A 53,722-nucleotide genomic window follows, 5' to 3' on the forward strand; every position below is an offset into this window, starting at 1 on the left:
GCATCGGTGAACGCCACGGTGCGGCCGGCAGCATCGGTGTGCCGGCCTGACCGGAACACCTCGATGGGTGCCGTGGTGGGATCGGTGTTGCGGTTCGTCGTCATCGGGGGCACCGTAGGGGTGCTCCCGCGGGCAACTCAGGCTGACGTCTTTCAGCCTGCTACGTGTGCTCGCAGATGCCTGCGTTCCTCGCTAAGTCGCTCAGTTCGAACGCTACTTGCGAGGCGGCTTCTTTGGTTTGTCGAGCTTCGTCAGGTCACGACGGACCTGCTTCAGCTCCTTCTGCACGTCCTTGATGTCATAGGTGATTGGCAGGTCCTCCGGCCTAGTGCTGCTGATGTCGAGGATTGCCTGCCGAACACGGCGGCCTACACCTTCAGCCGCGCGCTCGAGTGGTCGTTGTCCCTTGATGCCTTCCTGCCTGATCTTCTCGTCAGTTTGCGTGATGCGAAACAGGTTCGCGGCGAGCTCCGTCTTGCCCATAAAGTCCAACAGCGACCGTCCCTCGGGCAGCGTTCGCCGCTTGCGAAGCTCGCTGATGTTCATGTTGTAGAGGCCCCGATATCCGGCGTTCTGAAAGAGCTGGTAGCTCTCTACGCCATGTTGATGCGCCGTGTGCGAGAGTGCGCGCTCGCGCTCGCTAACCTCGCCTCGGATCGCGAGCCGTTCGACGCTGTCTGCTTCAACCGCTGCGAGGCGCCAAGCTTCTGCGAGCACCGCGAACCACGTTTGCGCTTGCGCTACCGCCTTCTTGCTCGGATCCGCATTCATCACAGTGAGGTAGCAAGCGAAGCGAGACAGCCGCCAATCCTTCGTTCCGTCCTCGCCGATCACTGTGTCGAAGTTCTCGACGACAGGCACATCGAGACGAAGCAGCGCCTGCGAAGCACGTTCAATTGCTTTCTTCAGGCTGTGAGCACCAGGTAGCCCCAGAGCTTGTGCCAAGTCAGACGCAAGCCAATAGCGGAACCCGTTCTCTCGCGCGAACGCTTCAAAGTTTGGACGTGTGTTGTCGAAGTGAAAGAGGTCAGGAAGCTCGTCAGCCATGGCACTTTCTCCAGTTTTGCGCAGCCTAGCACCCCGGCGAGGCCAGGCCACCCGTGGGTGCAGCCGACGGTGACGAAAAACATCGACGCTAATACCCGGTCTGAAAGCCGCTGAAGGGGGTCTAGGCCCTGGGTGGTAGCTCGGGGCCAGAAACCGCCACAGGCCACTGTATGGGCTTCCTACGGCCTCGCCGCCTGCGAGCGTGCATGATGGGGCAGCATCGAGTATCGTTCGCAGGTGGCCGGCAACGCCGAGACGGTAGGCGTCGGGCGCTCCCGCAAGGGACTGTCCGAGAGGTAGCGGGGACCGCACTACCCCGGCCACCGCACTCACAGAGACCCGGAGATCACCCGATACCGGTTCGTGTCCGTCAGGACGCGCAGCTCGACCAGGCCGGCCGTCACCACACCTGAGCCGTCGACGAGGCGCCGAGTGCCCCGCTCCTGCCGGCGGCGCGTCAGGCCGCTGCGGACCACGATCTTCCCGAGCCGCGCATCCTCCGGGCGGCCGGGAGTGAACACGAACAGCAGCTCGCCTCCCTCCAGGTCGAGCAGAACCGCGTCGGGCTGGTCGATCAGATCCGGCAGCCGGAGGACCATCGCCTGCGAGATGGCCTGGCCACGCTCGGCCTTGGTCGACCTCACGAGGTGGATCAGCTCCTCGTCCCGGATCCAGATCGCTGCCGTCGCCGGCGGCCGCCCGGCGGCTGTGACCGCAGCGATCTCGGGCTGCTTCAGCGCGGCCAGCACCCGAAGCTCGCCGCGCGCCTGGCCGCGCTGGAGCGTGGCGGCCGCCCACAACATGAAGTCAGCCGCAGCGGCCGCACGAACATCAGCGCCCCACCTGGCGGCAGAGGCCGCGCCGAGATCTGCATCGACCTGCAGCAGCGCGTCGTGCAGGCGCCGCGCTGCATCGCGCGCCCTGGAGCCGATGGCTGCCGCATCTGCCAGCGAGGTTGCAGCCAGGCCCGCCGGCGGCGTGATGTCCTGAGGTGTGAGCGGCGCTGACCAGCCCGGCAGTGGCCCACCACCACGCGCTGCTCGTTCGGCCTTGCCGACGTTGTGTGCCCAGCCCTCATCGATCCCAGGCGGCAGCTCTACGATCCTGTTGCCGTCGCGGCCGCGGATCGACCGCGGCGCCGTCCCGCTCGGTGGAGCGGGATCGGTGATGGTGAAGCCGAACCGCGTGAGGTCACGCTGCGAGAGGCTCTGCACCGTGCAGCGGCAGCCCCAGCCGTTCGGTGGGAAGTGCGTATCCCAGAAGGGGTGATCGACCGGCAGCACCGTGCCGTGCCAGGCGCGATGCTGCGGCCGCGTGCGGTTGTCGAGCACTGCGACATAGCGGACGTAGGGCCGCGCGCTCTTCAGCCGTTCGATCTGCGCCCACTTGCCCGCCGCATAGGCCGTGCGGAGGTTCGTCTCGAAGATCACGCGCGACCTCCAACCGAACTTGCCGCGCAGCTCCAGGCCAGTGCGCGCCATGATGTCGCGCAGCTCGCGGCGGAAATCGTCAAGCGTCGTGCCGTTGGTGATCGCGCCGTCGATCGCCGAGCGGATTGCCTGCAGCGCCTCCATATTCCGCACGCCGGCGACGGCGAAGGATGTCGTGTAGGCCTCGGCCGAGAGGTCACGCCAGCCATCGGTGCCGATGTTCAGCTTGTCGCGGAAGAACCTGATCGCCTCATCGAACGGTACCGCGCCTGGCTGTGGAGCGATCGCCATGCATCACACCTGGTCAGCGATATCGGATCGACCGGATAGGCCAGCCACGAGCAGGGCCTGTGCCATCAGCTGCGCCAGGCGATCGTCGGAGATCTCCGGCACGAGCGCGACCAGGCCATCAGCGACGTCCTGCAGCGTGGTGGCCCGCGCGACGAGCGCGTCGATCGCAGCCATCAGAGGATCCGACCCGGTGCTGAGCATCGTGCCGAGCTGGTCGGTCAGATCGTCAGCGGTATCGCGATCGGCCCCTTCGGCCGGCAGCGTCGATCGCTGGCGGGCAGCACGGCCCGCCTCGGCGAAGAGGCGCGCCAGGTCATTGTCCTGGCCAGGCGCCGGCGGCGCGGCTTCAACCCGCGGCTCCCAGCCCTCACCATAGGTCTCGGTCACATAGTCGAGCGTTGGCCTGAACCCGAGCGCATAGACCTTGGTGTCGCGCTCTGCCTGCGCAGCCAGGTCCTTCGGCTCCGACACGTCCCACCACAGGCGCGGCATCGGCGCGCCTGGCATGTTCACGTCGACGATCCAGCGCACCAGGCTGTCATTCAGCGTCTGCGACAACAGGTCCGCGTCGGCCTTCGTGATCTCAAGCCGAACCTCGTTCTGCACATCGCCGAGCGCTCGGGATCCACCGGTGCCGTTGCTCGTGGTCAGCGTCTCGCCGAGCACGACCTTGCTGATGGCCTCGTCCATATAGCGGGCGAGCTTCTCGTAGCTGTCGAAGGAGCCGCTGCGCTTCGCCTCGATCAGCTCGATCACCATGCCTTCGGGCACGGTCACGCCCGCATCGGTGGCGATCGCCTGCAGCGCCTCGAGGAGCTTCTGTTGTTCGCTCTCAGGCGTGCCGGAGGGATACTTGCCGAGAGCGGTGGGCTGGCCGAACTTCTCCAGCCCACCGAGCCAGAAAGCGACGCCCTGCCGCTTGAAGAACACCGGCCAGAACAGGCTGTGGCCGAGGCCGAGGCCCCAGGGGTTATCGTAGCGTCCGCCGAAGCGGTGAACGATCATCTTCCGTGCTGGCAGCCTGATGCCATCGAGCGGCGAGCTGCGCGTCAGCATGCGCAGTGAGGGCTGGAGCACGCCTGCGGCGTCGACCTCAGCGACGAAGGTGAAGCGGCGCGGGTCTCGGTGCTTCAGCGCCGCCGGCAGGATGCCCTGCGACGTTGCTGCCCAGATCACCTCGACGATCGAGACGCCCTTCATCACAGCGTCAAGCAGGTCATGCACCAGGCGCTCGAGGCCACGGTTGCCGAAGGCACGCGAGACCAGCTCGGCCGCGGCCGCGGCTCGGGCATCATCATCCGCACCAGGCTCGACTTCCCAGCGACGCCCGATCAGCGCGAGGCGCCGCTTCTGCAGCACGGTCGCGACCTGGTCATCACGCTCCAGCTCGTCGTAGAGCCAGAGCCCCTTGCCCGCACCACGGCTGGTGAGTGTCGCGTCCTCATGGGCGATGCGATTGCCGAACAGCATGCGGTTTGGATCTGTCGCGATCGTCGCGATCTCGTTCCGCAGTTCGGTGGGAAGGCGCGCCATCGTCAGCCTCCGATGAAGTCCTGCAGCCCACTGGCCATGCGCTGCTTGCCTGTCGTCTGATGCTCCATCGGCACGACGTCGCTTCGCGATGCCGCGTAGGCCAGCGCCAAGGCAATCGCGCTGTCACCGTGCCGCGTCTTGCCCTTGGCGCCAGTCCGAAGGTCAGGGACACGCGCGATGCCGCGCACGAGGCGGACCAGGCGAAGATCGTCGACGATCTCACGATCCCGCGGCACCACGACCAGATCGTCCTCGAACGCTGCCTTCAGCGGCGGCATGTGCTCGCGGTACCAAGCCTCGGAGAAGGTCACCATCTCGATGCGGGCGGGGCCGAACGTCTTCATGGTGTTCTCGGCCGTGGTGAACCCCTGGCCGCCGGCATCCATCTTCCCGCTGCGGAAGCGCGGCAGACGCTCAATCACGTACCTGAGGATCCACTCCTGCTCCTCAGAGGGCACGTTGCGCAGCTCGATCACGAAGGGCGTGCGTCGCTTCAGGTTCGTCTCGATCGCGAGGGGCCAGAGCACCGAGAGGTCGTGGTAGCGGCCGAAGTCCCAGCCCAAGCAATGGGGCGTGCCCGCGTCGAGCTTCTCTAGCTCAGGCAGCAGACGCGCGATGCACCAGGCCAGCACCTCGATCCGCCGCTGCGTCTCGGGCAGCAGCACGAAGTCCTTCGCGCACTCCCAGCGCAGCACCGGGATGTCGGAGGCCGAGCGCGCCTCGATGAGCGCTGCCGAGAGCCAGGTGCCGCTGCCAGACGAAGGAATGCAGAACAGCTCCTCGTCAGCGGCGGAGCCGTAGAAGGCGATGATGCTATCTCGCCACGCCTGCTCGCCCTCCGCCGTCCAGCTCTCGCCCTTCACCATGCAGATGCGCTGGTACAGGCCGTCGGCCAACGCGTCGTCGAAGGTGCAGCGGAGAAGGTGGTACGGCTTGCGGCCCGCGCGGATATCGTTGACGAGCACGTTGAACGGGTTCGCGTCACCATCGTGCGTCGAGATGATGAGGACGCGGCCGCCCCAGATCAGCAGCGCGAACGCCGCCTTGAGCAGCTCGTCGAGATCGTCATGGAACGCCGCCTCGTCGATGATCACCAGGCCCTGCATGCCGCGCAACGCCCGCGGCACGGACGGCAGCGCCACCACCTTGTGGCCGGAGGCGAACTCGATCCGGAACGCCTTGATCTCGCGCTCAGGGCTCTCAGGATCGGTGAACAGGAACTCAGCGACTTCGACAGCGGCCGGCGACAGCTGGCGCGCCCAGTCCGCGACGTAGTCGATGAACTCGCGGGCCATCTCCAGGTTGTAGCCCATGTAGAGCACATCCTGGCCGCCTGCAGATCGCGTCGCACCGGCAGTCAGCGCTGCGATGGCACCCGCAGCCCACGAGTAGCCTGTGCGCCGGCTCTTCTCGACGACGGTGACGGCATGCGCCGACACCGCCGCCATCAGCTCCTGCTGGTAGCGGAGGAAGACGGGCGGAAGCGCGCCCTGCTGCAACACGGGTCAGAACGTCTCCGGCTTCGCGATCGAGCGCACAAGGCACATGAAGCCCTTCTGAAGATCGGTGCGCGCCTCCGCCAACCAGCGAGGGTCAGGTGACAGGAGGACAGCCGAGCTGCCCTCCTCAAGCGGCACGCAGAAGTTCTTCACACGCTCAACGAGCTCGCGCGTCGCCTCGGCGTGCGCCTTGATCTCGTTGATCAGCGCGACCTCCTCCGCAGCGAAGGAGCGGTAGCCGGTGATCTGCGGTGGTTCGTGCGATACGCCAGGGTCAGTCGCGAAGTCGCGCAGCAGCTGGGCGATGGCCACACGAGGCTGACTGCCCTCTCCGAGTTCCAAGTCCGCCGGCAGCTCCAGGAAGTCAGCCCACTCCGCGGCCTTCCGAAGTCGGTCGTTCTGGTTCACGCGCACAGATCCTTTTCGGTGGTGATGACATGCCGATGCAGGTCACGCATGTCGTAGAAGGCGAGGAAGTCTGAGAGCCGGCGCTGGCGAACGCCGTCGATCGACTGGCGCATCCAGGTGCCGAGGACCTGGCTGAACTGCGCGGCATCGCTCCCGGAAGCCTGGACCGCCGCTTCATCCATGACCGACGACGTCCGGACCGTGGCTCAGGCGCCGTGCCGTTTGCGCGGCCGCGACCAGCGCCTGTGCCATGTCGAGAGCCTGGTCTGCAGACATCAGAGCCGAAACCGGCTGTCCGGCCTGTGGCGTGATCAGCACCTTCACGCCTTCTCGAGAGACCAACACGCTCAAGCCGCCGACCTGATCGCCACTCACGCCGCGACCCCGAAGATGCGCGCCTTGATCGTGTCGACCGTGTCGGCCGAGAGGCCCTTCTCGCGCCCCAGGGCTTCGACTGCCTCAACCGCCGCATCAGCACGCTGCTTCGTCTCAGCGCGCAGCCGCGCCTCGATCTGCGCCTTCACCTGGTCGACGCCGACGAGATCCTTCACCGCGCGGGCGAGGTAGTGGATGTCCTTCGGATCGGCGGATGTCTTGTCGGCCATGCTGGTGAAAGCGAGCGTCTTCAGCATCTCGGCCAGCAGCCTGCCGACGTCGCCATCAGGATCCGCTTGGAACTGCGACACCCAGCGGCCCGCGACCTCCTGCGCCTCGCGGTAACGCGCCAGGCTGTCCTCGAAGTCCTTGCGATATCGGCCCACCGCACTACGGCTTGCCGTACCGCCGTGAGCCGCGATCAGCGCGACGAGCTCGTCGATCGTCGCACGGCCTTCCCTGATCGCCGCGTCGACCGCCTCGCGAATGCGGGGGTCGAGCTTCGCGACTGTGCTGCGGCTCCGGGGCATCAGGTCAGGTTCCCGGCCTGCGGCGCTTCACGCCCGGCACGGTGGCTCGTCCGAGGGCCACATCGCCGCCGCGCTCCGTCAGCGTCGCGACCACGAGGCCTGCCGTGTCTCGCGTCGTCACAAGCCCCTGCTCGGCGAGCCAGGCGAGGTCAACGCGCACCTGGTCGGACGATGCCATGTGGCCAAAGCCGTCGAGCGCGCTCTGAAGCAGTGCCTCGTTGGCCGTCGCACCTGGCGCTCCCTCGATCAGGATCAGCAGCGACAGGCGACGATCGGCGGCGACGGCTTCGGTGTAGCTGCTCACGACCCGCTCCGCTTCATGTACTCGTCGATCAGCTCGACCTTGCGCATGTGCGACGTCAGCAGATCGCGCGTGCCGACAAGCTGAGCGTTGGCCACCTTAACGTCGCCGCGCAGGGCCTCGATCGACAGGCTGATCGATGTGATCTGATCGGCCGTGGGCAGCGTGTCCAGGCGGGCTTCTATTGCCACTACGCGCTGGTCCACGTGCCGAACCTGGTCAGCAACCGCGCTGACCTGCTGCACGCTCGCGCGCCCCTCAAGCATCTTCTGCACCTGCGTACGGAAGGCCCAGCCAGCGACGGCGATGAAGAGGCTAACGGCCAAGGCGAAGAGGCCCTGGAACTTCTGGAGGATCTCGAACATCACCGGCGCACCGTGAGCGGCTTGCCGGCATCGGTCGCGAGTTCATCCATGCGCGCTGCGGCCACAAGCATCTCGCGATGTGCCTCCTGCACCCTGTTCCAAGCCTTGCCGACGCTGTGATGCAGACTGACGAGAACGATGCCCCCGGCCAGCACCGCCCCCTCCTGGCCCGCGACATCGGAGACGAGGTCAGCTGCCTTCAGCTGCTGCACGGCCATCGCAAGCGCATCGAGAGCGCCAGCTCGGGCGGCGCGCGCGTCATTGAAGTCAGAAGCCGCGCGCTGCCACGCGGCTTCCGCCGTCATGGCAGCGCTGTCTGTCGCCGGCACGGGTCAGCCCGCGTCGGGAGGCGTAGTGTTCGCCGGGCTTGTCGGCGAGTTGGGCGTGCCGTCGAGCGGCGCGTCGCCGGTGACCTGTGGACCTGGGATGTAGGGCTTGGCGCCGGGCGCCGGCGTGCCCGCGGGACGCTGCTCGGCGCCGGTGCCGATCGAGGCGTCGCCGCCGGACGGCAGATCATCACCCGAGACGGGCTTGGTGGTGTTCATGGAGACCTCCTGCGTGGGTGCTTGCGCATCAGCGGTATGGGAGGCACCATGACGACGGACCGACGGACCGATTAGGCTGAAGCGAGTCAGCCCGTTGTGGCTGCGTCCGGTTCTGGTGTGGAAAGCAACGACACCGCAGCTATGGAACAGCGTCCTATGGTAGGATCGCTGTCATGGAACACCCGCCGCTCGTCCTGATCGAATGGGAAGACAGCCGGCAGCCGCTCTCCGGGTGGCTGCGGGTGACCGATTACAGCCCGAACGATGCCTGCGTGTGCCTGTCAGTAGGCTTCCTGCTGCATGATGGGACGGACACCAAGGCTCTGGCGCCGAATGTCGCTGATCTCGGCGACGAGCAGGATATGCAGGCGTCGGGAATCATCCATATCCCGACGCGCTGCATCCGCCGAATTGCCCCGCTCGAGTTGAACGGGGGCGCCGTGACTACTTTCCCTTGCCCTTCGGCTTGTTCGACGCCTGAGTGAGCGCCGAGGCAGCGACGGACTTCGCTGCCTTTGACGTCGAGCTGCTCGACAACTGCTTCGACGCCAGGGTGGCAACGCGGGGGGATGTCGTTTCGTTCTTGCCTTTCGGCATAATCAGCTCCTGCGGCTGGGATGTTGCACTCGGCACACGATACCGATTGGCCTGGTCGAGTCGCTACACCGATCGCAGGAGCTCGAGGACTGGCTGGATCGGCTAACTTGGCCGCTCGGACCCGCGCCGCAGGGCGCAAGATGCTATGGCTTGCGGGTCATGTCGGCGCGCTGCAGATCGAGCCCGAAGGCACTCAGCCCGCGTGGCGAAGGCCCGCTGCTCCGCGACAGAGCAGAACCCGGACGGACCGGGGTGAGTGCACAGCCAGATGGTTAGCAGCCAGGTCACGCCGTGTAGCCGCAGGCGGCGAGATCCTCGCGAAAGAACTGCACTGGCGCTTTCGGCTTGCCCCAGATGCTGCCCGGGATCCTTAGGCGCGCGATCGAATTCTCGGGCTCAGAAGCAGTCACCTCCGTCTCGGCTATTGGCTGGCGGCTAATGCTAGTCTCGAAAAACATCGTGATGGTCGCACGCTGCTCCCGTGGTCGATCTAGTTTCACAACCTGCATACGACGCATCTGAACGTCAGCGAGGCACGTCGCCACGACGTCATAGGGCGCTGCCAACCGGACTTCATCTGCCGGCTCGAGCGTTCGGATATCGTCAACGGTGCTCGCGCACCCCGCCAGCAGTAGCCCGGCTACAATGGTCGCTGCGATCCTCATCCTGCTCTCCTGTCGTTGAACAATTCGCGCTGGCGATCATCGCGCAGCTTCGCCTTCACCGCATGCACTGTTCGCACGTGGAGCCCCGTCGCGGCCGCGATCTCATTCACCGTCCGCCCCGCGGCCGTCATCTCGGCGACCATGCGACGCCGAAGGCGGGCGTCGTCGCGTGGGCCCTTCGGGACGACGATCCGCTCCAGCTTGTCGTGCCGCTCGATCAGGAACCGCAGCACCTTCACGCCGAGCTGGCGCGCGATCGGATGATCGGGATCCGCCTCCGAGGGGAGCCGGACATACTGCCCGCCCCAGCCGCGCGCCAGCGTCAGTGCGACATCCTCGCCAAACGCGTCGGCGACGTCGCGCAGCAGCGCGGGGAGCCAGAGGCGTTCGGGTGGGCGCATCAGTCGAACACGACGGCGCCGACGCGCCGCGCCCAGCCCTTGAGCGCCTCGACGACCCGCACCTTCGCAGGCCCATCAGCCCAGCGAAGGCTGTCGATGCCGGTCTGCCGCTTTACGAACGCGTCCAGCGACTGCTCGGATGGGTTCTCGATCGCGCCGGCATCGGCAAGCGCGAGCCACAGCGCGCGGATCTTCTTCGAGAGCGGATCTGACGGCAGGCTGCGCTGCCCGGCACCCTTTCCTGGCGTGCGCGGTGCGCCGCGCTTGTGCAGGGCATCGAGCACGCGGCCGAGCTCGCGGCCGTCCATCGCGCGCAGGCTCGCCTTGCCCGTCGTTGCCTCCAGGAAGCCGCGCCAGGCGACGTCATCATCGAGCCCAGCGACGCGCTTGCGGCAGGCGTGGATCGCGCCCGCGAGGCGGGCGGGAATGCTCACGGCTGCACCTGGTCGACCACGTCGACGGTCTGGACGCCCAAGGCGCGCGCGAGAGGGCCGCGGTAGTGCTGCCGCACCCAGTCTGCCCGGAAGCGGGTTCCAGCCACCAGAAGCGCGCTGCGGCCTTCGGTGAGGGAGACGACGCTCAGCGGCGCGATCCAGCTCCGGAACTCTGCGGCGCTGATGCCCCGTGCCTGGAAGGCTGGCCACCATGGATGGTTCACCTGATCTAACTCTGAAATTGACGCGTCAGATGCCGTCACAGTGGTGAACGGAGCGTAATCGAGGAACCGACTCTGCCGCAGCCACGTGGCGAGGTGCGGCACGTACATCGGGTCGATCTTCATCGTGCGGATCTCGGCGGCGAAGGCCTCGCCGGCCTCGGCGATCCGCGCCGGATCGTGCTCGCGACACACGAGGCGGAACGCGGCCTCGGCGTGAGCACGGGGGTTCGGGCGGCGCGGCGGATAGGCAGCCCATAGACGATCGAAGCCGGCCTTAAGCGGCCCCTTCAGCTGCCCTGAAGCGCCGAACAGGGGGATCTGGCGCGCCATCAGATGTGCCTCTCGCAGTCGGGGCAGCGCGAGCCCGCGCGCAGTGCCGAGGCCGGGCCTTGCCAGCCGCATGCGCACTGGAGCTGCGGCTCGATCGGCGTCATTGCCGCGATCCATTCGGCGCGGTGGGCGTGAAGCGAGCAGCGGAGCAGCGCGAGCGCAGGGGTGCTCGCCAGCGCCTCGAACCACAGCAGCGCAGGGTCGCCTTCGCGGCGCCGGTTATGGCACCAGGCTTGCGCGTTCCCGCCGCGCTGGCCGGCAGACCAATCCCATCCGTGCGGCACCACCTGGCGCGCGCAGTCGATCCTCTTCGACGCGCGCGGCAGCGGCAGCGGCGTGCGGGACAGAGGGCTGAGTGCGGTCCAGGCCTGGCGCAGCTCGCAGCCCTGCCGCGTGACACGCCAGCCCAGAGCCGCGAATACACGTGCGTCGAGCTCGCGCGACGCCGCTGCGCCTTCCTCAAGCTCAACGATCACGCGCTCGATCTCGCCGAGGCTCGGGCGGATGCGCAGCGGGACGGTGGCGAACGCGGTCATGCCTGGCCGTCCGGCACGAGGATGAACTGCGTGAGGTCGAGCATCCTGCGACGGTTGTTCACCAGCCGGATGTCATGATCGGTCAGCGGACCCATCGCGTTGATGCGCACGCCGTGATCCAGACCCCAGCGTCGGATCGTCGCCTGATCGGCGCGTCCACCCGGCATCGCCGGTGGAACTGGAAGAGGAGGTGCGGGATTGGGAGCCTTGGCCGGAATGCTCACCTGCGCGGTGGTCTGCGAGGTGCCGGGGCCAGCGTTGATCCTGCTCGGCGGACTGGCGGCCGCCGGCTCGGACAGGTTCCCTTGGTATGCTGCGACGTCCCGCGGCGAGGCGTCGACGCCGGAGCGTGACCCCTCTGCGCCACCCGGAAATGCCCCGGTGTGCTTGGTGCGCGGTGCCGGTGGCCGATACTGTGCCTTCAACGGCACGATCGGCGCAGCAGGCCCCGCGATCTCTTTGACAGGGCGGGCCGCGACAGCGGGCATCGGCTGTGCGGCGAGCAACCGCGCAACCTCCCGCCTGATCTCGCGGCGCAGGATCGCCCTGCTGATCATTTCGGCGTCGCTCGCACGATCGCCAGCGCGACGACGCGAAGCTCGAGCGGCAACGTCAGCAGCATGCGGCGGATCTGCCGAAGCCGACGCCGGCGCTGCCATGCCCTGAACGACATCACGCGCCACCGCCTGACAGCGGCAGGGCGACCGGCTGGACGAAGAAGTCCTCGCCGACGCTGCCGACAGTGACGCCGGGCACCTTCGCGGCGACTTCCGGCTCGGCGAGGAGGGCCTGCTTGTCGATCTCCTCCTTCGTGCGGATGAAGCGCGCGAGGCCGAGGGACTTCAGCGTCTCCATCACCGCGCCGATGCTTGCGATGCGCACGCTCGGTGGCCGCAGGCGCCAGCCGATCTCGCCAGCCGACATGGCGACAGTCTTCCGGCCGCCCGCGCACAACGCCTCGCGGTTCGCCTCGGCCCACACCTGCAGGCCCTTCGTCATCGCCGCGATCGCCGCATCGATCGGTGCGGCCTCGGCTTCAGCCTTCGCCTTCAGAGCGGCGACCTGCTCATCCAGCGCGGCCTGCACCAGCTCGGCCGATCGCACGAGATCGCCGATCTGCTTGAGCCACTCGTTGGCCTCATTCGCGTCGCGCGGCACCGGCACGTCGACCGCGCGAGACTTCATGCGCTTGCTCACAACCCCTCCTTCCCCCGCGCTGCGGCGAGGCTGATGTGGTTCTTGATCCGGTCTCGGAACTTCGCGATCGCGGCCGCCGGCGTCTCGCCAGCAGCGATCGGCAGCAGGTACGTCTCCCTGTCGTCAGAGACCTTCGCGTGCCGGGTGAGCGCAGCGCTGAGGGTGAAGAGATCGCCGTGCTGCACGATCAGCTGCGCGCCGGCGGGCATGTGCCAGCCGAGGCGTATGACGCCGTTCGGCATGCAGTAGGCGAAAGCCATCAGAGCGCTCCCTTCAGTGTCGCCAGGACGGCTTCCATGGCCTCGATTTCCGCCTGCGCCTTGGTTGGCTTCATGCGGCCGTCCTGTACCCATCGTGGGTAGACGCGGCGGCGCATCTCGATCTCGCGCGTGACGCACGCGATCTGCTCAGCGATCGGGACGACGCGACGTCCGAAATCGAGGCCGGCCGCATCGCCGCCTGCGAGTGGCTCCGGCATCAGCGCGCCTCCTTGCGGGCCGCGACTTCGCGGTCGATGTGCTTCGTCACGCGCTCGCGGAACTGCTGGAGCGCCGCCATCGCCTCGGCTTTCGATGCCGCCTCGGGAACTCCGGGAACGAGCCACGTCCGACCGTCGTAGGCGAGCCGCGCAAGGCTCTCGATCGCACGCCTCAGCAAGGCACCAGGGCCGGCGATGATGAAGTGGCTGGGCAAGGGGCGCCGCGCGCCGACCGCCAGCTCGCCCTTCGCGTCACACCACATCTCCGCCATCAGCATGCTCCCGTCGTTGCAAGGATGAAGGGGGCGAGGTCGAGCAGCCGCCGTCGGTTGTTCACCAGCGCCATGTCGATCTCGGTGAGCGGCCCAACCGCGTTGATCCGCACGCCGTGGTCCATCCCCCAGCGTCGGACCGTCGCCTGATCGGCCACGCCGCCGCGCCACGCGTCGACTTGCGCGGCGACTGGTGCTGGTTTCGATGCGGCCTCTCTCACCTGCTGATCAGCCAGGCTCAGGACCTGCGCTTCGATCCCCGCGACGCGCGTTGCGAATGAGGGCTCGGCTGCGATCCGCTCGCGCACGCGCTCCACACCGTGCATCACCGTCGTGTGGTCGCGGTGCATGGCCCGGGCGATCTGAGGGAAGCTCTGCAGCGTGCAATGCCGAGCGAGGAACATAGCGACCTGGCGCGGCTCCATGATCCCGTCGCCACGTCGCTTGCCGAGAACATCGAGCGGAGAGACGCCGTAGGCCTCGCTGACCACGCGAACCACGTGCGCGATGGTGACGATGCGGACGTGAAGCCCTGAGCCCTGACGATCACTCATCGCCGCCGCCGCCTCGTGCGTGCACGCGCGTAGCACGCGGCGTGCCATCTCCCTGAGCGCGGCCGAGAACCTCGAGAACCCGCTCCATCTCGGCCGTCTTCTCGTCGGCCTTCTCGGGATCCTTGCGGTACTTGAGGGCACCGCGCAGCGCGTCGGGCGGGAAGCCCAGGCGCTTGGCTTCCTTGTAGGCGTCGCTCTTCTCGGCATTCAGGCCCGAAATCTCTTCATCGAGCTGCTCGATGCGCGATGCGAGGCCGCGCAACGCCTTCTCCGCGTTCGCGGCGCTGTTGTGACCAGGGCCGGGTTTGCTCACAGCGCACCTCCGCTGCGGAGCCGACGCAGCGCCTCGAGGTCGACCACACCATCCGGAACGACTTGCCGCCGGGCCCCGATCGGGACGACCTGGCGCTCGAGGTGGCGGACGTCTTCCACCAGATCGCGGGCGATCGCTTCGATCGTGCGGAAGGCCTGGTCGACGTCCTTCACGCCGCGCTCGCGGTACGACCTGCACCAGGACGCGAGGTGCAAGAGCTGCTCACTGACCATTCACTGTCTCCTTGGGGAACCGAGATCGAGCGCACCGCCTGCAGGCAGCGAACATCCGGCGGCGGAGCTGGCCGGTGTCCTGGAACGTCTCGGCCTTTCCCTGCCACTCGAGGCAGAGATCCGAGGCGAGCTCTCCGAGCACAGGGCATGCAACGGTCGCGCGCATCAGCACGCCGCGGACGCGCTGCTCGATGCGGACCGTCTCTGCTGGGTAACGGTTTCGGAGCGCGGCATTGACCGCACTGCCGGAGATGCCGAGCCGCTGCGCTACAGCCGTCTGGCTTGTCGCGTCGCATGCCGTCGCGAGCACATCGATCCAGTCTGGGGTGGCGGCACCCCACGCGGCGCGCGCAGCGTCCTGGTTCCGCGAGCCGCTCATGCTGCGCCTCCCAGTTCCGGCGCTCCGGCATGCCAAGTGATCTGCTTCAGGTTCGGGTCGAAGACTGCCTTCAAGCGCGTGACCTGAGGCGCCTCAGGCCCGGTGTTCTTCACGAACCGGTAGGTCGCCGTCACGCCCTTGCGTCCAGGCTTCGCGGGGACCTGGACGCGGAGATAGCCAGCACGGACCAAGAACTTCACGTAGGTGTCGGCCTCGTGCTCCGAGACGACGCCGCCATCGATGCTTGCCGCGACGGCAAGGTCGCGCGGCGTGAACATCTTCAGCATCTTCATCGTGCGCCAGAGGCGGTCGCGACCGCTGCCGAGCTTCGGCTCGGTGCCGTCACGCAACAGCCGAGGCGGCGTCGGCCCGACGTCTCGCACCAGGACCCACGTGGCGCCGCCTCCGGGTCCCTTGGCATCGCTGCGCGATAGGATGCCGGCCGCCTCGAGCGCGGCCACGTAGCTGCTCACAGTGCGCACGGGCACGTAGCTGACCTGGCCGATCCTGGTGCGCGTCATCGGAGCGCCAGGTGTCTCCGACAGCTTCCTGATCGCGGCCCAGATCGCAGGGCGGCCGGTCATGACCACCTCTGCCGCGCGACGCACGACGGGCTTCACGCCTCGCGCCATCAGCGCGCACCTCGCTTGGAAGCCGACCAGGCGTCATCGCGCGGCTGCACCTGGCCCGTGTAGAGCGGGCGTCCCGCCCACCAGGCGGCGTCGATCGCCGAAGGCTGCTCCGCGCGCGCGGCATCGCGGATCAGGTCCAGGTTGATGCAGACCCGGCGCGCGCCGCCCTTCGCCGCATCGACCACCGCCTCAAGGAGATCGTCTGCGAGCGTGAGACCTGTGCAGTAGAGCCGTGCAAGCTGCCGCGTGTCGTGAAGGTCGACAGGCATCGCGGCGACCCATCGCAGCACCCGGTTATGCACGCGCTCCACCGCGCGGAGCTTGGCTGGGAGCCGCTCCTCGCCGATCAGCGCGATCGCCGCTCCGCTGCTCTCGTGGATGTCGCGGACAATCTCGATCGCGCCGGCAGCCAGCACATGATCGGCCTCGTCGAGGATGAGGGGGCGGCCCGAGGCGAGCAGCGCGTCCGCGATCTGGGACGTCATCTCGTAGACGCGCTGGGCGGGTTCGATGCCCATCTCATGCAGGATCGCGCGGCATAGCGCGCGCTTCGTCCAGGAGCTGCGAGCCTCCACGTAGTGCGCGCGGTGGACGTTCGCGGCATAGGTCGCAGCGAACGTCTTTCCGTAGCCTGACGGGCCGTGGAAGACGACAAGGCCAGGGAGGTGCATCGACCTGGCCGTCGCTGCGGATAGGCCCTCGGCGAAGAGGCTGACGTTGCGAAGCGCCGCGATGGTTGCGGTGCCTGCAGGCTGGAAATCGACAATCTCTGCGGTCATCACGTCTCCGGATCAGCTGGCGTTGGGGGAAGAGGCACGAGGGGTTGCGCGCGAGCGGTAGTGCCCCCGGCGGATGTCGATGCCGCGCGCGAGGGACAGGGCACTCAGGAACTCCGTGGTCGTCTCGTAAGCCTCGAACCAGGCGCGCTCCGTCTCAGGGATCGCTGCGCCGCCGTTCAGGGCGTCCCAGGCCGCCAGGCCGCGCGCGACGCGGGCGTTGCGCTCGGCGCGCGGATCCCGCGCCTCCTCCGCACGCCTCCGCGATGCCAGGGCGACGAGCTGTGCATCTCGCCGCTCGTCTGCTGGGGTGCGCGCCGGCGCCACCGGCGCTTCCTCCGCCCGCGAAGCCCTGCCTGACTGCTCCAGGCCCTCGCTCGCGTGCATCTCTGCTGGGCGGGGGAAGACCAGGACCTTCGGAGCGGCAGCGATGCGCGCGGTGATGATGTCGCGCGCCAGCGTGTCGGGGTCTGGCAGCTCAGTGCGGCGACGGTCGCGTAGCTCGGCGCGATGGTCCTTCAGCCGCTTCTGAGCATGCGCGCGAGCGGCTGCCGCGATCTCGTCGCGCGACACGCCGGTGCGATCAGGATCCTCGGCGATGCATACGAAGCGGCCGGCATCGTCGAACACGTAGACGCGGCCAGCGTCGGCCGGGTCCTGGCGGCACTCCACCGTCTCGCCGACTAGGTCGCCCAGCTGGGGCGCGATGAAGAGCCCGTTCTCGACCCGGATGCCCTTCTTCGTGACCGTGCGTCGGCCATCGCCGCCAGCCAGGGGTGCCAGGAGTACGTCGAGCGCCCGCTCGTCCGTGATCGTGCGGATGCGGCCAGCCCACTGCGCGGCCCGCAGGGCGGGAGTGGTGCGGAGCGTGCCGTGCGAGCGGCCGTGGTAGCCCTCGGTCCAGTCGTCGCAGAATGCCTGGAAGTCAGCAGCCGACATGCGAAGCTCAACCGCGTCACCGCGGCCGAAAAGCCGCTGCGCGAAGGTCTGCCTGGCACGCAGGGCCTGCGCCTCTGCAACGCTGTGGCCGACGAAGCCCGGCAGCACTTCCACCAGGTCATAGGCGAAGGTCTTGAGCGCGCGTTCGATGAACGGCTTCCGCTCCGGGCTGAACGGCGGAAGGATGTCATGCGTGACGTCGAGCCGCTTCAGCACCTCGGTGATGTGGCGCGAGACATAGGCCGCGCCGTTGTCGGTGCGGACCGTCTCGGGCACACCGAAGGTGAGCAGCGCCCGGCGCATCAGCAGGCTGATGCCGTGGCTCGTCGATGATCGATGCACCTGCAGCATCAACCGGCGCGACCAGACGTCGATCATGCCGATCACGGCGTAGCGCTGACCGTCTGCCAGAATGATGTCGGAGGGCGTGTCGTCGAACTCCCACACCTGGTTGAGGCGGGTGATGCCCTCTGACGCACTCCCGAATGCGGGCCTGAACCTGGCCTTATGGGCATCGGGGTTGACGATCGAGGCGTGCAGGCGACGGTTCTGCTGCTTCCATGCCGCCAGCCAGCGCTGGACCGAGCGCACGCTCGGCGTCGCGTCGTCTCCGAACTTGGCAGCCAGAGACCAGCGGAGCTTCTCGCCGTTGATGTGCGGAAACTCGGCGATGGTCGCTTCAGCGCGGGCCATCATCGCCGGGTTGGCGTCGATCGTGTGCTCGCGCGCCTTGTAGTCCCCGCCGAGGGCGGAAGCGCCGCGAGCATCGAACGTTCGCTCCCAGTCCATCAGGGAACGCACACAGAACGCCGGCAGCGCCGACTTCACCCATTCGGGTGATGCGATCGCACCGGCCTGCCAAGCTTCCGCAAACCGCGCGGCACCGCGTGAGCCGCGCATGCCGGTGGTTTCACGCCACGCCTGCCAGGCACGGACCGCCGTGAGGCGTGCGACCGCGCGACGGTTCGCGGCGTCAGGGAGCTGTGAGAGAGCCTTGAGGTCCTCGCACGCGTCGGCGGTGTCAGCCTTGTCCTGCTGCTCGACAGAGCGGCCGCGAAGCACCTCGGCCAGCCGTGCAGCGATGGCCAGGCGAAGCGCCTGGGGGAAGCTGTGGAGGTTCCAGAAGAGCGTGACACCGCCATTGGCGCGCCGCTCCTCTGCGAGGCAGCCTGCACGCTGAAGCCAGCGCCGCATCGTGAACGCGGTGGACGGGAAGCCTTCAAGGCGGAGGTCTACGAGCTCTGCAGCTGTCCATTCAGTCCGATCGAACTCACCGATCCAGACTGCTTGCCTATCGCTGGCAGCTTGTGCACTTGCAGGTGAATGCTGAGCTTCCATCAGCCCCGCCCCGCCTTGATCCGGACGCGCGGCTTGGGATTGCGGCGAAGCTCTTCCGCGAGCAGGAGCCGGCGCCGAAACTCCGCCTCTACGCCTTTGCCAAATTCGTCTTCGAAGCGCTTCCGATAGCGCCCGACCGCGCTTCGACTAACCTGTCCGCCAACAGCTGAGATCGTACTGACGATGTCGTCGATGGTCGGTTGTGGATCGATGACCAAGAGATCCAGCAAGCGCCGAACATCGGATGTCAGTGTCCTGACTGTTCCCTTGAGCGGCATCAGGCCGCCTCGCGCATGCGCTGCCGCTTGGCGCGCCTCGCCCAGCGCTCAGGCCAGATCTCCTCCGGCCGCATTTCCAACAGCTCGGCCACCACGAGTTCGACGCGAGGCCAGGGCAGGTCGCAAACCTTCCGGGCATTGCCACCACGAAGGCCGGCGTGACGGCTCACGGCCTTCCAACTCAGCCCTTTCTTGTGGAGGGCGTACCGAAGTTCTTCCGCACCCCAGTCCGCGCCGATTGCCGCCAGTGCCGGCCGCATATAGCCTTCCCTCACAAAGTGACCCTGTGAAGGAGTATGCCGTAGATTTACGGCACACGCAACGGCATGGACCGCAAAAATACGGCACACGGCGCTTCTAAGGTTCTCTGGCGTCCAGACGCTGGCTGGAAGGCGCGCATGAAGGAGGTCATTGCGACCATCGGAGGAGTGCGGTCCGCCGCGATAGCTGCCGGCGTGTCAGAGGACCAGGTGGCCGGGTATCGAGACGGCAAATCCAAGCCTGCGCTCCCCGCGATCGTTGGGTTAGCTCGCGCGGCCGATGTCAATCTTCACTGGCTGGCGACTGGGGAGGGCCCCAAAGAGAGCGAGCAGCAGCTCACACGTCAGCTGCTTCCAGGATCAGATATCCTGCTAGTTCCTAGGGTCGCGCTGGAGCTCGCGTCTCTGTCACCCCCGGCACTGAGGCGAACTGGCGAAGTCGTCGCTCTCTCTGCTGATGCAGCTCGTGAGGCGCAGAATTTGGATGTAGCCACTTTGGCAGTGGCCGATGCGCGCGGGCTCAGCCTGGTGCTCCCTGGCGTAGAGCTGGCTGACATCTTCATCGACACAGCTCAAACGGAGGTCCGGCCGGAGGGCTCGATCTTCGTATTTGCGCAGGGCGCGGAGGTGTTCGTGCGGTGGCTACAGCTGGATCCTGACGGTCTTCTTGTTGGCGAGCCAGGCAAGACTTCCGCGCATAGGCTGCTCACGGTGCCAGTTACTGTACTAGGCCGAGTGTTTCGGTTGGCGGGCAGCACCAGCTACGCTTGATCGCAACGATATCGTCGGTTAGGAACACTGTCTCTGTGCCACCTTTTGTGGAGCACAAGGGTAGTCATTAGCGGCTCAGAGCCTTGTCTGAGGCCGGTTTCGTGGAAGGTGGCACAGGTCGCACATGGCGACCGCATTGGGTGCTACCTAGCGACAGCATTTCAACGGTTTAGCGGTGTCTTCTGGGCGTATTCCTGCCGCCATGGGAAGGACCATCTGTCAGCGCTGCGCTACTGCGATACATCTCCCATTGCACGCGAGACCCGGTTTTTTTCGCGCAATCAATGTGTTGTCGTTACGCCCCCGCGCCATCCCGGCGGTGAACGGCCGATCCCACATCCTTTCCAAGGAAGAACCATCTGTCGGGTTACAGTGACCGCCCCTTCCGTGCACCGGCAAAACGCGGCTCTCCGGCGGCCCGCTCTCTCCGAACCTGTTGACCAGCGCGATCGAGTACATCGGACAAAAGGCTGCGAAATCAGTAGCTTGCGGGCGAGCTGATTTGCGGTGTTTCGCAGGTTAGGTTGGATGCCCAAGGTGGCGGCAGCAAACCGCACTTCAGCGCGAGACCTCCGCCCGATTGGCCATAATTGCTGCAACGCAAGCGGCCGCCGCATCCGTGAAGGTTGTGGATGGGCAAGCTAGCGGTCTGACTTCCAGCAGGTGAGGCGGGTCCCCGATCCAGGGGCTGCCCTTCATGATAGCAAGCCAGCCGCTCAAATTCTGCGAGCGCAAGGCCTGCTCGGCAGCAGTGATCTCCTCTTCGCTCGGGTCGCTGTGCCGACCAAGGGACACGTATCGCCCATCGGATGTGACAACTACCCAGCGACACTCACTAGATCGTTCAGGTCCTGACGACATGGACAAACCATGGCTTGCGTGTCGCAGGCCTGGAAGCGATTTCTTCGCGTACCCCAGGAGAGCGCATAGAGTGGGTGGTCCGATCTAGTGTCCAACTATATCGCTGGTAGGATGCCTGAGACGTCCGGAGTTTGGATCACCGGAAACCCTGCGCCCATCCTGTGATCCAGCGCGTCAGAAGTACGCGATGCGTAAGTGGTCGCCGAACCTATCAATGCACTCACAACGCTCTGCATAACAGGCGGACAAACGCCGTTCCCCAGCATCTTTATCTTGTCTCGTCTAGTACCCTGATCGAGGACGTAGTCATCACTAAAGCCCATCGCGCGCTGTAGTTCGTCCACCTGCAGCATTCGCATGCGAGGCTCGCCGCCAATCCATTCGACAAGGCCGAACCGATCAAGGGTTGTCAGAGTGCGAATTGGTCGATCGAGCGGCTGCCAACCCCCTGCTCCATCGCTACTGTAGTAGACGATCAGGAAAGGGATCTCACGTCCAAGCGTCTCGATTGCACGCCTAGCGCGTGCGATAGTCGGTTCTGCCAGACCGCCATCAAACAACGGGCGGGTCTTATAGGTTCCAGTGGGAGCAAGGATGTCGGTGACAGTCCGACGGCGATCTGCCAGCGGTCTGGGACGCTCAGGCGGCTCATCTTTACTGCACATTAGAAAAATTCGACGACGGGTCTGCGGGACACCAAAGTCCTGAGCATCGAGCACATGCTCCGTTACATGCATATGCTCTTTGAGCGCTGCAAGGAAGTTGGTATATCGCTCCCACGAACGCATTTGAATTACATTTTCGATTACCGCCCAGCGCGGACTCAGGTTCCTTATGAACTTGAGTACATGGAACGCAGTTGCCCGGCTTGCTTCATCCTTAACTCGCGCACCGCGCGCTGGCGTGTGGCTGGTGCACTCAGGGGACGCCAGGACAAGGTCGACATGGCCGAGGTCGCCGAGGAGGGCTCTGTCCGATCGGCGGTTTAGACGCGTTTGAACGACCCGCGCGTTGGGGAAGTTACGACGGTAGGTCGCCGCCGCCATGCCCCACGCATCGACGGCCCCCACCATTTCGACACCTGCAGCGCGGGCACCCCAGGAGCTCCCGCCACCACCGCAAAACAGATCAATGCCGCGAATCGCCATCACAGACAATTCGTAACAGGCCGAGCGAAGCAGTGCGAGCCCGAGCGAACGTTCGCGAAAGACCGGGTGTCAGCGCGAACCTTTTAACGCCGTTGTCACCCGAGCCAAACTGCCCTCGGGGTCGCGCGCAAGCTGGTGTTCCCAGATGCGGATGACTCGCCATCCGGATCGCCTGAGGCGCCGAAAGTTTCTGGCGTCTCTGACCCTTGTTGCTTCGATCTTGGCCTCCCAGGCTACCGACAACTTGTCGCGCCACACCGGGAAACGCCAGCCGTGCCAGAAGTCGCCATCGACGAAGACGGCAATTCGCTGATCGCGAAACACAAAGTCAGGCCTGCCAGGCAGGTCTCGGGCATGACTCTCGAAGGTCAGGCCTGCATCGCGGAGCAGGCCGGCGACGATCCGCTCGGGGCCCGTATCGCGCCCCCTAATCTTTGCCATGACGGCGCTGCGCTTCTCCGGGGACATGATATCGCCCCTGTGTCGACGCATGCTGTTGCATTGGGGGGGCCGTACGTGTGTCGACTGCGAGGCGCCCCTATTGGCGACCGGCTGCTTTCTCGGCACCCTCTGCCCCTCCCTGCGGGCTTGAACTTCTAGCCACAGGAGACGACGTTAATCCGCATTAGATTAAACGAGAGGGGTTCTTGTCGCCTTGTCATTTCGTACCGCTTCTCAACACCTAGAGCGAATCGGTCCCGGGGGAACGCGGCTTGAGCGCGTCGCCTAGTCTGGGGACGCTTTTCCGTCTGGCCTTAGCCTCGGGTGTTGTGGCTGCAGTCGTGACGAATCTCAAACGCGGCGCGCCGCTTGACGGTCGCGACGCCCAGGGACGCACGCCACTCATGCTGGCAGCCATGCGCGGTCACGTCGATGTCTGTCGGGTACTGCTGCAGGCTGGCGCTGACACCACCCTCCGTGACCTGAACGGTAATGACGCCGTCGCGCTTGCGCGGGCGAAAGGCCACCTCCAGGTCCTCACTCTTCTGGAGCACCAATGTTGGCCAAGTGCGCCGGCCCCCGCTAAGAGGTATTCAGTTGTCGGGGATGACGGCGAAGGGAAGTCGATCCCTGCTGCCCTTTCCCCGCAAGAGCCGAATGCACAGCAGCATGAGGTCCACACTGCGTCTGGCTTGGTGCCTACACCCGCGCCGTCCGTCGAGTCTACTGACCTTCTCATGTCGCCTGGTGCGGCACTCGCTCGCAGGAAGGCTGAGGACGGTTCTTCGGACGCGATGGGCGCGCCGATCGGAGCCGACACCCTAGCGACAGATACGGTCTCGAGCGGGCAAGGCGAGGCACAATGGGAGCCTGAACCTGAGCCTGACCTGACGTCTTCCGGGGTGGAGATCGCCGCTGCGGCGGCAGACCGCGAGAAGGCAGTCAGCCGGCATGCGGCTGAGCTGCCGGCCGCCGACTGGACCGACACGCACATCGACCTCCCTGACACGGCACCGGACTGGGCGGACGCGTTCAAGCAGGGATCTGACGGCTTTCGCGCAGTCACCGACCTAATATTGGCCGGTCTTCGCGAGGGCTGCATCCTTGCCGAGGAACTCGATGCACTGCGTGAAAGCCTAGTCGACGGGGAACGGGGAAACCGCTTTGTCGCGGCGCTTGAGATCCTGCTGGAGGACCTCGGGATCCTCGTGGAAAACGAGCATGCCATCGACTGGGCACGCATGGCCGTTGTCGAGGGCGATGACCTGCAGACGATCGGGGCCGCATACGAGGTCGCAGCAGCAGCGGACCGCCTGACCGAGATCTGGGGCGGATCGCCCGATGCAGAGCGTGTTCTGCTAGACACCGCGGCGGGCGCGCCAGTTCTCTCCAAGGCGACGGAGACGCGCCTTTTCCGCGAACTCGCTGCGTCGCTGGCCTTCCTGCGGAGAGCTGCTGCCTCCAACCCTCTGACGGCAGCCATTTTCGAGAGTTGGGCGGATCAGCTTGATGCCCGGTCCGTGCTTCCGCGGGACATTTCGGAGGCTGGCTGGGGTGCAGACGACCAGGACGAGGCGGACGCATCGGATCCTGATCAGGACGCCCAGGCAGAACCCGGAGAGAGGGCCTTCGCCGACTTCCCGGGCGATGCAGGAACTCCGGCAACATATGCCCTGGCAACGCATCTCCGTGCGACCGCGAGGACACTCCTTCAGCGAGGTGCGGCGCAGGAACTTCTGGCTGCTGCTCGACTCACGCCTCGCCGTATTCTGGAGCTGACCGAGGCATGTCTGGGTCAGCATGAAACGTGTCGCCGTGAAGGCCTGCGCGCCAGCATCCGGCGCTCGGATGAAATCGGCCACGAACTTGCTGTGCTGCGGCGGCCAGCTTTCGAGGCACAGCAGCCGACTGGACCGGCAGGCCTCAACGATGTCTTCCAGCGCTACGTCAACGCGCGACAGGCGATCGTCGAGGCTAATCTGAAGCGCGTGGTCTGGCTGGCTCGCCGCTATGCCCGTCCCGCTGTGCCGTTCCTCGATCTCGTGCAAGAGGGTCAGATCGGACTGCTGCGGGCCATAGACCGCTTCGATCCCGACCGCGGCTTCCGCTTCAGCACATACGCGACATGGTGGATCCGGCAGTCGATAAGCCGCTACGTGCAGGACCAGGGGCGCACGGTCCGCGTGCCGGTGCATATGCTGGAGCGGATCGCTAAGGCGAAACGTGTTTCAGAAGCTTTGCGGGCCAAGACCGGGGTGGAGCCGACAACGGAAGAGCTTGCGGCCTCGCTGGAGGCCGACGTTGTGCCAGTCCAACGCGCCCTGGCCGCAGATCTCGAGGGTGTCTCTTTCGACGATATGCGGAGCCTGCTTGACGAGGAGGCTGTGCTTCCTGCCCCCCTCGTTGACGAGGCAACGCCCCTGACGGCCTTGCTGCACCATGACCTGCGACGGCTTGTCGCCGCCAGCCTCCGCAGACTGGATGCACGTCAGGCCCGCATAATCGATCTGCGCTTCGGGCTGACGGACGGCAATCCGTTGACGCTCGAGGAGGTGGGGCGGTTCTACAGCGTCACGCGCGAGCGGATCAGGCAAATCGAGACCAAGGCTCTGAAGCGCCTGCCGCGACTGCTGCCGAACCGTCAATTCGTGAACCTCGTACCATGACGGGCAACCGCCCACCCCGGAGAATCTTGGCGCCGCCAAAGGCGACAGCGATGATCGAAGCCCTTCGTGGCCTCGGCTATTCGACATCCTCGGCCCTGGCGGACATTATCGACAACAGTGTTGCGGCAGCAGCGTCAAAAGTCGACATCGAGTTCGTCTGGGCAGGTCCGTCGTCGTATGTAACCATCGTCGACGATGGTCGCGGAATGGACGCTGCGGACCTCGAGCGTGCCATGCGCCTAGGCGACCGCAATCCGCTCGACCCCCGCGCCCCTGGTGACCTCGGACGCTTCGGCATTGGTCTGAAGACCGCTTCGTTCTCGCAATGCCGCCGTCTGACGGTCGCGAGCCGACAGGCTGCGTCAGTGTCCTGCCTCCGCTGGGACCTGGACGAGATTGCTGGGAACGGTGGGCACGAATGGGAACTCATCGAGGGAACAGCACCCGGATCGGAACAGCTGCTGGCCGCTCTGCCGACGGAAGGGACGGGGACCTTGGTGGTGTGGGAGGTAATGGACCGGATCGTCACCTCGGGCTTCCGCGAGCAGGACATGCTCGACCTGATCGACCGGGTGGAGCGCCATCTCGCGATGGTCTTCCATCGCTATATCGAGGGTGTACGCCCACGCTTCAGGATCAGCCTGAACGGGCGTCGCGTGGAGCCATGGGATCCCTTCCTGAAGGATCATCGGGACACATGGTCTTCTCCCGTGGAGCGCATCCCGAGTTCGGCAGGGGCGATCGTCGTCCAGGCCCATGTACTGCCGCACAAGGACCGCCTTGATTTGCGTGCCTTCGCTGCCGGAGGCGGGGCTGATGGCTGGACCGCACAGCAGGGCTTCTACGTTTATCGTCAGGAGCGGCTGCTCCTCGGCGGCACATGGCTCGGCCTTGGACGGGGGCGGGCATGGACCAAGGAGGAAGCCCACCGCCTCGCACGCATCCGGGTCGAGATCGGCTCCGACGCCGATGCAGCCTGGAAGATCGACGTCCGCAAATCGACAGCCCGTCCACCGGTAGAGGTCCGCCCCCGGCTCACGGCACTCGCGGAGGACACGCGCGAACGTGCGCGACGGGTCTTCGCATGGCGCGGGCGTGTGATTGCCAGACGGACGGGGCAGCCGATCGTCCAGGCCTGGACCGCCCAGCATACGGCAGATGGCGTGCGCTATCGGATCGACGAGACGCACCCCGCCGTGGCTGCCGTGCTCCACCAGGCAGGCGACCTGACGTCACTCGTCCGGGCGATGCTCCGTGTGGTCGAGGAGACGGTCCCCGTGCAGAGGATCTGGCTCGACACGGCAGAAGCGAAGGAGACGCCGCGCACGGGCTTCACCGCATCGCCACCTGCAGAGGTCCGTCAGGTTCTCGACGTGATGTACCGGAGCCTCGTCCGGCGCCGTGGCCTCAGCCCTGCCGAAGCCCGGGAGCGGCTGCTCCTATCCGAACCGTTCGACGGCTACCCGGACCTCGTCGCTGCACTTCCTGACATTCCTGCCAATGAGGCCTGAGCGCGAATGAACGCAAAGCCGGAAACGCACGCGCAGAAGGTGGTCAAGTTCGTGCAGGAGCTCCTGCTGGAGGAGACTGACCGGAGCAGGATCGGGCCGGCGCTGATCGCCGATCAGATCGACCTCGTTCTCAGGATGAAACCGTCATGGGGCGAAGACCTTGATCGGGCAGCGGTCACGGAGGAACTCATCCGCCGCTTCTCTATGTGGATCGGCCGTGACGGAACGCTGAAGAACGATGCCGGACATGTCGCTTGGCTGGAGGCTGCGCGGAAGAAGGATTGGCGTCTCTGGCAGAGATACCGAGAGTGGCTTGAGCGCGACCTTCCGCTTGATGCCATCGACGCTCTTGACCGATCGACTGACGGCATACTCGGGCTGCTTGAGGATCCCCGGCGTGAGGGTGACTGGGATCGCCGCGGGCTCGTGGTCGGCCATGTGCAGTCGGGGAAGACGGGCAACTACACCGGGCTGATCTGCAAGGCGGCGGATGCCGGCTACAAGATCATCATCGTCCTCGCCGGGCTTCACAACAACCTGCGTGCGCAGACCCAGATGCGCCTTGATGAGGGCTTCCTGGGATACGCTACAGCTCCCCTGGCCGGCGACACCGCACCGATCGGCGTCAGCGAGATCGACGGGGATCCCACGATCCGGCCAAACTACGTGACCAACCGAACCAACAACGGCGACTTCTCGACTGCCATTGCGCGGAACCTCGGCATAAGCCCCGAACAGCGGCCATGGCTTTTCGTGGTCAAGAAGAACAAGACGGTCCTCACGCGCCTCCTTGCCTGGGTCAGGAACCATGTCGCCGACTCGAGGGATCAGGAGACAGGCCGCAGGCTTGTGACGAAGCTGCCGCTCCTGCTTATCGACGACGAAGCTGACCATGCGTCGGTCGACACCGGCGAGCAGGTCTTCGATGAGCAGGGGAGGCCGGACGAGAACCACTCCCCGACCGAGATCAACAAGCTCATCCGGAGACTGCTGCACTCGTTCACGCGATCAGCCTACGTCGGATACACGGCGACGCCTTTTGCAAACATCTTCATTCACGAACGAGGTGCCACTCGCGAGGAAGGGCCGGACCTGTTCCCGAGCGCGTTCATCGTCAATCTTGCGGCGCCTTCGACCTACGTCGGCCCTGCGCGCATATTCGGTCTCCGCAGCACGAACGGACGTGATGGCGGCCTCCCTCTGGTCAGGGTTGTGGCCGATCACCAGGACGCCGCCGGTGGCGGCGGATGGATGCCACAGGGTCACAAGAGCACTCACAGCCCCCCCGCAGTCACTGCTGACCGGGTGCCGGCTTCGCTCAGGACGGCAATCCTTTCGTTCCTGCTGGCCTGCGCAGCGCGAAGCGTCCGAGGCCAGGGCAATCGACACTGCTCGATGCTGGTCCACGTCACTCGGTTCAACGCCGTACAGACCGAAGTGCATCGGCAGGTCGCTGACCTGATGGGCGGCATAACACAGCGCCTTCAGCGTCGCATCGACAGCGCACGCTTGGTCGACGACCTCCGGAAGCTCTGGGTGGAGGATTTCGTCCCGGCTACAGAGGCAGTCCGGACGCGTGTCGAGGATCCGTCGATCCGGCCGGTGAGTTGGGAGCAGATCGCGGAAGTCCTGCCTGATATCGCATCGGACATCGAGGTCCGGATGATCAACGGCACGGCGAAGGACGCGCTGGACTACGTCGATAATGCCGCGACGGGCCTCAAGGTCATCGCGATTGGCGGAGACAAGCTTGCGAGGGGCCTTACCCTCGAAGGGCTCTGCACGAGCTACTTCCTCCGAGCCTCGCGCATGTACGACACGCTGATGCAGATGGGGCGCTGGTTCGGCTACAGGCCCGGATACCTCGATCTCTGCCGCCTCTACACCACGTCCGATCTCATCGACTGGTTCGGGCATATCGCCGATGCATCCGAGGAACTGAGGGAGGAGTTCGATCTCATGCAGGCCAGCGGCGGGACGCCGCGCGACTACGGCCTGAAGGTCCAGTCACATGCGGTGCTGATGGTCACATCGCGTCTCAAGATGCGGTCGGCGAAGACCCTCATGCTGTCCTTCAGCGGGCAGGTGGTCGAGACGGTGGCCTTCCATCGCGACCCTGGAGTGCTGCGAGGCAATCTGAAGGCGCTACGAAGTTTGGTTGACGCCAACGGGGCACCGGACGAGGCACCAAGGATCGAGCGCGTCCGGCCTGGAGTAAGGCACCAATGGGAAGGAGCTCTCTGGCAGGCTGTTCCGGCAGACCGGATCACAGCATTCCTCGCCGCATACAAGACCCATCGCGATGCCTACAAGACAGACGCACGTCTTCTTGCCGAGTTCATTGAGTCGATGTCCAAGGGTGGTGAGTTGACGTCCTGGACCGTTGCCGTTCTCGGTGGTGGTGAGCGGAGTGTGATCGATCTCGGGCAAGGCCTCGCGGTGAAGATGCCGAAGCGCACCCACCGCACGTTCACGGCGGACCGGTTCTCGATCGGGCGACTTCTTGCTCCCCGAGATGAAGCCATTGACCTAGACGCCGACGCTTGGGCTGCAGCACTCGACCTGACAAAAGCGGCGTGGAAAGCAGACGCGGGCCGCAATCAGTCGGGTGAGCCTGACTCGCCCAACGGAATCGCGATAAGGCGAGTGCGCGGTTTCGGTGCTCATGACGTCCAATCGAAATCCGAGCTCGGATTGCTTCTGTTGTATGTACTCGATCCCAAAGAGACTGGTGTCGAGTTCCCGGCCGATGTGGAGGGGATCGTTGGCCTCGGCATAAGCTTTCCGGGCAGCCGGTCGGGCGTGAAGGTGGAGTACAAGGTCAACAACGTGCTCTGGGAACAGGAATATGGCTCCTCGGAGTGACGCGGTGCGGCTGGGAGAGGCTTGGCGGGCTCTGGCCGGCGATGCAGGCGCATCCGGCTGGCGGACCGTTCACTTGGTGCAACTTGGCGAGGTAGCCATTCTGGCCGGGCGCCAGAAGCCGGATGATCTCGAGGCATTGCTTATTGGTTTCCGCCATGCCCGTCTGCCACTTCCGAGCCGGCTGCCGGCCGGCAGGGGCTTTTCCGTCGAGGCGACCCGGCATCCTAGTCACCCGAACCTCCTGCTTTTGGCGTTGACGCGAAAGCAGGGTGCGAGGACGGACCTGTTCGAGGCGATGGCGCAGGATCTCATCGCCGTGCTTGCGGACGCGCTTGATGAGGACGAGCAGACTGTCGTGAATGTCCTCCTCGCTCGTATCCGCGCTTGGCAGGACTTCATGTCGTATCCGCGCGCCGGTATCCTAAGCGAAGATGAGGAGATCGGACTGCACGGCGAGCTCGTCGTGCTCGAACAGCTGTTGGCAGCACTTCCGGACGCCGCAGCGGTCGTGGACATGTGGCAGGGCCCACTCCGCGGCCTCCACGACTTCATGCTTCCTTTAGGAGCCATGGAAGCCAAGGCGACAACTTCGGCCACCGGCTTCAGGGCCACGATCGGATCCCTGGAGCAGTTGGACGTCTCGATCAGGTCGCCAATCTACCTTGCCGCTGCGCGGTTGGCAGCCTCGAGTGCCGGATTGACGCTGCCGCAGCGTGTCGCGCAGTTGCGAGCGTTGCTGACGATGCGTGGTAGCGAAGCCGTTCAAGCCTTCTCCGCTCGTCTGCTCCGCGCCGGCTATATCGACGCGTTCGCCGACCAATATGCGCGGCGTCTGATCGTATCTGACCTACGCTGGATCGATGTGCGCGCCGATTTCCCGCTCCTGACTTCTGCGTCGGTGCCGAGTGGCGTGGTGTCAGCGCGGTACGTGATTGACCTGGACATGCATCCACTTCCGACAACCTCGCTTGCGACCATCCTGGAGGCGGCAGGCCTGAAATGACGCTTGAGGATTTCCTGCAGCAGCTCCAGATCGATATCCGCGAGCGCATGGCGGAGGGCAATGCTCCGCCGTACAGCGAGATGGTTTTTGCCGAGCTCGTCATGGACCACATGGCGGAAATTGGCATGACTTCTGATCCGATGGTCTGCCATTACGCGGCACGCGTAGATCGTGCCGAGCTCAGGCTGAGCGGCTACGCGGTTAGTCGAGACGACGAACAGTTGGATCTGTTCGTAAGCCTCTACGACGGAAAGAACAGTGTTGCACCCATCCCAGACAGCGAGACAACGCAGGCGGCGGGCCGGTGCGTTGCCTTCCTGGCAAAGTGCGCTGAGGGGCGTCTCGCGAGCCGGATTGACGAGGCAAACGAGGCACACGAGCTCGCGCAGATCATCGAGATGATCTTCTCAAAGCTGGACCACATCACCATCCACGTGCTGACCGATCGCGTCGCGAAGTCGAAGAGCTTCAAGAGCCGCGAGGTGAACGGGAAAACAGTGCGCCTGGAGGTTATGGATATCGAGCGCCTGTATCGTCACCTGTCCGAGGGGAAGCCGCGGGACGAGATGGTGCTCGACTTCAAGTCCCTGTCGGGCGCGCCCCTGCCATGTGTGCTTATTCCCGGTCAGGACACCGTTTACAGCGTCGCACTCGCCGTGCTCCCAGGCGAAGCACTGCGGGCGACCTATGAGAAGTTTGGCGCGCGCCTGCTGGAAGCAAATGTCCGTTCTTTCTTAAGTACGACGAACAAGGTGAACCGCGGCATCCGTGACACGCTCCGGACCAGCCCCGAGCACTTCATGGCGTTCAACAACGGCGTGGTGATGATCGCCGATGATGCCGGGTATGAGACTACGGCTGATGGCGGACCCGGCATCGCGTGGCTGCGCGGCGTTCAGATCGTGAACGGCGGCCAGACGACGGCGTCGATCTACTTTACCAAAAGGAAGGCTCCGGACACTGACCTGCGCTCGGTCCGCGTTCCAGCGAAGATCATCATTCTCGGCACTGTGGGCGAGGACGGCGAGGCAGCGCGGGAGGTGTTGGTGTCCAACGTCTCGCGTTTCGCGAACAGTCAGAGTGCGGTGAAGGTCTCCGACCTCTCGGCCAATCGCCCGTTTCACCGCCAGCTCGAGCAATTGTCGCAGTCGACCTTTTGCCCTGATGGCACGACGCGCTGGTTCTACGAACGAGCGGCGGGTAGCTACAACGTCATGTTGGCCCGGAAAGGCGATACGGGGCCTCGCTTGAAGAAGCTGAAGGCGGAGTTCCCGCCATCGAAGAAGTTCAATAAGACCGAGTTGGCAAAGTGCCTCATGACTTGGGCCGGGTTTCCGCAGATTGCCAGTTTCGGCCTTCAGAAGAACTTTGAGAGGTTCAGCCAGCTGCTTGACGAGGAGGAAGGCGCGGCGCGGTGGCCGATTTCCAGCGCAGCTGACTACAAGCGTATGGTTGCACAGGTTATCATTTTCCGGACTGTCCAGAAGCTCGTGAGGCCGCTGGTTCCCGCCTTCCAGGCAAACGTAACGGTCTACACGGTGGCGCTTCTGTCGGAGCGGCTGCGTGCACAGATCGATCTCGATAAGATCTGGGCAGAGCAAGCCGCGACGCCACAGGTAGTCGCGGTGGCAGCGGCTTGGGCGAAGCAGGTAGACGAAGCGTTGCAGGTGTCAGCTGCGGGCCGCATGGTGTCCGAGTGGGCAAAGAAGCAGGATTGCTGGGAGTACGTCCGCTCTCTGAGCTTGCCTGATCAACCAACTAAATGATGCTCCCGGTGGAGATCGTTCTGCTGACGCGCGGCTGCCTCCAGCGCTCGGCCGGCCAGCCTATCGCGTTGTTCGCGCCATATCGCAGAAGGTGGCTCCATCAGCCCCGGCAGCGTCATCCCCTCCGGCTGCCGCCCGTTCAGGATCGCCTCGACGATGTCCGGCGCCAGCAGCGTCAGCCGCAGCACGCGGCAGACGTAGGAGCGGTTGATCTTCTCCGCGTCCGCGAGCTCGGTGAGCGTCGCGAAGCGCCCCTCTTCCAGCATCCACCGCCAGCGGAACGCGCGGGCCACGGCCTTGATCAGCGTGATGTCCTGGCGGCGCTCGATCGCCAAGACGTTGGGCGTGATGATCGCCTTGCGGCCACCGCGCTTTTTCACCGAGAGCGGGATGACGACGGTGAGCGTCTGCGGCGCGTCGCTCATGCGGCCGCCCTCCCCGTGCTGCCGGTCTTGGCGGCCAGTTCACGCACCAGGCTCCCGAGCCCATCCAGCCGCAGCCGCACGGCGGCGCCGCTCGCCAGGACGTCGACTCGCTCGACTAGCAGCCGCACGATGCGCGCCTGCTCGGCGTGGAACAGCTCGTCCCAGAGAGGCTCGATGCGTTCCAGAGCGGTGCGCACCTCCTGCTCGCTCGCGTCCGTCGCGCCACGTGCAGCCTGCCAGGTGCCGACCACGATCTCGGGCTGCCGCAGCAGGGCGCGGACCTGAGCCAGCACGCCGCCCTCGATTTCCCCGGCCGGCACGCGCGCGATCTCCGGCCGCTCCGTGCCCCCGCCCTGCAGCACCGCCTGGCTGACGTAGTAGCGGTACATCCGCCCGCCCCTGCCGCGGCTGTGGCTCGGCGACATTGCCCGTCCGTCGCTGTCGAAGACGAGGCCGCGCAGCAGTGGCGCGGTGGCGTTGCGCGTGCGGTTGACGCGGACCCGCGGGTTCACCTGCAGCATGGCATGCGCCGCGTCCCACTGCGCCTGGCTGACGATGGCGTCGTGCTCGCCGGGATAGGACGTGCCCTTGTGCACGGCCTCGCCGAGATACACGCGGTTGGTCAGGATCCGATAGACGTCGCTCTTCGTGAGCGCGCGGCCACGTTTCGACGTCGCGCCCTCGGCGCGCAGCGCCTGCACCAGCCGCGTGCAGGACTCCATCTCCGCAAAACCCTGGAAGATGCGCCGCACCAGCGCGGCCTCAGCGTCGTTGATCACCAGCTTGCGGTCGCGCACGTCGTAGCCGAGCGGCACAAAGCCCCCCATCCACATCCCGCGCTTGCGTGAGGCGGCGAATTTGTCGCGGATGCGCTCGCCGATGACCTCTCTTTCGAACTGGGCAAAGCTGAGCAGGATGTTCAGCGTCAGCCGGCCCATGCTGGTCGTCGTGTTGAAGGACTGCGTCACCGAGACGAAGGTCACCTCGTTCGCGTCGAACACCTCGACCAGCTTGCTGAAGTCCAGCAGCGATCGGCTGAGGCGGTCGATCTTGTAGACGACCACGACGTCGACGAGGCCTTCCTGGATGTCAGCGATGAGGCGCTTGAGCGCGGGACGTTCGAGGGTGCCGCCCGAGATCCCCCCGTCGTCGTAGCGGTTGCGCACCAGCGCCCAGCCCTCGGAGCGCTGCGAGGCGACATAGGCCTCACAGGCCTCGCGTTGCGCATCGAGGGAGTTGAACTCCATGTCGAGGCCTTCCTCGCTCGACTTCCGTGTGTAGATCGCACAGCGCAGCTTGCGCACGGTCGCCGGCATGTCGCCGCTGGTCTTCGCGTCGCGCTTCATGCGGCGCTCCGGCTCGGGCGCAGCCCGAAGAAGGCGCGCCCGTTCCAGCGCGTGCCGGTGATGGCGCGGGCGATGGCCGAGAGCGACTGGTAGGGTCGCCCCTGGTACTCGTAGCCGGCGCGCGTGACGGTGACGACGTACTCGACGCCCTGGTACTCGCGGATCAGCTGCGTGCCGGCGATCGGCCGATCGTCACCGCGCATCCGCCGCACGGTGACCTTGCCGCCATCGAACTGCCGGCCCAGAGCCTCGAGCCGCTCGATCGTCTCGGGCTTCAGGCCTCCATAGGCGAGCTCCTGGATGCGGTAGGCCAACCGGCTTTCCAGGAAGCGCCGGTTGTAGGGCGGCGGCTCGGTGCCGAAGAGCGCGCGCCATTGCTGCTTCAGCTCAGGCGTGGCCGTGGTCTTCAGCGCGGCAAGCCGGCCCAGCACATCGGCGGCGGGGATGCTCGGCGCGACGAACGTCGGCGCGGCGGCGGTCTTCTTCCTGGTCATGCGTCCTCTGTCTCTCTGGGGTTCGCATGACCACTCGGGTGGGCGGTGAAGTGTAGCGACGTCTCTCCCCTGCCCCCGACCCCGTCGTCGATCTCGGCGATGCTGCGGCGCCGCTGCCGCACGATCCCGCGCGCGAGGATCTCGCAGACCTCGCGCAGATGGGGTGGCAGAGTGGATGTTGCTTGACCGACTCGACCGCTCATTGGCAGCGCCTCTCGGCATGATCAGCGAGCATCGCTTGCCGACAGAGCGCAAGGTACGGGATTGCATTGGCATGAATGATCAGACGGATCGGCCCGATGATGCGATGACCCTGGCTCAGGCCCTCCGAGAGATTTGCAGTCGCGACGTCCTGACGCAGCTGCTGCAGGCAGAACAGCTGTTCACGAGGACTGAGTTGCGTGACCTGGAGAAGCCCGAAGCTCTCAAGGCCATGAACGACGAACACGCTCGCTACCTCTCCCTGAGCCAGCGAAAGGATCGGCATGGACTCCTCGATAGGGCCTGGGCCGCCATCCAACACGACGTCCAGATGCGTTTGCAGAGCGAGGAGTGCTTCATGACGGGCGTGCCGCGACGCCCCATGGGCACGACAGATCGCGTTCTGATCCCAGGGGTCTGGGCGACTCGCTTCAAGTTCGACTTCTTCCGCAACGTTGTCTGGGGCACCGCCGGGAGTTACGACGCCGTACGCATCCACTTGCAGCATCCCGACGCAGCAAGGACGGTTGCCTTCGAAGCGGTGACGACGGATCGCCCGACGGAAAAGCCAGTGAGCACCAACGAGCTTTCGGCCCAGCAGGAAATGGAAGCGAGACCTGAGGCCAGCGGCTCTCGGCGAAGAGGGCGCCCCCCATTTCCATTCGGCGACTTGGTGAAGATCGCCAGGCTTCGCTTGCATACGCGTCACGCTGCAAACAAGGCTGAGGCAACCGCTCTCCGCGAACTGTTCCAACGTCAGCACGTTGGCAAGCAGGCTCCGGCTTTCGCAACGATCGAGGACCATTTGCAGAGGATCTACGAGCAAGCGGCTCGGGAGGAAGCGTCGGAAAAGCCGTAAAACCGTAGAAATCAATTCCACGGGTTTAGCGGTTTCTCGGCACGCGCGGCGCGCCGCCTCTCCGTGACATGGTTTGGGCATGGCGAGCGACATGCCCTACAGCGATCTCGACGGTGGCGGCGTCTACGGCTTCACGTTCGGCGTGTATGACCAGACGAGCGCGTGGAACGACGTCCGGGCCCTGACATGGCCCGCGCTTTCGACGCTCCTGACCGAGCACCCGTTTGGTCAGAAGGAAGGCACATGCATCGTGCCGGCGGTGTTCACTGGGCCGGACCGGAAGAAGGCCCAGGCGACGCAGATCGACGTCGCGTTCCTCGACTCCGACCAGGGCACGACGCTGGACGAGATCAGGGCGGCGATCGTCAGGCGTGGCTGGGCCGCGATCATCTCCTCGACGCACTCGCACGGCACCACGCGCACCAAGGTCAAGCGCGACGCGTTCGAGAAGTTCGCGGCGCGGCATCGTGATCCCGACAGCACCGCAGAAGCCTTCCTCATTCAGGAGAAGGGCTACCGCGCCGCCGTCGCCCAGGGCGCGAAGGTCGTCGGGCAGACCGACGAGCACGTCGTCCTCGAGCATGCACCCTGCCCGAAGTTCCGCATCGCCATTCCGCTGCTGCGACCGTGGCGTGCCGACAACTATGCGAGCCAGGACGACGCCAACGACGGCTGGAAGGAACGCATCGAAGCGCTCGCTGCAGAGCTCGGCCTCGACCACGACCAGTCCTGCACCGACACCTCGCGGCTCTTCTTCCTGCCGCGGCGGCCGCAGGACGGGCCTGAGCCGGAGACGGCAGTGCTCGAAGGCGCGCCTTGCGATCTGTTCGCCCTTCCCGCTGCGCCGACGCCGCTGGCGCGAGTCACGCATCCGACCGGCCGCAGCGCCGTCGCCGCGCCCGCTGACCTGACGGTCACAGAGCCCGCGAGCCGCGAGGTTTTCGATCTTGCTGCGTGGGCCCGCACCTACGGGCGTCGCTTCGAGATCGCCGCGGCGCTGCGAGCACGGCATCCCGCCGCACTGGTCAGCTACGTCGCCGACGGCTGCAAGCACCACATCCGTTGCCCGAACGAGGCAGCCCACACCGAGCCCGGCCAGGACCGCTCGACCTTCGTCGTGAACGCCAGCCAGAGCGGCACTAAGGGCTTCGTCATCCACTGCATGCACAATCACTGCACTGGTCGGGACCGGCTGCTGTTCCTGAAGCAGATGCTCGAGCAGCGCTGGCTCAGCGTCGACGACCTCATCAATCCGGATTTCCTTGGCGAGGTTGGTCGACCGTTGATCCGCTACGAACCCGGCGACCTACCGACGATCGTGGACCTGGCTGAGACGGCGCTGATCGAGAGCAGCGTGGGGCTCTACCAGCATGGTGGCATGATCGTCCGGCCCGGTCAGGTGCCGGTGGCGATCAATGGTGGCAGGACGGTTTCGGCGCAGCGCATCGTCCCGGTCGGCGACCATGCGATCGCCGAGGCCATGACCAAAGCCGCCTCGTGGGAGAAGCTCGACAAACGCGCAAACCGCTGGGTCCGGATCGACGCTCCCCCGATCGTCGCGCAGACCTACCGCGATCGTGTCGGGCTCTGGCAGCTGCCGGTGCTCAGCGGGATCATCACCGCCCCGACACTGCGTGCCGACGGAACCATCCTCGATCGCCCAGGCTACGACGGCAGCACGGGCCTCCTTTACGAGCCCGGCGCGACGAGCTTTCCGACGATTCGTTCGGCACCGTCGATGGATGATGCCGTCCGCTCACTCCTCCTCCTCGAGGAGCTGATCGGCACGTTCCCGTTCATCGACGCGGCGAGCCGTGCCGTGGCCCTCTCGGCGATCATGACGGCGTGTATCCGGCGCGCGCTGCCGACCGCGCCGCTCCATGCCTTCACGGCGCCGACCGCCGGATCTGGAAAGTCCCTGCTCGTGGATCTCGCCAGCGTCATCGCCACTGGCCGAGAGGCGAGCGTGATGGCGCAGGGGAAGTCTGAGGAGGAACTCGAAAAGCGCCTGGGCGCCCTCTTGCTCGCGGGCGACCTCGTCATTGCCATCGACAACTGTGAGGCCCCGCTCGGCGGCGATCTGCTCTGTTCGATGTTGACCCAGCCGATGGTCAGGGTGCGCATCCTTGGCCGCTCGGAAGCCTCTGAGCTTCCTGCCGCGGCCTTCGTCGCTGCCACCGGCAACAACCTGGCGCTGCTTGGCGACCTCACCCGCCGGTCGCTGCTCTGCACGCTCGATCCGGGCGAGGAGCGTCCAGAACTGCGGCGCTTCGAGATCAACCCTCTCGATCTCGCGCGAGCAGATCGTGGCAGTTACGTCGGAGCCGCATTGACCGTGCTGCGGGCCTACCACGTTGCCGGGAGGCCCGGCGCGCCAGAGCCGCTCGGGTCATTCGAGGCCTGGAGCGGTTGGGTGCGCGGCGCCCTGCTCTGGCTCGGCCGCGCAGACCCAGTCACGACGATGGAAGCGGCGCGCGCGCGTGATCCAAAGCTCGATGCGCTGCTCTCAGTGACGTCCCAATGGCAACAGGCGTTTGGCGTCGAGGCCGTCTCGGTGCGCGCGGTCATTGAGCGTGCAGCGGGCGGGGGCGACAGCGCTCAGAGTACCGCTCCTGACCTTCGCGAGGCGTTGCTCACCGTCGCGGGCGAGAGCGGTGCAATCAACAGCAGGCGGCTCGGCAAATGGCTGGCTGCCAACGAAGGGCGCGTTGTCAACGGCAGGCGCCTGCAGCGTGCGAACATCTCCGTCGGCATCCAGCGCTGGCGTCTTGTCGTCGATCCGAACGCAGCAAAGGAGTGCAACAGATGACCGTGGTGCCTTTGGTGCCTTTGACCCCCCTCTTTTCCCCTGATGTAGGAAAGTGTCAGAGAGAGAATGACATTTCTTATTGGGGGGTGGGATTAGCCCCTCGAAAGCCACCAAACCCACCAGACCTCGCTCGACCGCACCTCCACGCAGGAGGTCCTCGATGAGCGCGCTCTCCCCCTTCCCCGCTTACAAAAAGGCCCTGGTGGCGGAATTGGTCCCGTACGCCAGGAACGCGCGGACGCACAGCGACGCGCAGGTCGCCCAGATCGCAGCGTCGATCCGCGAGTTCGGCTTCACAAGTCCGCTCCTGGTCGACGGCGAGCGCGGCGTGATCGCGGGGCACGGTCGGCTGCTCGCGGCGCGGATGCTCGGCATGACCGAGGTGCCGGTGATCGAGCTGAGCCATCTCAGTCCCGCCCAGCGGCGCGCCTACGTCCTTGCCGACAACAAGCTCGCGCTGAACGCCGGCTGGGACGACGCGATGCTGCGGCTCGAGCTCGGTGAGCTTCACGCCGAGGGATTCGACCTCGGCCTCATCGGCTTCGACGACGGTGAGCTCGCAGCGCTGCTCACCGAGCCCACCAGCGGCCTCACCGACCCCGACGACGTGCCGGAGGCCCCTGCGGTGCCGACGAGCCGCGTGGGCGACGTGTGGCGCCTGGGACGGCACAGGTTGGCCTGTGGTGACTGTACCGACCCTGCGGTGGTCGAGGCCGTGCTCGCCGGCGTGCGGCCCCACCTCATGGTCACAGACCCGCCCTACGGCGTCGCTTACGACCCAGCCTGGCGCAACCGCGCAGGGGTCAGCACCACGAAGCGGGTCGGGGCCGTCGAGAACGACCACCGCGCAGACTGGCGCGAGGCCTGGGCGCTGTTCCCCGGCGACGTCGCCTACATCTGGCACGGCGCGCTGCACGCCACGACCGTCGCCGAGAGCCTGCTCGCCTCGGGCTTCGAGATCAGGGCCCAGATCATCTGGGCGAAGGAGAGGTTGGTGCTCGGCCGCGGCCACTACCATTGGCAGCACGAGCCATGCTGGTACGCCGTGCGCGGCCAGGGCCACTGGCAGGGCGATCGGCGCCAGACGACGCTCTGGTCGATCCCGAGCCGTGACCAGGATGCGGCGACGGTGCATGGCACGCAGAAGCCGGTCGAGTGCATGCGCCGACCGATCCAGAACAACAGCGCCCCTGGCCAGGCGGTCTACGAGCCTTTCTCTGGCTCCGGCACCACGCTCATCGCCGCCGAGACCACCGCCCGCGCCTGCCACGCGATTGAGCTCTCGCCCGCCTACGTCGACGTCGCGGTGTTGCGCTGGCAGGCCTTCACCGGCGAGGCGGCGACGCTCGAGGCCACGGGCGAGACGTTCGAGACGATCCAGCGGAAGCGAGCAGAGGAGGCCACCGATGCAGGGCGTACGGTTTGAGCCGACGGAGGAGCAGCGCCGCACCGTGCGTGCGATGAGCGGCTTCGGCATCCCCCAGGAGGACATCGCCACCTTCCTCGACATCGAGCCGAAGACGCTGCGCAAGCATTTTCGGCGGGAGCTCGATCGCGGCATGGTCGAGGCAACGGCGAAGGTGGCGCAGTCGCTGTTCCAGATGGCGACATCCGGCAACAACGTCGCGGCCGCGATTTTTTGGATGAAAGCCAGGGCTGGCTGGCGGGAGAAGCAGGAGATCCGCGTCGGCCCGACCAACCTCGATGAGGTGAGCGACGAGGAGCTCCTCCAGGTGATCCAGCACGTCCGCGACGCGATCGCCGAGGGCGAGGAACTGGCGGCCGAAGCGGCGCAACTCACCACGGAGCAGCAACCACCCTCCACCTGACCCCGTTCAACACCAACCAACGACCGTTGCTCGGTGACGAACAGATGCGATGGAGCGGATTGAAGGTGCCGGCAGCGCGCGCGATATCGATGGGATGAACAAGGCATTCGTCCGAGAGCCCGACGGCGAGGTACCAGAACGGCTGCCCGAGATCCCGGTCCCGCCTGGTCCCAATCCAGTGACCGCGGGCGGCCATGCGCTGATCGTCGCTGCCCTTGAGGCAATCGACCGTCGCCTTGCCGATCAGCGTGAGACGCTTGAGCACACGGAGGCAGAGCGCCTTCGGCGTGAGCGTCGTTACTGGGCAGCCCGCCTCGAGGCTGCGCGCATCACCGCACCACCTGCTGATCCCGACGAGATCGGCTTCGGCTCGCGCGTGACCGTTGCTTGGCCCCGGCGTGGCGAGGTCGCGCTTCGCATCGTTGGTGATGACGAGGCCGATCCTGCGCACGGGCTCATTGGCTGTTCAACTGGTGGTGCTGGCAGTTCGCAACGAGCCCTGAACGCGCTGCGGCGGGAGATGCTCAGAGACGTGCTCGAGCCAGCAGTCGCGTAATCGTCGTATGCGTCCAGGTGGCGCCACCCCGCGGCGTCGGGATGGCACGGTCGGTCAGTGCGCGGGCTAGTTCCGCGAGGCCCTCGACGCCATCCGCCCGCAGCGCCTCGATCTCGAGCAGGATGCGGTGCGCCGTGCGGTCGGCTTCGTCGCGCCTGACGTCGGCGGCGGCTAGCGCATCGGGCCCTGAGGCTGGCCGGTAGCCGCGATCCCCACCGAGACGCTTCCCCCGCGCCTTCGCCGCGGCCAGCGCCGCACGTGTGCGCTCGCTGATCAGCTCCCGCTCCTTCTGCGCCATCGCCGCGTAGACGCGCATCATCAGGTCATCCGCGCCAGGCATGTCGGCGGCACGGATCGCGACGCCCTCCTCCAGCAGCTGCGACAGCGTGTGCGCCCGCCGCGTGATGCGGTCGAGGCGGGCTGCAACCAGCACGGCGCCGAGCTGCCGGCAGCGCGCCAGTGCCGCCTGGAAGCCTGGCCGCCGGTCGTCCTTGCCGGAGGCGACGTCCGTGTACTCCGCCACCAACACCCAGCCCTGGCTCGCGACGAACCGCCTGTTGCTCTCGCTCTGCGCCTCCAGGCCGAGGCCGCTCTGGCCCTGCTCAGCCGTCGAGACGCGGGTCAGCCCGACCGCGTAGCGCGGCCGGGCGTCGTTCCGTCGCATCAACCTGCGATCCTGTAAATCGAGTAGGAGCCCTTTGCGCCCTGCTTGTTGGGCCCGACCTGGCGCACGCGCTCGATCACCTCGACGCTCAGGCCCCGCTTCTTCAGCCCGGCCAGGTACCCCCGCACCGTGTGCGGCGCCCAGCCGGTGGCCTCGATGATCTGCGCGATGCTCGCCCCATCCTCGCGGCGCAGAAGCGTCAGCACCGCCTCGTTCTTGGTGCCGGTTCGAGGCCCGCGGGGAGCCTTGGTGGCGGGCGCAAGGAGCGCCTTCAAGGCTTCCATCGCCGGAGCCAGGTCGCTGCCGCCCTCCCAGGCCGCGACCACCGCCTCGGCAGCCACGCGCAGGCCACCCACGCCGCGCCCCACAGACGGCCGCTGAGGGGCCTCCGGCTCCGACCGCCGCGTGGTTGGCTGCCAACGCCTCGACCGCATCCACGGTCTCGCTGTGAGGCATGGCAATGCTATTGGGCGCCTCCGACTCAGGCTCGGGGTTCTCCGGCCCGGCGATCAGCGCAGGATCGACGCCCAGCCGCTCGTCGCGCGAGCGGTCGTCGACCTCCTCCCCGATACCGATGGCCTCCAGCCCCGCTGCCGTGATCGCGAAGCCGCGCCACCCCTCCTCCGTCTCGAGGGTGAGGACATCGGGATCACGCGCCTCCACCTCGGCCAGCGCCAGCAGGCCGCGCTTGGCCAGCGCCTCGCACACGCGCTGCAGCGACGCGCCAGGCAGGCGCCTGGTCTTGGTCACAAGCCGGTCGTCGCGCGCTGCTGCTGCGCTCAGGACCATCAGGTGGGTGTCGGAAAGGGTCGTCATCATCAGGGCTCCTCGTCGCGGAGCCCGACCACCGGGCTCCTACGAGCCCAAGCCCCGAACCCGGGGCGCGATGCGGACGCTGCGCACCGCCTGGCTCAGCCGTGTGCGAATTCGCTGCGCCGGTGGTAGGCGTCCGTCACCTCGCGCAGCCGTCGGGTCCAATCGGCGAGGCTCGCCGCCTCGCCCCACAGCACCGCCTCGGGGTCGGCACCGAAATGCTCCGCGCTCATCGCCTGAAGCTCCGCCATCTGCGCGTCGAATGCCGCCTTCGCCGCAAGGAACGCCTCCAGGCTGCGCTGCTGGGTCACCGCCGCCCTCTCCGCCCGATCAACCCGCATCGCTCTCTCCACCCTCAACGTGGCCAACACGTCGCTCTGTGCGGGGACGAAGTGAAGCGGAAGAACGAGCAATGACATTGCGATCTTCGTGCGCCGGCAATCCGATCGTGATTCCAGCCAGCCGCCGAGATACGGCCATGAGCGTCGTCGCGCGCTGGGGCGATCCGGAGCGGCGCTCAGTGCTCGTGCTCAGCGGGATGGACGGGGCACCTGTTGCGGCGGAGGCGGTCCAGGGCGACCCCGTGTGGGACGCGCTTGTCGCCGCGGGCGTGACGCCAGAGCCCTATGCCGAGCCCGCGCCGCCACCCGACGCGCTCGTGCCGCTCTCGGTGGTCGCCGAACGACTGAAGGCCGCCGGCGCCTGGGAGGCGATCGTCGCGCTGGTGTTCGATCCTGCGAACCGCTCTGCACTCGCCGACCTCATCATGGTGCAGCAAGGCATCGCGCCGAACGATCCCGTGGCACGCGCGCTCATCAGCGCGGCAGGGGCGGATCCGGAGGTGGTGCTACGGCCGCCGTAAGCCCGGCACTCCATCATCACGCATCGGCCCGCCCAGGAAACCCCTGGGCCGGCCTTTCTGCGTTCTGGGGACTCGTGCGAAGACGAATGCCTCATTGCGGACCGTCGCCTTCGCGCAGGTCAGCATCATCGCCTTCGACGGGCAGATAGCGGTATAGGCGCTACGGCTCTATGACCTTCTTGCTCGATCGCCACGTGTGGTTAAACCGCTGAGCGCGCGTGATCGCGGCCCAGCGCGATATTCACCCAGTCGGAGTGGAGAAGGCACTCGTTTTGCGCGCCATCCGTCACAATGCGTCTAACGCGTCGAGAACCCTACCAGGAGCAGACCGTCATCACGGCGTCCCCCATGCCATGAATCTTCTTCTTGTCGATCGGGCAGATCGTCGCGAGGATCGTCGAGAGCCGCGCCTTGTCACCTTCGATGAAAAAATATGGCGTCAGACGGGCACGCCCCTCAAGTGGGATGACGTTCCTGCCGACGTGATCGAACGCGTTGACTACTTGGCGAACAGGCGCCCTGAATTCCTGGAGCACCCAGCTTGTCCTCGGGAAGTCCCCGAGTGCACGATTGATGGCGGTAACCCATTCTACTGATGACGTATCGTGTCCGATCACCACGCCGCGGCTTCCCCAAGCCTGTTCGGAGAAGCCCGACGGCTTAAGCACGAGGTTGCGACCGCGCTTGCTAACGTTCGCGACGTCATCCCAAGACTGGACAGCCCGGCCGTCTGCAGCGAGGCCCGGGATGATGGCGTGCGGGGGAAGCGGGGTCGGGTCGACGATCCAGGTCCGAGGAATCGCGTGCTGGAGGAGATCCCAATCCTCCTGGGAGAGTTCCCCGTGCCAGTAAGGTTGCAGCGCAGGGTGATGGAAGAGGGCGAACCAGAGTTTCTCTTCGAGGAACGCCTTCGGAGGTGGCGTTATCGCAACACGCTTCCCCTTGGCGAGGAAGAGCAGCAGTTCCGACTTGGAGACGTTCGGCAAGTCGAACAGCTCCATGAATCGGTAGACTACGTCGATGGGCAAACGACGCTCACCATCGACGAGAAGGAGTTCCTCATCCGTGTATCGCAGATCTCGCGGACGAATCGCGACCACCTCGTGACCCAGGTCGGTGAGGCGGCGCGCGAGCCAAGCCATCTCGTTGAAATAGTCCGCCGACTCGTCGGAGACGACGATGGCGAGCCTCACCTTCGTGCTCGCCCGCCCGACGGTAGCGCCAAGGAACCCATCCTCGATGCTGAGGTCCCCCGCAAGGCGGTGACCGTGCGCGCGATAGTAGTTCGCCATGCGCGCTGCGAGACCGAAACCTCCGGGGACAGAGTCGAGCTCACAGATCGCGTAGCCGTCTCCAGTGAGAAGCACGTCGGGGCGAATCACTGCGGGCAGCTGCTCGCGGAACACCTTCGCCCGACCAATGCTGACGAGAGATTCCGGCTTTCCGTTGTCGAGGTACTGCGCGACCCAAGCCGGTTGCCGCCCCGCCACGCTTTCGTAGTAGAGCTTGTTCTTCGCGCGGTAGAACGCGAGCAACGGGCCGCCCAGCTGGCGGAACCACTCCACCTGATCCTCAGAAATCGCGAACGGGCTTGGAGCGGCGCGGCAGTCGAGGAACGATCGCGGATCGTCTTCTTGGCCCACCGGCTGCAAGATGAAGTTCATGGGCTATCCCTCCCTCCTGGCTTCGAAGACGTAGCGCCGCGTGTGCGGGCTGACCCTCTCCGTGTGAACGATCCGGACCAGTTCGACGGCCGGCGAGGTGAACAGATCGTCGGGCACGATCCGTGCGATGCCTTCGTCGACCAGTTCCAGACCAGCCTTGCGATATGCGTGCGTCACGAGCGACGCGCACGAGAAGCGATGCGTGTCGCTCCGCCGGGCGCGGATCGAGACGGGCATTCCGATGCATGCCTGGGCGAACTGCGCCGCCTGATCGGCTGTGACGTCGTTGCAGCGCACGCGCAGATGAGCGATTGCGTATCGCACGGGCAACGCTTCAAGGCTGTGCGCTTCCACTTCTGACGCAAAGCCATGGGCGAACGTGCTAGCGCTCGTCGCGATCGCGCTGTGGGCCCAACGCCCCCACGGCGCGGGCGCGTGAAGGCGAACGACGAGAATGTCGCCGGCACGGATGTCGGGGAAGCTGGAAGCGAGGGACCGACGAAGGCGGCGAGAAGGCGTCCCGCGGAGGTGACATTCAATCCACCTGACGGCCTGCCAGGGCAGGTACCAGATGAAAAACCAGCTGGCACGCATCGCGGGTCGCCGCATTGCGCCGTTGCCCGGCGCGCGTGGACAGAACGGCCGCTGCGCCTTGATCCAGAGGGCAACGAGCATGAGGCCGGCGACCACACCCACACCCGCCAACACCGTCTCGACCGCGATGTGCGCAAGCATATGCGCGCCGAGATAGCCGATCGACAGGAAGAAAGCCGTGCCCAGCAACGCCGCGACCAGTTCAATGGCGATGTATGTGCGAAGCGGCACGACTCCGGCCGCGAGCACCGGCAGCAGCGCGCGAATATATGGCGTGAAGTGACCGGCGATGATGAACCGTGCTGGCGCTGCAGCCAGCGGTTCTCGAAGCGGGGCGAGGCGCCCCAAGGCCGTTGCGACAAACCCCACGCGCTGCAGCGCGCCCGCGAGCAGGAAGCTGATGAGGTCACCGGCGAGCGTCCCGGCATAGATGGCCAGACCGGACCACATCGGATGGAGAAGGCCGTGTGCGACGAGGGCGCCCACCGCGACAAAGCCGATCGTGCCGGAGATCGCGAAGCTCGTGATGACGATCGCCTCCGCCATCGCCACCACGAAGAGCACCGCATACACCCAATTCGTCGATGCCAGGGCGCGCAGTTGTTCCGCAAGCGCTTCCATCAGGGGAGCTCCTCGCCATGCGCGTTTGTGGTGGCCGGGTGAGCGCCTGACGCGGGCCGCTCCGAACCCAGCCTCCCGCCCGGGTCTGGGTACCGATAGATGCCGCCCTCAAAATTGCGCAGCAGCAGATCGTCGCCGTCGCGTCCGACAACGAAGTTGGGAAGGAGCGGGACCTTGCCTCCCCCCCCGGGCGCATCGACCACGAACGTCGGAGTTGCGTAGCCGGTCGTGTGGCCGCGCAGGCCGGCGATGATCTCCAGTCCCTTCTCGACCGTGGTCCGAAAATGGGTCGAGCCCGAGATCGGGTCGCACGCGTAAAGGTAGTACGGCCGGATCCTGCATTTCAGCATGCCGTGCATCAGCTGCTTCATCACCGAGAGGTCGTCGTTGATGCCCTTCAGCAGCACGGTTTGCGCGTGCAACGGAATACCGGCATCAGCAAGGCGCGCGGTGCTTTCCGCGACCTCGAGTGTCAGCTCGTCGGGGTGCGCGAGGTGGATGCTCATCCACAAGGGGTGATAGCGGCGCAGCATGCGCGTCAGGTCGCGCGTGATGCGCTGGGGCAGCACCACGGGCACCTTCGTGCCGATGCGGAGGAACTCCACGTGCGAGATGGCGCGCAGGCGGGATAGCAGCCATTCCAGCTTGTCGGTGGCGATGGTCAGCGGGTCGCCACCCGAGAGCAGCACGTCGCGGATCTGCGGGTTGGCGGCGATGTAGTCGATGGCACGTTGCCACTGCGGCACGCTAAAGGTGTATTCGCCGCTACCGCCCACCATGCGGCTCCTCGTGCAGTAGCGGCAGTACGTGCTGCAGAAGCCGGTGGCCAGGAACAGCACGCGGTCGGGATAGCGGTGCACCAAGCCGGGCACCACGGTGTCGTGGTCCTCGCCCAGCGGATCGTAGGCCTCGCCGGTGGTGCGCAGGTATTCGCCGTTCACCGGAATGTGCGTGCGCCGCAGCGGCTGCGTGGCGTCATTCTCGCTGATGAGCGAGACGTAGTAGGGCGTGATGCCGAGCGGGAGCGGACCGGTGTGGCGGGCGATGGCGCGCCGCTCGTCATCGGACAGGCAGATGAACTTCTCCAGCGTGGGCAGGTCACGGATGCGATGCTGCAGTTGCCACCGCCAGTCGCTCCAGTCCGCGGCGGTGGCGTCCGGCCAGAAGCGACGGCGGAAGGCCTTGCTTCGCGAGGACTCGGGAAAGGCAGGTCGCCTTGCGCGCGGCCGCACGGCCCGCTCGGAAAAGGGGTAGGCCATCAGCGAGCCACGCCGCTGTTCGTGGCTAGCGAGAGGCGCAGCCTATTCGTGTGGTTCCAGGTGCTCACCTCTTCCTCCGCGTGGGTCGGCTGCTGGGTTTCGCAGTCTCGAGGAGGGCGGATCCCGTCCTCGCCCATTGGCCGGTGCGGCTGCTGAGGGAATTGCCGTTTGCGAAGGGCGGCGCTGACAGATTGTTCGCCCGGCGGCGCGCGCCTTCTGGGAGCCCCCTGGCTGGGATCACCCGCGTAGCTGGCGGCCGCGAGGCACGCCTCATCAGCGAGCGCCGGGGACACAATCCAGATAATCAGGTGACGCCCCTTACGGGCGCTCGGCCCTTCGCCCTAGCGCGGCGGGTGCCAGGGACCCAGCAGCGCGTCGCCCGTGGCCTCCGCGAGGCGCGTTCCGCCGAAGCGGCGGAGCCAGAGGAGTTCACCCGCGACCCGAACGGTCTGGAATGCCCACCACCCATCCGGCGCCACGTGGTCGCCCGGCCGGCGCTCGCGGACCAGAACTGGCGCCTCAGCCTGCACCGCGTGCGCCTGCTGCCATCCTGCCTCGCCCACGCGGGCCCCATCATCGTGTTGCATCTCGTCGCTCCCGCCGTTGCAAGAGACGAGCGGCGCGCGTGCGCGGGGACTTGCTGTTCTGAGAATAATGAATTTTGATTCATGAGAGCGCCAGCAGGGCGGAGAACGGCAACAATCGCCGCCGCTGCTCCGGATTTGAAGGGGCGGTCATCCAGTGGAGGAGGCGTATGCCGGACGGCGACAGTAGCAGGAGGGGTCGGCGGAACCGGGCGCTCGCATGCCTTCAGGCGGGGTATGCGGCATTTGACGAGGCTCAGCGCGCAGACGCTTCTCAGCTCCTATTGGCCAAGCTCGCGATGGACTTCCCTGATATCGACACCCAGCGGGTGTCGAGCATGCTGATCGGCCTACTGGCGCCGCCGGAAGAGACGGTTCTCGTGCCGGTGCCGAGCATGCCCGTGGCGACGCTGGTGGGACAACTCCGCAAGGATTGGGCGGGGCTGGCGCTGTATGCGCGACTGGACCACAGAGGCGCTCACGCACTGTACGTGGCGTTCCGGACTAGGTTAGGCGCGCTCGAGAACGAGAATGGCAACGACCGCGCCCAAGACATCATCACGAGCCGATTACTGGTGCCGGCTAAGCGCTACTTTCCATGCGATGGGCGCGAGGTTCTGAGTGCGAGCGAACGGGCAGCGATCGTCAAGGCGCTTCGTCGGATTTACGCTAACAGACTGTTTGCGAGGCGCGCGGAAAGCGACACAAGCCGCAACCACGGACATCGTGGAAGGCAGCGTGAATACAGGCCCGGGCGGCGAATGGAGGCGGTCTTGATCGCGGCGGAGCGCTTGGCCCGGGATGATAGCGGGCCGGTCAATGCCTTCCACGTCGCCGCCGTCCTGCTGGATCCCGTTAATGCGACGAGCAACAAATTGTTCCGCGGCGCTTTCGGCGATGCGGCTGCCGCGCTGCAAGCTGCGCGGGAGCGCGCGGCCCAGGACAGAAATGCGGCCACGGAGCAAAACCTAGTCGGCCAGCTGCGTGGGCAGTGCGAAGAGCTTCGCCTGCGAGACGGGCGCAACATTTCGTATGAAGCCGACGTGGCGCTTGCCCTAATGATGTTGTCCAGCGACTCCTTCGCGATGTGGCTCGATGGTCAGATCGGCGGAGCACGGAATGGAGTGGCCAAGCTGCAGGCCGCTTTGCACCAGGTCGCATTTGGCGCCGTCGTGCTCGACGTAGGTGACCAGGACCTTGATGATCTGACCGGCGATCGGAAGGACGATGCGCCGAAGCCGTTGGCCGAATTCGAAGCGAAGGAGCGCAGTAACAAGACCAAGGAACTGACGAACGCGCTCTTTGAACTGGCAAGCCTTCGCATCCAGGACCGCGCCGCCTATGCCCGTGACGTGCTGGAATGCGTTCGTGCTAATCCGGTGTTGCTGGATGAGATCGTTGCGAAAAGGGAAAGCGACGACTCGACCGAGATCGCCTTTACCCGCTGGCCGCAAGATGACATCGCAAAGAAGTTGGGTTGGGCTGATGCCGACCCCAAGAAGAAGCTCATCAACAAAGCGGTTAAGGTCGCCAAGCGCGCGCTTGAGAACGTTTGCAGCATGCTGCTTGCAAGGATGCAGGAGCTTAAGGGCGAATATGAGGAGCGCCGCAAGAAGGGCGAAGACATGCCGCCACTGGACGAGCTTTGGCTACAGTTCGTGAACAATGCCCTTGAGGCGGCCAAAGCCGCTCCCAAGCGCAGGCAAGGCGCGCTTAGAGCACGCCAAGGAGACGTCGGATGACGACGGACCGGAAGCTTATTGACTTGCTCAATACAAGCCTGGCCGCTTACGAGCGGCTGCCGCCCGCCATCGGCACGAAGGTGACCGCCCTTAGCCCTTCGGCCGTGCCGCCGCCCGCAGGTGATGCCGCGGGCGAGGGATCGGGCGAGGAAAGCTGGGATGAGGCGTTCGCTCGCCTAGCGGCCGCGTTCGCGGAACAGGTGCTCGACGCCCCTCTGGACGACGACGAGCTGTACGAGGACGAAAGGCTGGCCGAGTACGACAGCAACCTGGACGACGAGGACGCGGCGGACAAGGCGTCTGAGGAGGACAAGGCGCGTGCTGACTCACAGCCGGTTAACGACAACATCGAGTTGTACCGTACGGCCGGCTTGGCACTTGCAGCAACGATCGGCGCACCCCCAACGACGGGGGATGTCGCGCCCGACTTCGAGAGTCTGCGGGTGCCGGCCGGGGGCGAAGCGATTGGCGCCATCAAGGATGCCGCTGGCCACAAGGCCGTGCTGTGGTGTCAGGGCGGAGCGGTGTATCTGAGGCCGGAGCAGCAAAGCTTGAGCCTGACCTGGCTTCGACTGAACGACGAGCAGTTCACGCTGGAACTCACGCCTGATGTGCAGCACGGCTTCCTGGTGCCGCGACTCGGCGTTGGGGCTGCGGTGCAGTTCTGCCTCGGGAAACCAGACGATGCCGCCTGGGGCTGAGGCTGAACGCGAAGCGTTGGCGCCGCTTGCACGCTTGAGGAGCTGGCTCGCCGGTCAGCAGCTGGCGTTCGGAGCGCTGCTGCTCCGCTTTCTGGAAGAAACCGGGCCTCCGGCGAAGCGCGAATTCCAGGCTGCTGTGTTCCGCGATAGGCTGGCACCTGACGAAGGGTTGCCGCACCCCGTGCCGTATCAGGTGACGCTACAACAGCTGCCGCCACCGGCGTTGGCCGCCCTATGCGAATTGCCAGAGCGTGCAATTCCTTTCTGGTACCACCATCGGCCGAACTGGGAGTGGGCGTTTAAGAACATCTCCTGGCAAGACAACAAGTCGCTGATAGCTGGCGCACGGCTGGTAGCGCATTGCCTCGGCGGTGGCCTGCACAGCCCGCACATGATCGCCCGGCTGGCGCAGGCTGAACTCAGAGTAACTCGCCGTGCCGACCGCTGGACTGACCACCAGGATAGTCTCGAACGACTAATGCGTGCCTTGCAGGCCAGCCCGGTCGGATTGGGCGCCATCGCCGCCATCGCCGCTATGCGAGAGAGCAGGCTGCCGGGCCGCTGGGCCATGGTGGAAAACGCCTTACTGCAACGTGCCTATGCTTGGCCTCTGTTCGTGGTGCCCCAGGCGCAGGATTTCGCCTTCGCACTGCCAGTGGCCATCGATGTGCATTATTGGACCTATGGCGATCCTGAAAACTCCATCGCCATCGAGGGCGAGGGCAGTATCGCCATCGGCGAGGAGGTCCGGGGCTTCATCGACGATTCGGTACTGGCTGCGAAGCGACTCTGGCTCAAGACATTCGCTACCCGCGATTTGCATGTAAAGCGGCAACTGCGCCGAGCCTCGGTCCGGTTCGACTTCAGCGCCGCCGCGGCAGTCCTCAAGCCCTTCGCCGCGCTGCTACCGGTTGGGATCCGGCTTGAGCAGTCCAGCCTGCAGAGTTTACTTGCGCTTGAAGTCTATTCCCGCTTCATCGGTTCGCCCGGCCTCAAGACGGTCTCCGCCACAGGCGGCCTTGGCGGGCGAATCCCTAACGGCTCTCAGTGGAACGGCGAGGACCGTTGGATTCTGGCGCCCAATGATCACGAGTTTCGCCGCCTCACCCTAAGCAAGATTCGCTGGGTAAAGCGCAAGCACACCATCGACCGGATCATCGTGCCGAGTGGAACCGCCGAAAAAGGGTTCGATGAGCATCTCGAAGTCGTACCTGGGGCCAGGCTCGAAGAATACGCCCAGCTTGCCTTCGGCCAGGAAGCCCGGCGCCACCGTTTCATCCGCGCACCGGACTTGGCCGCACGGTTCGGTACCATCGACAAGGAACCTTGGAGAGTCGCTGAGGACGAGCGTGCCGAAATCCAGCAAGCTTTTGATGCGCTCAGGTACTCCGATGTGCCAATCCTGAGGCTAAGCAATGTACGTGCGACCAGCGTCGCCCAGGCGCTGTACCGGCTGAATAAGATGATGGCAAACGATCCCGATCGCATTACCTACGATCATGCTGCGGGTCGCTGGCTCCAGGAGGAAGGCGAGCGGATCGGGCACTTCGCCTTCGTCCGCAGCTATGAGAACGAATTGCCTGACCGGTTTTGGCAACTGGTCTGGCCGGTCCTCGGTGCCGACCAGGAAAGCTTCCGGAACTTCGCCTTCACCGTCTCAAAGGAAGTTCCGGCACGTATCCTGGCCGAGCGGCTGAATGACATGACCCCGCAGAGTCCAGAGCGAGTGCTCCCACCGGACGTGCTGGTTATCATCGCCCCCATCCGGACCGAATTGCCGGAGTTTGCCACCGGGCCTGCCGGGCGACTGCGGTTGCATTCGCTAGAGCACCAGATCTGGTCGCGCTGGCAAGAGGACAGCGACTATCTCAGGCCATCCTCCAATAGGTGCGTGGCGCATTACCTTGGACGCCTCCGCGTCATCGTGGTCGAGGAGGCGGCAGACTCCTATTTTCGGACGCTGGCGCCAGAAGACCTCGGCGATGCCGACTTGGCCGCCGCCGCGGCAAAGCTGTCGGTCTTCCGCCACGGCTTCACCTCCGATGCTGCACTAACGATACTGGGCGGCGAGCCTGAGCCATGCCGCGCCATGTTGCGGACGCTGCAGGAAGTCGACTTCGGCGACAGCCGTCTGCTCGAATTCGCCAGTGGGATCGGAGAATACTTCCTTAGCCGGCGCGCTGCCTTACCGAACAAGGCACACGAGAGGGCGAAGCGGCATGCGGATGCAGCCACTGCCCTTGCCGGCTTCCTTGAGCAATCCGCAGGGGACAGCGCTTCGCGCTTCGACTTCGCAGCAGTGCTGGACCCGGGCCGTCGGCACGAAATCCAATGGCAACTCGGCAGGGCAGTCCATGCTGCCGGTGATGACCTGTCGACGGATAGCCGCAAACGCTTCACCCAAATCCAGGAACGTGTGGGGCGACTGGGCGAGCAATTCACTTGGTCCCAACTGCGGTGGATTACAAATTCGAACGAAGCCGGCGCCGAGGCATGGGAGACGTTGCTTGATTTACTGCACGCTAGGTCACGCTTCCTATTCCATCCCGAGGAACTGGTCCGGGCGGCTCGGTTTGGCGAGCGTCAATGGAGAAAGTTGAAACGTGACAACAAGCAGGTCGAGGCTAAGGAAATCTGGTATTTCGTAACATGGCTGATGCAGCAGGCCGAGGAAATGTGCGGCCAGATCGACCGCACCGAGCGACTTGCGGCCGAATTCATGGTGCGGACATCGCGCAGTTGCCTCGCGCTGAACAGCGGAGAAAAACTGTACAGTGTTAAGGAGGATATTGAGCGTTCGCTGAAACTGTCGGATTACGCGGTGGTCGTGGTTCATCCGGAGTGGTTCAGCTATGCAGGCGACTATTGCTTCGACGACAACGTCGCTGCTGCCGTCTATCGCCAGGGCTTCTGTAACGATGGCATTATGGGCACAAGAAATGAGGTGCCATGCTTCGATACCCTAGTGAAGTATGTTGGCGCCTGCCTTCGACGCGGAAACGTTCCGGACGGTACGCTGGTTGAACAGGCGATCGGGAGTCTATCCCTCAGGCGCATGGTGAAGGAACAGACGAATGGCGCAACACGCACTGGGATCCGGAGCACCCATAGTTGGGACCGATGGGAAAGGGGGTTCAATGCGCTAAGGCCGATGCTTCAGGCAACGCTAACTGGTGCGAGTGGGCCGGCATGTTAGGCGCAGGACCCATGCTTTCTCGTGGTGTGTGACGGAGCGGGTCAGAGGTGAGTCATGTGCGATCCGTTCCTGCTCTCGCCGACACAGATGCAGCGGAGGGGGCGCATTTCTCGATGTCGCACGGAATTCCGCGCCGAAAGTGGAGACGATTCGAACCCCGACGCACCCCCTCCGCCAAGCTGAACGATGAATGTATCACCATATCAACAGATTAGGATTTCCCTTAGACGCATTATCCCATCGTCTACCCCAACATCGAACTCTTGCTCGTAGCAGACTGACCGAGCGAGAGTTCCCGCCTTGGGAAGGCA

Annotated in this window: 59 protein-coding genes and 1 pseudogene; 16 read left to right on the top strand and 44 right to left on the bottom strand. The window is 65.6% G+C overall.

Translation table 11 applies throughout. The annotated features are described in order from the left end of the window. Positions 1 to 213 precede the first annotated feature (213 nt). The 12 genes from Q0C38_RS01720 to Q0C38_RS01775 all read right to left on the bottom strand — a co-directional run bounded on the left by Q0C38_RS01720 (position 214) and on the right by Q0C38_RS01775 (position 8,324). The gene (locus Q0C38_RS01720; protein ID WP_291295325.1) at positions 214 to 1,047 is read right to left on the bottom strand and encodes a hypothetical protein; all 834 of its coding nucleotides are present in this window, start codon (positions 1,045 to 1,047) and stop codon (positions 214 to 216) included. Between the two features lie 329 nt (positions 1,048 to 1,376). Next, complete coding sequence (locus tag Q0C38_RS01725) at positions 1,377 to 2,768, bottom strand: phage minor head protein (protein ID WP_291295326.1); 1,392 nt, start codon at positions 2,766 to 2,768, stop codon at positions 1,377 to 1,379. Between the two features lie 3 nt (positions 2,769 to 2,771). Further along, a complete protein-coding gene (locus Q0C38_RS01730; protein ID WP_291295327.1) occupies positions 2,772 to 4,301 on the bottom strand; it encodes a DUF935 domain-containing protein in 1,530 nt (509 codons plus the stop codon). Between the two features lie 2 nt (positions 4,302 to 4,303). After that, positions 4,304 to 5,803: a hypothetical protein gene (locus Q0C38_RS01735; RefSeq protein ID WP_291295328.1), complete on the bottom strand. Its 1,500-nt coding sequence runs from the start codon at positions 5,801 to 5,803 to the stop codon at positions 4,304 to 4,306. Between the two features lie 3 nt (positions 5,804 to 5,806). Beyond that, positions 5,807 to 6,208, bottom strand: a complete 402-nt coding sequence (locus tag Q0C38_RS01740; RefSeq protein WP_291295329.1) for a hypothetical protein — start codon at positions 6,206 to 6,208, stop codon at positions 5,807 to 5,809. Then, the gene (locus Q0C38_RS01745; RefSeq protein ID WP_291295330.1) at positions 6,205 to 6,390 is read right to left on the bottom strand and encodes a hypothetical protein; all 186 of its coding nucleotides are present in this window, start codon (positions 6,388 to 6,390) and stop codon (positions 6,205 to 6,207) included. Before Q0C38_RS01745 ends, Q0C38_RS01740 begins: the two co-directional genes overlap by 4 nt. Next, entirely contained in the window at positions 6,383 to 6,532 is a 150-nt protein-coding gene (locus Q0C38_RS01750; RefSeq protein ID WP_291295331.1) for a hypothetical protein, read from the bottom strand. Before Q0C38_RS01750 ends, Q0C38_RS01745 begins: the two co-directional genes overlap by 8 nt. 47 nt (positions 6,533 to 6,579) lie before the next feature. Then, on the bottom strand, positions 6,580 to 7,113 hold the full coding sequence (locus Q0C38_RS01755; RefSeq protein WP_291295332.1) for a phage protein Gp27 family protein: 534 nt from the start codon (positions 7,111 to 7,113) through the stop codon (positions 6,580 to 6,582). A gap of 4 nt (positions 7,114 to 7,117) precedes the next feature. Further along, complete coding sequence (locus Q0C38_RS01760) at positions 7,118 to 7,417, bottom strand: ArsR family transcriptional regulator (RefSeq protein ID WP_291295333.1); 300 nt, start codon at positions 7,415 to 7,417, stop codon at positions 7,118 to 7,120. Next, the gene (locus Q0C38_RS01765) at positions 7,414 to 7,779 is read right to left on the bottom strand and encodes a DUF2730 family protein (RefSeq protein WP_291295334.1); all 366 of its coding nucleotides are present in this window, start codon (positions 7,777 to 7,779) and stop codon (positions 7,414 to 7,416) included. The genes Q0C38_RS01760 and Q0C38_RS01765 overlap by 4 nt, the downstream gene beginning before the upstream one ends. Beyond that, positions 7,779 to 8,084 carry a hypothetical protein gene (locus tag Q0C38_RS01770; protein WP_291295335.1) on the bottom strand — a complete coding sequence of 102 codons (306 nt, stop codon included), beginning with the start codon at positions 8,082 to 8,084 and terminating at the stop codon, positions 7,779 to 7,781. The genes Q0C38_RS01765 and Q0C38_RS01770 overlap by 1 nt, the downstream gene beginning before the upstream one ends. Positions 8,085 to 8,111: 27 nt before the next feature. Then, positions 8,112 to 8,324, bottom strand: coding sequence for a hypothetical protein (locus Q0C38_RS01775; protein WP_291295336.1), 213 nt, complete (start codon positions 8,322 to 8,324; stop codon positions 8,112 to 8,114). Between the two features lie 173 nt (positions 8,325 to 8,497). Here Q0C38_RS01775 and Q0C38_RS01780 point away from each other — a divergent pair, with 173 nt between their 5' ends. Beyond that, positions 8,498 to 8,809, top strand: coding sequence for a hypothetical protein (locus Q0C38_RS01780; RefSeq protein ID WP_291295337.1), 312 nt, complete (start codon positions 8,498 to 8,500; stop codon positions 8,807 to 8,809). A gap of 396 nt (positions 8,810 to 9,205) precedes the next feature. Here Q0C38_RS01780 and Q0C38_RS01785 read toward each other — a convergent pair whose 3' ends face one another. The 19 genes from Q0C38_RS01785 to Q0C38_RS01875 all read right to left on the bottom strand — a co-directional run bounded on the left by Q0C38_RS01785 (position 9,206) and on the right by Q0C38_RS01875 (position 19,160). Then, positions 9,206 to 9,586 carry a hypothetical protein gene (locus Q0C38_RS01785; protein ID WP_291295338.1) on the bottom strand — a complete coding sequence of 127 codons (381 nt, stop codon included), beginning with the start codon at positions 9,584 to 9,586 and terminating at the stop codon, positions 9,206 to 9,208. Next, on the bottom strand, positions 9,583 to 9,987 hold the full coding sequence (locus Q0C38_RS01790; RefSeq protein WP_291295339.1) for a hypothetical protein: 405 nt from the start codon (positions 9,985 to 9,987) through the stop codon (positions 9,583 to 9,585). Before Q0C38_RS01790 ends, Q0C38_RS01785 begins: the two co-directional genes overlap by 4 nt. Continuing rightward, positions 9,987 to 10,421: a regulatory protein GemA gene (locus tag Q0C38_RS01795; protein ID WP_291295340.1), complete on the bottom strand. Its 435-nt coding sequence runs from the start codon at positions 10,419 to 10,421 to the stop codon at positions 9,987 to 9,989. The genes Q0C38_RS01790 and Q0C38_RS01795 overlap by 1 nt, the downstream gene beginning before the upstream one ends. Continuing rightward, positions 10,418 to 10,975, bottom strand: coding sequence for a DnaA N-terminal domain-containing protein (locus Q0C38_RS01800; RefSeq protein ID WP_291295341.1), 558 nt, complete (start codon positions 10,973 to 10,975; stop codon positions 10,418 to 10,420). The genes Q0C38_RS01795 and Q0C38_RS01800 overlap by 4 nt, the downstream gene beginning before the upstream one ends. Next, on the bottom strand, positions 10,975 to 11,511 hold the full coding sequence (locus Q0C38_RS01805) for a hypothetical protein (RefSeq protein WP_291295342.1): 537 nt from the start codon (positions 11,509 to 11,511) through the stop codon (positions 10,975 to 10,977). Before Q0C38_RS01805 ends, Q0C38_RS01800 begins: the two co-directional genes overlap by 1 nt. Continuing rightward, positions 11,508 to 12,068 carry a hypothetical protein gene (locus Q0C38_RS01810; protein ID WP_291295343.1) on the bottom strand — a complete coding sequence of 187 codons (561 nt, stop codon included), beginning with the start codon at positions 12,066 to 12,068 and terminating at the stop codon, positions 11,508 to 11,510. The genes Q0C38_RS01805 and Q0C38_RS01810 overlap by 4 nt, the downstream gene beginning before the upstream one ends. A 115-nt stretch (positions 12,069 to 12,183) precedes the next feature. Continuing rightward, positions 12,184 to 12,696 (bottom strand): host-nuclease inhibitor Gam family protein, encoded by a 513-nt coding sequence (locus Q0C38_RS01815; protein ID WP_291295344.1) that lies wholly within the window; start codon positions 12,694 to 12,696, stop codon positions 12,184 to 12,186. 8 nt (positions 12,697 to 12,704) lie between these two features. Next, the gene (locus tag Q0C38_RS01820; RefSeq protein WP_291295345.1) at positions 12,705 to 12,968 is read right to left on the bottom strand and encodes a hypothetical protein; all 264 of its coding nucleotides are present in this window, start codon (positions 12,966 to 12,968) and stop codon (positions 12,705 to 12,707) included. Then, positions 12,968 to 13,186 (bottom strand): hypothetical protein, encoded by a 219-nt coding sequence (locus Q0C38_RS01825; protein ID WP_291295346.1) that lies wholly within the window; start codon positions 13,184 to 13,186, stop codon positions 12,968 to 12,970. Before Q0C38_RS01825 ends, Q0C38_RS01820 begins: the two co-directional genes overlap by 1 nt. Further along, complete coding sequence (locus tag Q0C38_RS01830; protein WP_291295347.1) at positions 13,186 to 13,464, bottom strand: hypothetical protein; 279 nt, start codon at positions 13,462 to 13,464, stop codon at positions 13,186 to 13,188. Before Q0C38_RS01830 ends, Q0C38_RS01825 begins: the two co-directional genes overlap by 1 nt. Next, positions 13,458 to 14,060 (bottom strand): helix-turn-helix domain-containing protein, encoded by a 603-nt coding sequence (locus Q0C38_RS01835; RefSeq protein WP_366937227.1) that lies wholly within the window; start codon positions 14,058 to 14,060, stop codon positions 13,458 to 13,460. The genes Q0C38_RS01830 and Q0C38_RS01835 overlap by 7 nt, the downstream gene beginning before the upstream one ends. After that, positions 14,005 to 14,325: a GapR family DNA-binding domain-containing protein gene (locus Q0C38_RS01840; protein ID WP_291295349.1), complete on the bottom strand. Its 321-nt coding sequence runs from the start codon at positions 14,323 to 14,325 to the stop codon at positions 14,005 to 14,007. Before Q0C38_RS01840 ends, Q0C38_RS01835 begins: the two co-directional genes overlap by 56 nt. Further along, positions 14,322 to 14,558, bottom strand: coding sequence for a hypothetical protein (locus tag Q0C38_RS01845; RefSeq protein WP_291295350.1), 237 nt, complete (start codon positions 14,556 to 14,558; stop codon positions 14,322 to 14,324). Before Q0C38_RS01845 ends, Q0C38_RS01840 begins: the two co-directional genes overlap by 4 nt. Further along, complete coding sequence (locus Q0C38_RS01850) at positions 14,548 to 14,937, bottom strand: hypothetical protein (protein ID WP_291295351.1); 390 nt, start codon at positions 14,935 to 14,937, stop codon at positions 14,548 to 14,550. The genes Q0C38_RS01845 and Q0C38_RS01850 overlap by 11 nt, the downstream gene beginning before the upstream one ends. Continuing rightward, positions 14,934 to 15,569: a hypothetical protein gene (locus Q0C38_RS01855; RefSeq protein WP_291295352.1), complete on the bottom strand. Its 636-nt coding sequence runs from the start codon at positions 15,567 to 15,569 to the stop codon at positions 14,934 to 14,936. The genes Q0C38_RS01850 and Q0C38_RS01855 overlap by 4 nt, the downstream gene beginning before the upstream one ends. Next, on the bottom strand, positions 15,569 to 16,348 hold the full coding sequence (locus Q0C38_RS01860; RefSeq protein WP_291295353.1) for an AAA family ATPase: 780 nt from the start codon (positions 16,346 to 16,348) through the stop codon (positions 15,569 to 15,571). Before Q0C38_RS01860 ends, Q0C38_RS01855 begins: the two co-directional genes overlap by 1 nt. Before the next feature lie 12 nt (positions 16,349 to 16,360). Continuing rightward, positions 16,361 to 18,478 (bottom strand): Mu transposase C-terminal domain-containing protein, encoded by a 2,118-nt coding sequence (locus tag Q0C38_RS01865; RefSeq protein WP_291295354.1) that lies wholly within the window; start codon positions 18,476 to 18,478, stop codon positions 16,361 to 16,363. 143 nt (positions 18,479 to 18,621) lie between these two features. Continuing rightward, positions 18,622 to 18,900, bottom strand: a complete 279-nt coding sequence (locus Q0C38_RS01870; protein WP_291295355.1) for a phage protein Gp27 family protein — start codon at positions 18,898 to 18,900, stop codon at positions 18,622 to 18,624. Continuing rightward, the gene (locus Q0C38_RS01875; protein WP_291295356.1) at positions 18,900 to 19,160 is read right to left on the bottom strand and encodes a helix-turn-helix domain-containing protein; all 261 of its coding nucleotides are present in this window, start codon (positions 19,158 to 19,160) and stop codon (positions 18,900 to 18,902) included. The genes Q0C38_RS01870 and Q0C38_RS01875 overlap by 1 nt, the downstream gene beginning before the upstream one ends. Before the next feature lie 138 nt (positions 19,161 to 19,298). Between Q0C38_RS01875 and Q0C38_RS01880 the strand changes: the two genes are divergently transcribed. Continuing rightward, positions 19,299 to 19,931 carry a hypothetical protein gene (locus Q0C38_RS01880; protein WP_291295357.1) on the top strand — a complete coding sequence of 211 codons (633 nt, stop codon included), beginning with the start codon at positions 19,299 to 19,301 and terminating at the stop codon, positions 19,929 to 19,931. Positions 19,932 to 20,887: 956 nt separating this feature from the next. Here Q0C38_RS01880 and Q0C38_RS01885 read toward each other — a convergent pair. Together Q0C38_RS01885 and Q0C38_RS01890 are read right to left on the bottom strand one after the other, a co-directional pair. Then, positions 20,888 to 21,940, bottom strand: a complete 1,053-nt coding sequence (locus Q0C38_RS01885; protein WP_291295358.1) for a DNA cytosine methyltransferase — start codon at positions 21,938 to 21,940, stop codon at positions 20,888 to 20,890. Positions 21,941 to 22,009: 69 nt separating this feature from the next. Then, complete coding sequence (locus Q0C38_RS01890) at positions 22,010 to 22,408, bottom strand: very short patch repair endonuclease (RefSeq protein ID WP_291295359.1); 399 nt, start codon at positions 22,406 to 22,408, stop codon at positions 22,010 to 22,012. Positions 22,409 to 22,722: 314 nt separating this feature from the next. On the opposite strand from Q0C38_RS01890, the pseudogene Q0C38_RS23235 reads away from it, so the two are divergent. From Q0C38_RS23235 to Q0C38_RS01920, 6 genes and pseudogenes are all read left to right on the top strand, one after another. After that, a pseudogene (locus Q0C38_RS23235) lies at positions 22,723 to 22,869 on the top strand (ankyrin repeat domain-containing protein); the annotation flags it as partial. A 414-nt stretch (positions 22,870 to 23,283) separates the two neighbouring features. Beyond that, positions 23,284 to 25,047 (top strand): RNA polymerase sigma factor RpoD/SigA, encoded by a 1,764-nt coding sequence (locus tag Q0C38_RS01900; RefSeq protein WP_291295361.1) that lies wholly within the window; start codon positions 23,284 to 23,286, stop codon positions 25,045 to 25,047. Positions 25,048 to 25,097: 50 nt separating this feature from the next. Continuing rightward, entirely contained in the window at positions 25,098 to 26,558 is a 1,461-nt protein-coding gene (locus Q0C38_RS01905; protein ID WP_291295362.1) for an ATP-binding protein, read from the top strand. A 6-nt stretch (positions 26,559 to 26,564) separates the two neighbouring features. Then, positions 26,565 to 29,423 (top strand): Z1 domain-containing protein, encoded by a 2,859-nt coding sequence (locus Q0C38_RS01910; RefSeq protein WP_291295363.1) that lies wholly within the window; start codon positions 26,565 to 26,567, stop codon positions 29,421 to 29,423. Further along, a complete protein-coding gene (locus Q0C38_RS01915; protein WP_291295364.1) occupies positions 29,407 to 30,426 on the top strand; it encodes a PD-(D/E)XK motif protein in 1,020 nt (339 codons plus the stop codon). The genes Q0C38_RS01910 and Q0C38_RS01915 overlap by 17 nt, the downstream gene beginning before the upstream one ends. Continuing rightward, positions 30,423 to 32,192 carry an AIPR family protein gene (locus Q0C38_RS01920; RefSeq protein WP_291295365.1) on the top strand — a complete coding sequence of 590 codons (1,770 nt, stop codon included), beginning with the start codon at positions 30,423 to 30,425 and terminating at the stop codon, positions 32,190 to 32,192. Before Q0C38_RS01915 ends, Q0C38_RS01920 begins: the two co-directional genes overlap by 4 nt. Here the strand turns inward: Q0C38_RS01920 and Q0C38_RS01925 are convergent. Genes Q0C38_RS01925 through Q0C38_RS01935 form a run of 3 tightly spaced genes read right to left on the bottom strand, consistent with a single transcriptional unit; the run spans position 32,177 to position 34,457 of the window. Continuing rightward, complete coding sequence (locus Q0C38_RS01925) at positions 32,177 to 32,617, bottom strand: hypothetical protein (protein WP_291295366.1); 441 nt, start codon at positions 32,615 to 32,617, stop codon at positions 32,177 to 32,179. The genes Q0C38_RS01920 and Q0C38_RS01925 overlap by 16 nt on opposite strands. After that, positions 32,614 to 33,963 (bottom strand): recombinase family protein, encoded by a 1,350-nt coding sequence (locus Q0C38_RS01930; RefSeq protein WP_291295367.1) that lies wholly within the window; start codon positions 33,961 to 33,963, stop codon positions 32,614 to 32,616. The genes Q0C38_RS01925 and Q0C38_RS01930 overlap by 4 nt, the downstream gene beginning before the upstream one ends. After that, on the bottom strand, positions 33,960 to 34,457 hold the full coding sequence (locus Q0C38_RS01935) for a DUF2924 domain-containing protein (protein WP_291295368.1): 498 nt from the start codon (positions 34,455 to 34,457) through the stop codon (positions 33,960 to 33,962). Before Q0C38_RS01935 ends, Q0C38_RS01930 begins: the two co-directional genes overlap by 4 nt. A gap of 220 nt (positions 34,458 to 34,677) precedes the next feature. Between Q0C38_RS01935 and Q0C38_RS01940 the strand changes: the two genes are divergently transcribed. The 4 genes from Q0C38_RS01940 to Q0C38_RS01955 all read left to right on the top strand — a co-directional run bounded on the left by Q0C38_RS01940 (position 34,678) and on the right by Q0C38_RS01955 (position 40,155). Beyond that, positions 34,678 to 35,517, top strand: a complete 840-nt coding sequence (locus Q0C38_RS01940) for a hypothetical protein (protein WP_291295369.1) — start codon at positions 34,678 to 34,680, stop codon at positions 35,515 to 35,517. Between the two features lie 79 nt (positions 35,518 to 35,596). Next, a complete protein-coding gene (locus tag Q0C38_RS01945) occupies positions 35,597 to 38,326 on the top strand; it encodes a hypothetical protein (RefSeq protein WP_291295370.1) in 2,730 nt (909 codons plus the stop codon). Positions 38,327 to 38,486: 160 nt separating this feature from the next. Then, positions 38,487 to 39,752, top strand: coding sequence for a site-specific DNA-methyltransferase (locus Q0C38_RS01950; protein WP_291295371.1), 1,266 nt, complete (start codon positions 38,487 to 38,489; stop codon positions 39,750 to 39,752). Next, the gene (locus Q0C38_RS01955) at positions 39,733 to 40,155 is read left to right on the top strand and encodes a hypothetical protein (protein ID WP_291295372.1); all 423 of its coding nucleotides are present in this window, start codon (positions 39,733 to 39,735) and stop codon (positions 40,153 to 40,155) included. The genes Q0C38_RS01950 and Q0C38_RS01955 overlap by 20 nt, the downstream gene beginning before the upstream one ends. On the opposite strand, the gene Q0C38_RS01960 is transcribed toward Q0C38_RS01955, so the two are convergent. From Q0C38_RS01960 to Q0C38_RS01975, 4 genes are all read right to left on the bottom strand, one after another. Then, on the bottom strand, positions 40,124 to 40,606 hold the full coding sequence (locus Q0C38_RS01960) for a hypothetical protein (protein WP_291295373.1): 483 nt from the start codon (positions 40,604 to 40,606) through the stop codon (positions 40,124 to 40,126). The genes Q0C38_RS01955 and Q0C38_RS01960 overlap by 32 nt on opposite strands. A 73-nt stretch (positions 40,607 to 40,679) precedes the next feature. After that, positions 40,680 to 41,375, bottom strand: a complete 696-nt coding sequence (locus Q0C38_RS01965; RefSeq protein WP_291295374.1) for a recombinase family protein — start codon at positions 41,373 to 41,375, stop codon at positions 40,680 to 40,682. Next, complete coding sequence (locus Q0C38_RS01970; protein ID WP_291295375.1) at positions 41,375 to 41,716, bottom strand: DUF3489 domain-containing protein; 342 nt, start codon at positions 41,714 to 41,716, stop codon at positions 41,375 to 41,377. The genes Q0C38_RS01965 and Q0C38_RS01970 overlap by 1 nt, the downstream gene beginning before the upstream one ends. A 570-nt stretch (positions 41,717 to 42,286) precedes the next feature. Then, complete coding sequence (locus Q0C38_RS01975; protein WP_291295376.1) at positions 42,287 to 42,529, bottom strand: hypothetical protein; 243 nt, start codon at positions 42,527 to 42,529, stop codon at positions 42,287 to 42,289. Positions 42,530 to 42,666: 137 nt separating this feature from the next. Here Q0C38_RS01975 and Q0C38_RS01980 point away from each other — a divergent pair, with 137 nt between their 5' ends. Then, on the top strand, positions 42,667 to 43,050 hold the full coding sequence (locus tag Q0C38_RS01980; protein ID WP_291295377.1) for a hypothetical protein: 384 nt from the start codon (positions 42,667 to 42,669) through the stop codon (positions 43,048 to 43,050). A 314-nt stretch (positions 43,051 to 43,364) separates the two neighbouring features. Here Q0C38_RS01980 and Q0C38_RS01985 read toward each other — a convergent pair whose 3' ends face one another. From Q0C38_RS01985 to Q0C38_RS02000, 4 genes are all read right to left on the bottom strand, one after another. After that, entirely contained in the window at positions 43,365 to 44,714 is a 1,350-nt protein-coding gene (locus Q0C38_RS01985; protein WP_291295378.1) for a hypothetical protein, read from the bottom strand. Between the two features lie 3 nt (positions 44,715 to 44,717). After that, entirely contained in the window at positions 44,718 to 45,929 is a 1,212-nt protein-coding gene (locus Q0C38_RS01990; protein ID WP_291295379.1) for a DedA family protein, read from the bottom strand. Further along, positions 45,929 to 47,188, bottom strand: coding sequence for a KamA family radical SAM protein (locus Q0C38_RS01995; protein WP_291295380.1), 1,260 nt, complete (start codon positions 47,186 to 47,188; stop codon positions 45,929 to 45,931). The genes Q0C38_RS01990 and Q0C38_RS01995 overlap by 1 nt, the downstream gene beginning before the upstream one ends. A 341-nt stretch (positions 47,189 to 47,529) precedes the next feature. Further along, positions 47,530 to 47,775: a hypothetical protein gene (locus Q0C38_RS02000; protein ID WP_291295381.1), complete on the bottom strand. Its 246-nt coding sequence runs from the start codon at positions 47,773 to 47,775 to the stop codon at positions 47,530 to 47,532. A gap of 281 nt (positions 47,776 to 48,056) precedes the next feature. Here Q0C38_RS02000 and Q0C38_RS02005 point away from each other — a divergent pair, with 281 nt between their 5' ends. From Q0C38_RS02005 to Q0C38_RS02015, 3 genes are read left to right on the top strand one after another with little or no spacing between them, the layout of a single operon-like run. After that, positions 48,057 to 49,514 carry a hypothetical protein gene (locus tag Q0C38_RS02005; RefSeq protein ID WP_291295382.1) on the top strand — a complete coding sequence of 486 codons (1,458 nt, stop codon included), beginning with the start codon at positions 48,057 to 48,059 and terminating at the stop codon, positions 49,512 to 49,514. Beyond that, positions 49,511 to 50,215 carry a hypothetical protein gene (locus Q0C38_RS02010; RefSeq protein ID WP_291295383.1) on the top strand — a complete coding sequence of 235 codons (705 nt, stop codon included), beginning with the start codon at positions 49,511 to 49,513 and terminating at the stop codon, positions 50,213 to 50,215. Before Q0C38_RS02005 ends, Q0C38_RS02010 begins: the two co-directional genes overlap by 4 nt. After that, positions 50,199 to 53,411, top strand: a complete 3,213-nt coding sequence (locus tag Q0C38_RS02015) for a hypothetical protein (RefSeq protein ID WP_291295384.1) — start codon at positions 50,199 to 50,201, stop codon at positions 53,409 to 53,411. Before Q0C38_RS02010 ends, Q0C38_RS02015 begins: the two co-directional genes overlap by 17 nt. Positions 53,412 to 53,722: the final 311 nt, after the last annotated feature.

The organism is Elioraea sp. (assembly GCF_022842375.1).
Classification (GTDB): Bacteria; Pseudomonadota; Alphaproteobacteria; order Acetobacterales; family Acetobacteraceae; genus Elioraea_A.

What these genes read in the sequence shown, in the direction of transcription:
- Q0C38_RS01720 (WP_291295325.1), bottom strand. Translation starts at nt 1,047, where the DNA reads ATGGCTGACGAGCTTCCTGACCTCTTTCACTTCGACAACACACGTCCA.
- Q0C38_RS01725 (WP_291295326.1), bottom strand. Translation starts at nt 2,768, where the DNA reads ATGGCGATCGCTCCACAGCCAGGCGCGGTACCGTTCGATGAGGCGATC.
- Q0C38_RS01730 (WP_291295327.1), bottom strand. Translation starts at nt 4,301, where the DNA reads ATGGCGCGCCTTCCCACCGAACTGCGGAACGAGATCGCGACGATCGCG.
- Q0C38_RS01745 (WP_291295330.1), bottom strand. Translation starts at nt 6,390, where the DNA reads ATGGATGAAGCGGCGGTCCAGGCTTCCGGGAGCGATGCCGCGCAGTTC.
- Q0C38_RS01755 (WP_291295332.1), bottom strand. Translation starts at nt 7,113, where the DNA reads ATGCCCCGGAGCCGCAGCACAGTCGCGAAGCTCGACCCCCGCATTCGC.
- Q0C38_RS01765 (WP_291295334.1), bottom strand. Translation starts at nt 7,779, where the DNA reads ATGTTCGAGATCCTCCAGAAGTTCCAGGGCCTCTTCGCCTTGGCCGTT.
- Q0C38_RS01770 (WP_291295335.1), bottom strand. Translation starts at nt 8,084, where the DNA reads ATGACGGCGGAAGCCGCGTGGCAGCGCGCGGCTTCTGACTTCAATGAC.
- Q0C38_RS01775 (WP_291295336.1), bottom strand. Translation starts at nt 8,324, where the DNA reads ATGAACACCACCAAGCCCGTCTCGGGTGATGATCTGCCGTCCGGCGGC.
- Q0C38_RS01780 (WP_291295337.1), top strand. Translation starts at nt 8,498, where the DNA reads ATGGAACACCCGCCGCTCGTCCTGATCGAATGGGAAGACAGCCGGCAG.
- Q0C38_RS01785 (WP_291295338.1), bottom strand. Translation starts at nt 9,586, where the DNA reads ATGAGGATCGCAGCGACCATTGTAGCCGGGCTACTGCTGGCGGGGTGC.
- Q0C38_RS01790 (WP_291295339.1), bottom strand. Translation starts at nt 9,987, where the DNA reads ATGCGCCCACCCGAACGCCTCTGGCTCCCCGCGCTGCTGCGCGACGTC.
- Q0C38_RS01800 (WP_291295341.1), bottom strand. Translation starts at nt 10,975, where the DNA reads ATGGCGCGCCAGATCCCCCTGTTCGGCGCTTCAGGGCAGCTGAAGGGG.
- Q0C38_RS01805 (WP_291295342.1), bottom strand. Translation starts at nt 11,511, where the DNA reads ATGACCGCGTTCGCCACCGTCCCGCTGCGCATCCGCCCGAGCCTCGGC.
- Q0C38_RS01810 (WP_291295343.1), bottom strand. Translation starts at nt 12,068, where the DNA reads ATGATCAGCAGGGCGATCCTGCGCCGCGAGATCAGGCGGGAGGTTGCG.
- Q0C38_RS01815 (WP_291295344.1), bottom strand. Translation starts at nt 12,696, where the DNA reads ATGAAGTCTCGCGCGGTCGACGTGCCGGTGCCGCGCGACGCGAATGAG.
- Q0C38_RS01820 (WP_291295345.1), bottom strand. Translation starts at nt 12,968, where the DNA reads ATGGCTTTCGCCTACTGCATGCCGAACGGCGTCATACGCCTCGGCTGG.
- Q0C38_RS01825 (WP_291295346.1), bottom strand. Translation starts at nt 13,186, where the DNA reads ATGCCGGAGCCACTCGCAGGCGGCGATGCGGCCGGCCTCGATTTCGGA.
- Q0C38_RS01830 (WP_291295347.1), bottom strand. Translation starts at nt 13,464, where the DNA reads ATGCTGATGGCGGAGATGTGGTGTGACGCGAAGGGCGAGCTGGCGGTC.
- Q0C38_RS01835 (WP_366937227.1), bottom strand. Translation starts at nt 14,060, where the DNA reads ATGGCACGCCGCGTGCTACGCGCGTGCACGCACGAGGCGGCGGCGGCG.
- Q0C38_RS01845 (WP_291295350.1), bottom strand. Translation starts at nt 14,558, where the DNA reads ATGGTCAGTGAGCAGCTCTTGCACCTCGCGTCCTGGTGCAGGTCGTAC.
- Q0C38_RS01850 (WP_291295351.1), bottom strand. Translation starts at nt 14,937, where the DNA reads ATGAGCGGCTCGCGGAACCAGGACGCTGCGCGCGCCGCGTGGGGTGCC.
- Q0C38_RS01855 (WP_291295352.1), bottom strand. Translation starts at nt 15,569, where the DNA reads ATGGCGCGAGGCGTGAAGCCCGTCGTGCGTCGCGCGGCAGAGGTGGTC.
- Q0C38_RS01860 (WP_291295353.1), bottom strand. Translation starts at nt 16,348, where the DNA reads ATGACCGCAGAGATTGTCGATTTCCAGCCTGCAGGCACCGCAACCATC.
- Q0C38_RS01865 (WP_291295354.1), bottom strand. Translation starts at nt 18,478, where the DNA reads ATGCGGCGCTGGCTTCAGCGTGCAGGCTGCCTCGCAGAGGAGCGGCGC.
- Q0C38_RS01870 (WP_291295355.1), bottom strand. Translation starts at nt 18,900, where the DNA reads ATGCCGCTCAAGGGAACAGTCAGGACACTGACATCCGATGTTCGGCGC.
- Q0C38_RS01875 (WP_291295356.1), bottom strand. Translation starts at nt 19,160, where the DNA reads ATGCGGCCGGCACTGGCGGCAATCGGCGCGGACTGGGGTGCGGAAGAA.
- Q0C38_RS01880 (WP_291295357.1), top strand. Translation starts at nt 19,299, where the DNA reads ATGAAGGAGGTCATTGCGACCATCGGAGGAGTGCGGTCCGCCGCGATA.
- Q0C38_RS01885 (WP_291295358.1), bottom strand. Translation starts at nt 21,940, where the DNA reads ATGGCGATTCGCGGCATTGATCTGTTTTGCGGTGGTGGCGGGAGCTCC.
- Q0C38_RS01890 (WP_291295359.1), bottom strand. Translation starts at nt 22,408, where the DNA reads ATGTCCCCGGAGAAGCGCAGCGCCGTCATGGCAAAGATTAGGGGGCGC.
- Q0C38_RS01905 (WP_291295362.1), top strand. Translation starts at nt 25,098, where the DNA reads ATGATCGAAGCCCTTCGTGGCCTCGGCTATTCGACATCCTCGGCCCTG.
- Q0C38_RS01910 (WP_291295363.1), top strand. Translation starts at nt 26,565, where the DNA reads ATGAACGCAAAGCCGGAAACGCACGCGCAGAAGGTGGTCAAGTTCGTG.
- Q0C38_RS01915 (WP_291295364.1), top strand. Translation starts at nt 29,407, where the DNA reads ATGGCTCCTCGGAGTGACGCGGTGCGGCTGGGAGAGGCTTGGCGGGCT.
- Q0C38_RS01920 (WP_291295365.1), top strand. Translation starts at nt 30,423, where the DNA reads ATGACGCTTGAGGATTTCCTGCAGCAGCTCCAGATCGATATCCGCGAG.
- Q0C38_RS01925 (WP_291295366.1), bottom strand. Translation starts at nt 32,617, where the DNA reads ATGAGCGACGCGCCGCAGACGCTCACCGTCGTCATCCCGCTCTCGGTG.
- Q0C38_RS01930 (WP_291295367.1), bottom strand. Translation starts at nt 33,963, where the DNA reads ATGAAGCGCGACGCGAAGACCAGCGGCGACATGCCGGCGACCGTGCGC.
- Q0C38_RS01935 (WP_291295368.1), bottom strand. Translation starts at nt 34,457, where the DNA reads ATGACCAGGAAGAAGACCGCCGCCGCGCCGACGTTCGTCGCGCCGAGC.
- Q0C38_RS01940 (WP_291295369.1), top strand. Translation starts at nt 34,678, where the DNA reads ATGATCAGCGAGCATCGCTTGCCGACAGAGCGCAAGGTACGGGATTGC.
- Q0C38_RS01945 (WP_291295370.1), top strand. Translation starts at nt 35,597, where the DNA reads ATGGCGAGCGACATGCCCTACAGCGATCTCGACGGTGGCGGCGTCTAC.
- Q0C38_RS01950 (WP_291295371.1), top strand. Translation starts at nt 38,487, where the DNA reads ATGAGCGCGCTCTCCCCCTTCCCCGCTTACAAAAAGGCCCTGGTGGCG.
- Q0C38_RS01955 (WP_291295372.1), top strand. Translation starts at nt 39,733, where the DNA reads ATGCAGGGCGTACGGTTTGAGCCGACGGAGGAGCAGCGCCGCACCGTG.
- Q0C38_RS01965 (WP_291295374.1), bottom strand. Translation starts at nt 41,375, where the DNA reads ATGCGACGGAACGACGCCCGGCCGCGCTACGCGGTCGGGCTGACCCGC.
- Q0C38_RS01975 (WP_291295376.1), bottom strand. Translation starts at nt 42,529, where the DNA reads ATGCGGGTTGATCGGGCGGAGAGGGCGGCGGTGACCCAGCAGCGCAGC.
- Q0C38_RS01980 (WP_291295377.1), top strand. Translation starts at nt 42,667, where the DNA reads ATGAGCGTCGTCGCGCGCTGGGGCGATCCGGAGCGGCGCTCAGTGCTC.
- Q0C38_RS01985 (WP_291295378.1), bottom strand. Translation starts at nt 44,714, where the DNA reads ATGAACTTCATCTTGCAGCCGGTGGGCCAAGAAGACGATCCGCGATCG.
- Q0C38_RS01990 (WP_291295379.1), bottom strand. Translation starts at nt 45,929, where the DNA reads ATGGAAGCGCTTGCGGAACAACTGCGCGCCCTGGCATCGACGAATTGG.
- Q0C38_RS01995 (WP_291295380.1), bottom strand. Translation starts at nt 47,188, where the DNA reads ATGGCCTACCCCTTTTCCGAGCGGGCCGTGCGGCCGCGCGCAAGGCGA.
- Q0C38_RS02000 (WP_291295381.1), bottom strand. Translation starts at nt 47,775, where the DNA reads ATGCAACACGATGATGGGGCCCGCGTGGGCGAGGCAGGATGGCAGCAG.
- Q0C38_RS02010 (WP_291295383.1), top strand. Translation starts at nt 49,511, where the DNA reads ATGACGACGGACCGGAAGCTTATTGACTTGCTCAATACAAGCCTGGCC.
- Q0C38_RS02015 (WP_291295384.1), top strand. Translation starts at nt 50,199, where the DNA reads ATGCCGCCTGGGGCTGAGGCTGAACGCGAAGCGTTGGCGCCGCTTGCA.